Genomic DNA, 57,671 nt, shown 5'->3' on the forward strand with positions numbered 1-57,671 from the left:
TGGTGTGGTCAAAATCGGGGCTTCGGGAACAGTTGTAAAACTCCATATTTCGGATTCACTGGAACCTCCTGCACTGACCGAAAAGACACGCCAATAATAGGTTGTACTATAAGAGAGTCCAACAGGGATTACTGATGTCCCAGTGAGACCGCTCTGAGTATCAATAATAGTATTGAAACTGGAATCTTCTGCTACTTCCAAGGTATAAGTATCTGCTCCAGTGGAAGTATTCCAGCTCAAGCTTGGAGTTACAGAAATATTGATAGAAAGATCTTCAGGCGATAATAAAACCGGTGCTAATGGTATCGTCGTAAAACTCCAGGTATCTGACCAAATTCCTGTTCCTGTATTATTTTTTCCACGAATACGCCAGAAGTATAGTCTATTATTGGTGAGAGACGAAACTTGAACCGAAATATCTGATAGACCATTTAAATCTACTATTTTATTAACAAAATTCATATCAGTAGCTACCTGTATTTCATAAGTATCAGCACCATTTAAAGGTGTCCAGCTTAAAGTTGGATTAACGGAAACTTCAATAGCATCATTGGATGGCGAAACGGGAAGGGGAGAATTTGCCATATAAAAAATTTCAGAAGCACTAAGAGCCGTCTTATAAAGGCGAATCTCATCCATAGTGCCTTCAAAACTTCTTAGCCCATCATTCCCAGATCCTATAGAAAGAGGAAGTTGATTGATACTTATAGGACTTGCTGAGCTTAAACTAATAGAATTATTTTCGACCCCATCGATATAAATTCGAAGAAAAGATCCATTATAAGTGGCTGCAATATGCATCCAGGTTTCCCCATCTGTAGGGTAATCAACTTGAGAATCCACTCTAAAAGTATCTCCAGAACTATTCTGATTAAACCGAAAGAATACATTACCGTCCACAGAAAGAGATAACTCATAACCATTTATATTGTTATGATCTGCTTTCTTGACAAGATATTGAATTGCAGTTTTTTCAGGTCTTACCCAGGTTGCAATTGTCATTGCATCAGTAATATCCAGTGAAGCATTATCTATTACATTGGCAACTTGATTAGGATTATTGAATCTTAATCCTAGTCCATCTTTACCCACTTCCCAAATGGGATTACCAGTAACATTAGCATTATTAGAATGTTCAGATACATCAATAAGGTTGTTACCGCTACCTTCCTCTAATTTCCAATGACCAACCAAAATAGCATTTGCTGAAGCTGGGGTAGTTTTGAAATTCCAAATAGAGGACCATTCACTCTCCCCGGTGCTAGTTGTAGAGCGAACCCTCCAATAATAAATAGCATTATTTGCAAGGCCATTAATAAGGACCGAATTCGAGGTAATGTTGGATTGGTTAAAAAAGGTGCTTGAGAAATTATTTACTTCTGAAACCTGAACTTGATAGCTCAATACATTCGTTCCTGAATTCCAGCTTAGATTAGTTTCTAAGGGAAGTTGTGTATAATTATTCTTAGGAGCTTCCAAAGTAGGACCTTGTAGTTTATCGCTTGCAAGAACTCCTACTACTTGAGAACTAGTTGATGCTAGAATTGCAACTTCAGAGGTGAAATTACCTTTAATGCTTGTGGGATTATTATAGTCCCCTGTGATCAATCTTCGTTGATCTCCAAAAGAAATATTTGGAACAGATGACTCATTATACACAATATTATCACCGCCCGTATCTTCAGGATATACAACTCTCAATTTATTAAGGATATCGTTCAAAATAACAATTGGTCTTGTTCCTTGATCGGAAACATAATAAAGATTGTCCCAGTTTCCATTGGGACGGCGTACCAGCAGTGCAACCGTTGGGTAGCCAGCCGTATCATAAGAAGTTTTAATGGCACAAAATAACGTGCCATCACTTGAAACAGCCATATTTACATGGTCATCTGCCATTCCTCCCTCAATATTTAAAGCTGATTGAGAAGCTGGCACCTCATCACTTGACCAAGAGGAAGGATTTGTACCATTTAGATGTGTTTTAAAGCCGAACCTTTCGTTATGTTGATTTGACCAAAAAACACCCATCTTCCCGGGAAGGGCAATAATGGCACCAATATCATCTGAATCTAAACCCGTGGCAACGGTTATTGGAGCACTCCAACTTTGATAAGGAGAATTACTCCAGGTTACGTAAATTTCCGTATTACCATCATAAGCCATCCACATTCTTCCATTATCATCCATATCTATATTAGCAATCTCTACGGTTGATGGAAGATTAATTGTTACTGTGGAGGGTCTTTGTGACCAAAATTGATATGTGCCTAAAGACGATAAATATTCTAGAGACACCAATTGAGACGAAATTCCTTGAAAAAGTAAGATGTGTACAATATTACCAACAACCTTAACATCTGCTTTGGAATTTGTTTTCGATGAGAGTTGAAGTAGATTTGTCCAAGTTGTACCGTCCAATCTCCAAAGGTGCGTACCAGAAGAGTTAGCTAAAACCGCCCAATGTTTATCGGCATAAAACCATACCTTAGCCTGTGGTTTTTCACCAGTATTTGTGGACACTGAAATTGGATTTAAATTTGTGAGGGAGGTAAAACCTTCCTGAGCATTTAACCTTACAGTGACCGATAAAATAAAAATTAGAAAATATATAGAAATTTTCATTTTAGTCCTCATTTCTCCATTAATTTAGAGTACTACTAAACAGTACTATTCCCTAAATTCATCTTACTACATTATAAGTTTGCCTAAATTCCCTTACATAGCGGGCAACTTATCTAAAATGATCCTATTAACATTTAGTTCATTATTGAGTTCCTCAAAACAGGGTGGGTTTTATAATTAAAAAATTTATTTTATTGTAAAAAAAAAGTGATTGTCATGAATTATGAAACGAAATAATCTTAAAAGCCAAAGTGGTTTAATACCAATATTTGGTAGTCCTTAGGAGTTAAAAACCTACAATACCGGTGCTTTATTTATTAAATTATACCGACGAGCTTTTTGAAGTCCAGACCCGTGAAATAGCATATTAAATAGTTCTATAACAAGCTCTTTTGTGTAAATACCACCTCTTTCTTTGGTCCAATCGTCCAGATTATCCCAATCTATTACGGAGGGGTGACCAGGACGAATTACAGCATATACTTCTTTATATCTAAGTGCCTTTAATGCTGAAACTCTGTGATTTCCATGGAGCAATACAAATCTGTACGCATTATTTTTTTTTTAAAAAATAACCATTAATAGGATCCTTATCCATTCTATTAGACTGATAACCATTTTTTTTTGATAGAATTATAAACCGATATTAATCTTTTGAATTCAGTATTCCCATATTGAATGGTGTGTGGGCCAAAGAAAATCCAACCCTGCCCATCTGAATTTCTATTTATGACCTTTAAAAAATAGCTGAGACTATATTTATTTAATGTCCATAGTCTGCTGATTAACCGATTGTCTGGTGGCCAATTATAAATTGGGAATAAGGGTCTATTCTCACAATTCAACATTGCCTCCTGAACATTTTTTGGCTGAAAATTTCTATATAAATGTGAGATCGTTGAATCTTGAAAAGAGAGATTATCATCTAAAATATATTCCTTTAAAGTTTCTACAAATGGGTGCCAGCCTTTGTCTCTATAGGAAAAACCTACTCTAGAAATAATAGATTCAATATCAATTTTAAAGGGTATCGTATAAGGATCTTCGAAATTAATTTGAATTGTATTTGGCAGGTCTCCTGAAAATAATTTATATCGAGGAATTTGCCACCAGTTTCTACTATCTCCTACCAGTACATAGCCAAATTTACGGGCTAAATAGGCCAAATAAGGCCTTATCCTAAAAATCCTAAAAACCATTCTTCTATTTTTACCCAGCATTTACAAATAGTTACCAAAAATTTTTATAATTGATGCGGGTTTAAAATTTAACTTGGCAGATATTATTTTCAAAATTTTGAGAACAATGATATAAACATGTTATACTTCTTGTAACTCAACCATTTTCTTGAATTTAATTGAGTGAAGAACCAATTCGTCAAAATTTCCTTCATCTACAATTTCTCCATTATTTAGGACAATAATCCGATCTGCATTTTTAATTGTGGACATACGATGGGCTACAATCACAATGGTGTATTTTCCTCTTAATCTTTCAATTCCTTTTTGAATGGCATTTTCTGTTTCAGAATCTAAAGAAGAGGTCGCTTCATCCAATACAAGGATATCCACATTTTTAAACAATTCTCTAGCAATAGATATTCGTTGCTTTTGTCCTCCACTTAAATTAATACCATTATTCCCCAACATGGTATTTTCCTTCTCAGGGAGTTCCGATATAAATAAATTAATAGAAGCCTGCTCTATTGCCCATTCAAAACGCTTATAATTTTCCAAAGTTGGTTCAGACCAAAAACTGATGTTATTAAAAACAGTATCACCAAACACTACCGGTTCCTGAGTAATATATCCTATTCTCCTTTGGTAACTTTCTTTGTTAAGGTTTAAGCTATTCACTCCATCTATTAAGAGCTCTCCACTACTAAACGGCATTAAACCCGATAGAATATTAATTAATGTAGTTTTACCGCTCCCACTCTCACCTACAATCGCAATTGTCTGATTTTTAATTATATTCAAATTTATATTATTTAGGATTTGAGTATCTGAATAGTGGAAGCTAACTTTTTTTTAATTCAATAGTTTTATTAAACTTTTCCATTTTAACTTCTCCATCAATTTCTGCTGCCATTTTTAACTCTTGTTCGAAACGCGTCATATTTTCCATAGACCCAGAAACTCCTAGGAAATCATTATAATGAGTTTGCATTTGCATTAAGGCAGACAAGGCTCGGTAAAAGAACAAAAGGCTTATAAGAATGGGTCCCATGCTTCCATTTAACAAGCTAACCTGCACTAGAATCACTATACTAACAACTATAATTAATATTGGCTCCCTAATAGAATTAACTATAGAATTCAATTTTCCAATTCTTCTATTATGATCTTCGATATTATGAATACTACGTTTTAATTTATTATTATATTCCCCTATATACCCTGTTGCTTTGAGATATTTAAAATGAGTAACAAACTGCAGAATTAAACCCTGATAAAAATTTAAACCTCTAGTGAGTTTTTTTGATGAAACTTTTGTTGCCTTATAAATGGCTTTATAAATAAAATTGGTTAGCCCCCCGCCAATGCAAATTAGTATAGCGAATCTGGCATCTATATAAAAAGCGAATACCATATAAACAGTTACCATTATTACCTGTTGAAATGCACCAAAATAACCTAGATAGGCTTTAGATATTCGCATTACTTCTCCAGACATTGTATTTTGTATTCTTCCTGCATCTGCCATTGCAAAAGCCTTAAAAGACATATGTGACAATGCATTGGAAAGTTTAATCCTGAGGCTTTTTATGAAAAATTGCTTTAAAATTACACTGTAAATACTATTTATGTATTGGGCTATTCCTTTTAGGATAAAGAATAAGCTCATTAGTATTAAAATAGTTAAAAGGCTTGGAGTTAAACCTATGTTTTTCATCCCCTCCAATAAAAATCCTAATTTACCGAGGCTTTCCGGATCCACCGTAGAGGAGTCGCCCACCATTTGCAGCAAGGGTAAGAACATGGCCAAACCAAAACCATCTAAAATCCCTACGCCGATGCTTAAAATAACACTAATAAAAATGCGGTATTTGAGTATTCTATAGAAGTAAGTAAAGTTATAAAAGTACTTTTCTTTTAAAGTTGTTGTTTTATTATGCATGGAACTTAGTGTTTTAAGAAGCTAAAAGTTTACGCTGCTTATCTTGCGAAAGATGTTGACATTTTATTATTGGAGGTTATATTAAACTCATTCTAAAAATATGCTTGAGTTGTGAGGAAGATTTATAAGAGTTATGCTGGCCTTATTTTAAACAAATTTATCAATACTACTTGTCCCATTTTATGGCTGTACAAGTACATCTATCCCTGTGTATTCCTTATACATCATTTGGATTCCTTCAGCTATTTCAATTTTATGGTGCCAGCCAAATTTTTGTAGTTTAGTGGGATCTGTGATTTTTCTTAATGTTCCTTCAGGTTTATCACCATTAAAGGCAAGTTTTCCTTTAAAACCTATCAATTCTTTAGTGAGATATGCTAGATCTTTAATCGAGATTTCTTTACCAGTCCCAATATTGAGATGACAATTTCGAATTTGTTTCTCTTCAGATAATTCTATGAGGTCTGAGAAATTAATTTCATTCATTATAAAAATGCAAGCTTCTGCCATGTCTTCGCTCCATAAAAATTCCCGCAAGGGCTTTCCGCTTCCCCATATTTCAATCTCAACTAAATTGCTATCATTTTCTTCTATAAGATCAATCCCATATTTTGATAGTGTTTTTAAAATATTCTGCTTAGGGGATTTACCTGTTATTTTCTCTATAGGTAATTTATTTAAATCTTCTCTTATGGTTTCCCAATCATTCATCTCTATGGCTCTTCCCAAATGAATTTTACGTATTATCGCTGGTAGTACGTGAGAAGTTTCGAGATTATAATTGTCATTGGGACCATAAAGATTTGTTGGCATTACAGAGATAAAATTTGTAGCATATTGAAGATTATAACTTTCGCACATTTTTATTCCAGCTATTTTGGCAATAGCGTATGGCTCGTTTGTATATTCTAATGAACCTGTGAGTAAATATTCCTCCTTTATTGGTTGTTTACAATTCTTAGGATAAATGCAAGTACTTCCTAAAAAGATCAATTTCTTCACCTTATTTAAATAACTGTAATGAATGATATTTGTTTGAATCATTAGATTCTCATAAATAAAGTCTGCTCTATATTTATTATTGGCAACAATGCCACCCACTTTTGCAGCTGCTATAAACACATAGTCCGGTTTACATTTTAAGAAAAAATGAGATACTTCTATACAATCCAAAAGATCCAACTCATTGCGAGTTCTTGTAATTAAATTGGTATAACCAGCATCCTTTAATTTTTTTAAAATAGCACTACCCACGAGGCCGCGATCTCCGGCTACAAATATTTTAGCATCCTTCTCCATAATATACCTTCCTTTAAATTATTCATGAAAATTTAAGATTTTAAATCCACCTTCTTTTAAACAGGATTCTTTACTCATTAGTTCCAAATCGCTTTCCATCATTTCCTTTACCAAACTAGATAGCGTATACTCAGGAAACCAACCCAATTTAGAATTGGCTTTGGTTGGATCTCCTATTAACAAATCCACTTCTGTTGGTCTAAAATATCTAGGATCTACAGCTAAGACCTCTTTACCCTCCACTAACTGATAATCTATATTTGAGCAATTCTTTATATACCCTTTTTCATCCACTCCTTCACCAATGAATTCCAATTCTATTCCTACCTCGCCAAACGCCATTTGCACAAAATCTCTAACGCTAGTAGTTTTACCTGTTGCTATTACCCAGTCTTCTGGCTCCCTTGCCTGTAATACCATCCACATAGCTCTAACATAGTCCTTGGCATGTCCCCAATCCCGTTTTGCATTTAAATTTCCTAGGTAAATTTTATCTTGCATTCCCAAAGCTATTCTGGAGACCGCCCGTGTAATCTTTCTGGTCACAAAAGTTTCACCTCTATTAGGAGATTCATGATTGAATAAAATACCATTACATGCAAATAAATTATAAGCCTCTCTATAATTAACTGTGATCCAATAAGCATAGAGCTTAGCAACAGCATAGGGGCTTCTAGGATAGAACGCAGTAGTTTCAGATTGGGGAACTTCTTGAACCTTCCCGTAAAGCTCTGAAGTTGATGCTTGATAAATTTTAGTTTTATTTTCTAAACCCAATAGTCTAACTGCTTCCAATATTCTTAATGTTCCCAATCCATCCGTATTTCCAGTATACTCAGGAATTTCGAATGAAACTTGAACATGGCTCATTGCTGCCAAATTATAAATTTCATCTGGTTGAATCTTATTAATAAGCCCCATTATTGAAATCGCATCATTCATATCACTATAATAAAGAATGAAATTCCTATTTTCTATATGTGGATCTTGATACAAATGATCAATTCTTTCTGTGTTGAATTGGGAGGTTCGTCTTTTAAGTCCATGTACTTCATAACCTTTCTTTAATAAAAAATCACTTAGATAAGCTCCATCCTGTCCAGTTACTCCTGTAATTAATGCTCTTTTCATATTTTGTTATTAATGGTTAATCTAAATCAGAATATTACTTCAAAAAGTCACAAATTGGTTTTGGTGAATTGATTTTTAATTCCCTTCAATAATTTTCTAATATTGAATCTATAAAGGGTTTACCTGACTAGGTTTAGTGAGTGCTGAATAAAAATGTTGAATCTCATAAAAGTTGTGAAAGACTTTGTACAGAATAATCGCAATAAGAGAATAGTTCTAAATCTTCATAAATAAGTTAAGTACTGAATTCTCTAATAATTACACATTATTATTTGAAAATAACTTAGATTATTGAGCAAGCTCCCTGATTCTGACACTAACAACACATCCTAAATTATCTAAAACCAAACTCAACCTTTTAGAGCCTACATGTTTTATTACTCCTTCTTGGCTCTTAAAAGCACCAGACTTTATTTGCACCTTTTTCCCCGAATATAGATTATCTACTCTAAATTCAGCGTAGCAATCATTATCTAACCAATCTTTGATTAGTTGGATTTCCTTATCTTTTGCAACTGCGGGTTTTCCTAACCAGTATAAATACCTTACGATACCTGGAAACTGAAAAACTTTTTCTCTGTCTTTCTCATCTAATCTTACAAATACATAAGATCTAAATAATGGCACTTTAATTTTTTTTTGCTCTATCGCTCCATTTCTTAACCTCTACAATAGTTGGGCAATAATTCTCAATATTAGCCGCATCAAGATACTGTGATACTTTTATCTCTGCTTTTGGCTTAGTGTAGATAACAAACCACCTCATAAATTCAAGTTTTTAATTAATCTTATTTTTATGCAGTACCAAATAGCTTATTTATAGGGCATAGGTTTTCCACTAAAGGTGTTTTGGTTTAAAACCTTTTTTAGTTACACGATTAATCCAGAATCCTATTAATAAGGTTCAAGAATAAATACTAGTAAAATACAAGAACTAATCTTAAAGAAAGTTTAGCAGAATTTGCCGGGAAAGTTGAAGTAATTGATTTTCATCCTTCATTTTTTTAAATTTAGCACGTAGGATATTTGTAAAAGAATTAAACAATAATATCGATACTCGTAAGGTAAATACTAATTATAGCTTCGCTTTGTAAGTCCCATGATTGAGAATTACATACAAATAATTAAAGTTAGGGATTCTAATAACAACTTCTGTAGAGTAAGAAAATCTAGTTGTATTATTTAGAAGAACTAATTTATAGATTAAAGTTAATTTTAAGAATAAGAAAAATGTTAAAATTTCAAAATATTTATGTAAGAATTAAAAGTGTAAGCTAAAAATTCAATTTTAAATAAAATTTAATATTTAAATTATTAATATCATAAATTAAACAGGTTTATACATTGAAAAATAATATTAATTCTTAATTCAGGATTCAATATTGAAAATTCAAAAACTTACCAAATTGATTTTCTAATTTTTTTTTATCCGCCTAATTGACCGTTGATCTAATTTCTTATAAATGTATGTAAGAATATCAAATTTTATAACTTATAAAAAAAACATTAATAATCTCAAGCAATTATAAAATTGAATACAAAAAATGATGAAGTTTCTTCCATTATTACTTAAATCTATTTAACATTCATATTTCAATAACATCTATTCACCTATCAAAACCCCCACTTCAGCGTTTTTATCAAAATATAAGTAGCTGAAAATCATACATTTGCCTAACAAAACAAAAAAAAATGTCTGAAGTTGTTTTAAAAAATGCTGAACTAATTACGCTCAGAGGAAGCTTAACTTCAATGAATGTGAGTGAGGTTCAAGAGGATATTGAAATGGAACTTCACTATGCTCCAAAAATCATTTTAGATCTTACGCAATTAAATAAGCTGGACATTGCAGGAGTTTTTATGCTGATGATTGTAAAGCAGAAAGCAAAAACAAATGGTAAAAAAATATTGATTTTAAATAGTTGTAATGAGATTGTTACACAAGCAATTAAAAAAATCGGGGATGAAGAATATTATTGACGTGGTTTAATTCCTTAATGAAATACATCCCTAATGTATTTTGGAATTAGATCGCGTTGATTAATAAAAAAGCCTGTTGAAGATTCAACAGGCTTTTTTAATGAGAATTAATTTCAAGAAATTATTTCTTTTCAATAGTTTTTTTCTCTGAAACTGGTTCATTCAATTTTTTACTCATTTCCATTGAAATGGAAGAGCGATCAAAAGTGATTTTCCCTGCACCTGTTTCAATTATAACTGAATTATTTTTCTCGCTAAAATCAACGATCTTACCATGCATCCCACTTTTAGTAATTATCCTATCACCTTTTTTAAGCTCAGATGCAAAAGTTTTTTCTTGCTTAGCGCGTTTCATTTGTGGGCGTATCATAAAAAAAATACACTACCACAAACATTAATATTATTGGTGCAAACTGGGTTAATTGTTCCATAAATTATTTTAAAAGTTTTGTTTATCCGGCAGTTTTATCTTCGCCAGCTTCAACAAAAGCTTTGATTCTTATTTGTTCAGATCCGTTTTCTGTATTTGCTGTTACAGTTACAGTTTTGGTAACTTGACCTTGTCCAGATCCGTTAAATTTCACTAACATTTCTCCAGATTCTCCCGGAGCTATAGTTTCATTTTTTGGATAAGTTGGCACTGTACATCCACAAGTACTAGTTGCATTGGTGATTACCAAAGGTCCGTCTCCTGAATTAGTGAATTTAAATACGTGCTCTACTTCTGTTCCTTTCGCAATGTTACCAAAGTCGAATTCTTCTTCTTCAAAAGTAAGTTCTGCGAAAGCGGCAACTTGAGCATCACGCTCTGCTGCAGTTTCCACATTTTCTGCCTTCACTTTACTAGAGGCATCATCCTTACAAGAAGTAAAGAATAACGCTCCAACAGCCGCTATCATTAAAAATCCTTTTTTCATAATATTTGATTTAAAGTTAAACGTTAAAAATAATAAATTTTCCTGACTACATAAGACCTCGTCCCATTTTATTTAAACGGTTTTGATCCTTATATTCTTTAGATAATTTATCTAAAATTCCATTTATAAAAATGCTGCTTTTTGGAGTGCTGTATTCTTTAGCAACTTCCAAATACTCGTTAATACTCACCTTTACCGGAATAGAAGAAAAATGAAGCAATTCACAAATTCCCATTTTAATAAGGATCGTATCTATTTCCGCAATACGTTCCTTATCCCAATTAGGAGTTTTATCTACCATTTCTTTCGCCAAATCCTCATCATTTGCTAAAGCTTTCCTAAACAACTTTGCTGCGAATTCTTCATCATCCGGACTCTTAAAAAGCTTTGGAATTTTAGCATCCTCTGGAGTATGCTCCTTCAATTTATTTAAATATTTAAGGATGGCTGTATTCACCAATGGAAGATCATCTACCCAGGTTAATTTCGTATCCTCAATATAATCATAAAGTTTATCGTTAGGAGCAATAAATTCCTTCAGTAAAAGAATTATAAAGTCTTTATCCTCTTTAAAAGTTGATTCCCGTGTAGTCATGTAATTTTCGAAAGCATCACTATTGCGAATTTCTTCCCAAAGAATAGCAACATACTCGCCATCCCTTTTCCAGTGACTAATCCCACGTTCTTCCCAAGCATCCTGTAAATACTGGTTATTTTCCAGAATTTTAATAATGCTGTTCTCTACGAATTTTTTGTTGGGATCTACTTCTTCTTGTGTTGGAAGAAACTTCTTTTGAGATTTTTCCAGATAACTTTCTGAATAATCTTTGATTTCGGTGATTAATTTCAGCATCAATAAAAACAAATCGTACATCTCCAACATACTTTTCTGAAGGAATTTCTCTTCTGTACTGAAGTTTTTGTTTTCACTTTGATGGAATGCATATAGTGATTGCATTACCTTAACTCGAATATGTCTTCTGGTTAACATAGCTGTAAAAGAACGTTATAAAATTAGCAAGGCGAAGAGAATCCTCTTTCGCCCTGCAAAAATACTATTAATTTCAAACTACCTAGTTCGAATTCTCTCTTTTTCTGTCATCAATTCGCTGCTGAGCGATTTTTAGAGCAGCATGGTGTGTTGTTATAGACTGAGCTTCTGCCGTTTTAAGAATTTCTAAGGTAGTATTAAAAATGTTTTCGGTTTTACGAATAATTTCTTGCTTTCCGTAGCCTTCTAATTCTGCATAAACATTAATAATCCCTCCTGCGTTGATCAAGAAATCCGGAGCATAAACGATTCCTCTTTCCTGCAATAGCAAGCCATGAGTATTTTCGTCTTGCAACTGATTGTTTGCAGCACCGGCTATTATTTTAGCCTTAATTCTATGGATGGTTTCATTATTTACGGTAGCTCCCAATGCACATGGAGCGTATATATCCACCTCTGCATCATAAGGGTCTTCCGTATAGATTGTCACTCCGTACTTAGCGCTAACCTCTTCAAGTCTGGCAGGATTAATATCACTAATAAATACGTTTGCGCCTTCGTTGGTTAAATGCTCAACCAAAGCTTCGCCCACATGACCAATTCCCTGAACTAATATTTTTTTACCATCTAAATCATCTGATCCAAATTTATACTTAGCAGCAGCTTTCATTCCCATAAAAACACCATAGGCTGTAATGGGAGAAGGGTTTCCTGCTCCACCTTTAGATTCAGATATTCCAGTAACAAACGGTGTTACTTCTCTCACGATATCCATATCTTCGGTATCCATTCCCACATCTTCTGCAGTGATATATTTACCACTTAAAGAATGTACAAACTCACCGAATTTTCTCATTAATTCCGGCGTCTTCTGAGTTTTAGCATCACCAATAATAACCGCTTTTCCACCACCAAGATTTAATCCCGTGATAGCACTTTTAAAAGTCATTCCTCTGGAAAGTCTTAAGGCATCGTTCAAGGCATCCCATTCGCTTGTATAATTCCACATTCTAGTTCCACCTAAAGCAGGTCCTAAAACAGTATTATGAATTCCAATTATTGCCTTTAAACCTGTATCTTTGTCATTGCAAAAAACTACTTGTTCATGATTATCAAAAGACAACTGCCCAAAAACAGGAGCAGTTTTTTTAAGGTCATTAGCAGCTAAAACGTCAACTTGCATAAAATTATAAATTTAAGTTCAGATTTTTATGTATTTGAAAAAATCGATGAGCAAAATTAACTAATATTTTAATTTTCACAGTCAATTCGTTTGTTAAAATGCGAATACTGCAAGAATCATAGGGCCTACCATTAGATGAAAGAATTACGACACCTCAATAAATATTTCTTTAAATATAAATGGCATATGCTGCTTGGGCTATTAATAACTATAGCTGCAAGAATTTTCACATTGTATCCCGTTCAGTTTATTGGAAATTCTACAACGGTTATAGAAAGCTATATAAGAGGAGAAATAACCGATCCCGCAGAGTTGAGAGAAGAATTATTTTATAACATTCTTCTTATTATTGGAGCCAATTTAGTTGCCGCAGCTTTAACATTTGTAATGCGCCAAACCTTTATTGTGGCTTCCAGACATATGGAATACGATCTAAAAAATGAGATCTATCAACAATACCAACGCCTTTCTTTAAACTTTTATAAAAAGAACCGTACCGGGGATTTAATGAATAGGATTAGCGAAGATGTTTCTAAAGTGAGAATGTATCTTGGGCCTGCAATAATGTACAGTATTACTACGCTTACCTTATTTGTGGTGGTAATATGGTATATGGTTAATACAGCTCCGCTATTAACTCTTTATACCTTGGCTCCACTTCCATTTCTATCTTTTGCAATTTACAAACTAAGTGTAGCCATTCACAATAGAAGCACGATAGTTCAGCAGTATTTATCAAAACTAAACACTTTTACCCAAGAAACATTTAGCGGAATTTCTGTTATTAAATCTTACGGATTAGAGCCTCAAACCAATCAAAATTTTGAAGTGCTTTCCAATGGGAGCAAAGAAAAAAATCTTAATCTGGTAAAAGTACAGGCTTTCTTCTTCCCATTAATGGTTCTTTTAATTGGAGTAAGTAACACTGTAGTTATATACATTGGAGGAAAACAAGTAATAAGTGGTGAGATTGAAAATATTGGGATTATTGTAGAGTTTCTTTTATATGTAAACATGCTTACGTGGCCGGTGGCCATTGTAGGTTGGGTTACTTCTATAGTCCAACAAGCGGAAGCTTCTCAAAAACGTATTAACGAATTTTTAAAACAAGAGCCTCAAATAAAAAATCATCAGGAAAAATCTGTAGAAATTCAAGGGAATATTGAATTTAAAAACGTGACTTTCACTTATGAAGACACCAATATCACCGCTCTTAAAAACATTTCCTTCAAAGTAAATAGAGGGGAAACTTTAGCGATTATAGGAAAAACAGGTTCCGGAAAGTCCACAATTTTAGAGCTTATTGGAAGATTATACGATGTAAACCAGGGAACTATTCTCGTAGATGGGGAAAATATTCAGGAACACAATCTTTTCAATTTAAGGGATAGTATTGGATATGTGCCACAGGACGCCTTCCTATTTAGTGATTCCATTCGCAATAATATTATGTTTGGAAACACCAATGCTACTGAAGAAGAAGTGGTTGAAGCAGCTAAAAACGCTTCAGTTCATAAAAATATTCAAGGCTTCAGTAAAGGCTATGATACCGTTCTTGGCGAAAGAGGAATAACCCTTTCCGGAGGTCAAAAACAACGAGTTTCCATAGCAAGAGCAATAATTCATGATCCTCAGATATTACTTTTTGACGATAGTCTTTCCGCAGTAGATACAGAGACCGAGGAAGAAATTCTTCAGAATTTATTTAAAATCTCAGCAACCAAGACCACAATTATTGTGAGTCATAGGATTTCGTCAGTGAAAAATGCCGACAGGATAATCATTCTAGAAAACGGGGCTGTTGTTCAGGAAGGGAACCATCAAAAATTAATTCAAGAGGATGGTTATTACAAAGAGCTTTACGCAAAGCAGCTAAGTGAAAAAGAAATGTGAAAATTTGTTGCGAAATGTTAATTTTTTTTAGATTTTTGGTCTTAGTTAAATAAAACAAAAAGATTTATTTTATGAATGAAAATGGAATGATGGAGAAAGATGAAATATTCTCTAAAGTATTAAGAGCTGGAAGACGTACGTACTTCTTTGATGTAAGAGCTACTAAAGCGGATGATTACTATCTTACTATTACCGAGAGTAAAAAATTTACCAATGCAGATGGTTCTTTTCATTACAAAAAACACAAAATCTACTTGTACAAGGAAGATTTTGACGGTTTTGCTGAAATCCTAAATGAAATGACTAATTACATAGTTGAAGAAAAGGGACAGGAAGTAATAAGCGATAAACATCAGAAAGACTTTAAAAAAGAATATCAGGAAGATAATGTAGCAACAGATGCTGCACCCTCACCAGATAAGTTTACAGATATTAGCTTTGACGATATTTAAAGTTAAAAAAAAATCTGCGAACTAGTTAGGCTAAAAATCGAGCGAAGCGTGAATATATAAGACAGCTCTCGAAAATTACACCTTTAAAAAGGGATTATACGGAAACCGCCTCAAGAAATTGAGGCGGTTTTTATATATTAGAGCCTCAAATTATTAGTTTTATGAAATATCTGTATTTAACGCTTATCCTTATTTTTTCTTTCAATGTAAGCGCGCAAGAAAATTTAGACCTCTCCTACTATCTTCCCCAAGACATTTCTTATAATCCGGAAATATCTACGCCACAAGAAGTTCTTGGGTATATCCCGGGAGAATGGCACGTAACCCATGATTTGTTAGTTGCTTATATGCGAACTTTGGCTTCGGAATCTCCTAGAATTACACTAGAAAACAGAGGAACTACTTTTGAAAGTAGACCGCTACTCCTACTTGTTATTACTTCCGAAGAGAATCAGAAAAATATAGAACCTATTCGCAAGAATCATATAAGTTTAACTGAAGCCGATAGTGAGAATCTAAAAACCGAAGAGATGCCAATTGTGGTTTATCAAGGATTTTCTATTCACGGAAACGAACCAAGTGGCTCTAATGCAGCTTTGTTAGCAGCTTATTATTTAGCCGCAGGACAAGGCGAAAAGATTGATCAGCTTCTTGACAATACTGTGATTTTATTTGACCCTTCGTTAAACCCGGATGGATTACAGCGTTTTGCATATTGGGCGAATACGAATAAAAGCAAAAATTTAAATCCAGATCCACAAGATAGAGAGTTTAGTGAAGTTTGGCCGGGCGGAAGAACCAATCATTATTGGTTCGATATGAACCGGGATTGGTTACCAGTACAATTACCAGAATCTAGAGCTAGAATAACCACTTTTCATAAGTGGCAACCAAACATTCTTACAGATCATCATGAAATGGGATCTAATTCCTCATTTTTCTTTCAGCCGGGAATTCCTTCCAGAACCCATCCGCTTACACCGCAAATGAATCAAGATCTTACCCGAGAAATAGGAACTTATCATGCAAAAGCATTGGATAAGATTGGCTCCTTATATTATACTCAAGAAGACTATGATGATTTTTATTACGGAAAAGGCTCGACTTTCCCTGATATCAATGGAAGTATCGGGATTCTTTTTGAACAAGGAAGCTCTAGAGGCCATGTGCAAGAAACAGATAATGGTTTACTAACGTTTCCCTTCACTATAAGAAATCAGTTTACCGCCGCGCTATCTACTTTGGAAGCTGCAGGCAGTATGAGAAGTAAGATTTTGGACTATCAACGTTCATTCTATAAGAATTCCAGAAATACCATGGGGAAAGATGCTTATGTATTTGGAAGCGAAAAAGACAAAAACAAGGCTTATCATTTAGCCGAAATCTTAAAACGTCAGCAAGTCGAAGTTTATGAGATCAAAGAAGATTTTGAACTTAATGGCAAAAAATTTAAACAAGGTGCGGGATATATAGTTCCTAAAAATCAACGGCAACATCGAGTTGTTGAAGCAATGTTCGAGAAAAGAACCTCTTTTACAGATAGCTTGTTCTACGATATTTCGGCTTGGTCCTTTCCTTTAGCATTCGATCTTGAATTTAATAATAGTGTACCGTTTAAATACGTAGGTGAGAAGATAGATAGCCTTCAAAAACCAGCTATAAATACAATTAATAAGAGCGATTATGCTTATTTAATGGAATGGCATGATTACAATGCTCCAAAAGCACTCAATCTTATCTTAGAAAAAGGTCTTAGGGCTCAGGTTGGAATGAAAAGTTTTGAAGCAGACAATAAAAAATATGATTATGGAACAATTTTAATTTCTGTACAAAATCAGAAATTAGATGCTACGGAAATTTTTAATTTCTTGACAGAAGTATCCGAAAAAGCCAATGTTTCAATCACTGGAGTTACTACCGGACTAACAAAAGGCATCAATTTAGGAAGTAATTATTTTAGATCCTTAGAACCTCAAAAAGTAGCCATCATTGTAGGTGATGGAATCACGCCCTACGATGCAGGAGAGATCTGGCATTTATTCGATCAGCGTTATGATATGAATATTACAAAGTTGGACACCAGAAACTTCGGAAGAGCAGATCTCAGCAAATACACCGATATTATTTTACCAAATAGCTGGGGAACTGCTTTAGAAAAAAAAGGACGCAGATAAGCTAAAAGATTGGGTTAAAGATGGAGGTACTTTGATAGGTTATAAAAATGCTGCAAAGTGGTTTAACACCAACGAATTTATGAAACTGGAATTTTTAGAGAACAAAGTGAAAGCTAAAAACGTAAGTTTTGAAGAGCGCAATGACTTTAGAGGAGCACAGGGAATTGGGGGAGCTATTTTTGAAGCTACCCAAGATAGATCTCATCCCGTGAATTTTGGGTATACAGATAATAAGATTGCTTTATTTAGAGATACTACAATTTTTGTAAAAGCAGATTCCACAAGCTACAATAACCCTATAAAATATACTGAAAAACCTCTTTTAAGCGGTTACATTAGCAAACCAAATTTAGATTTATTAGCAAATACAGTTCCTTTTAGACATGTTGGGATGGGTCGCGGTAATGTGATTCTATTTACCGACAATACAAATTTTAGAGGTTTTTGGTATGGAACCAATAAATTGTTGATGAATGCTATTTTCTTTGGTGATGAAATGTAATTAAGCTATTTTTAATATTCACTTCCCTACGATAATATAAAATCATCATGAAAACAGTTTCCATTTTTACACTTATCGTAGGATTATTTTTAACGATTTCTTGTTCTAAAGAAAATGTAACCGAGAAAGATCTAATTAACAGTTGGCATTTAATTGAAGTTTTAAACGATCCCGGTGATGCTAGTGGAATCTTCCAAAAAGTAGAAAGTGATGCTATTATTCAATTTTTTGATGACAATACTGTAAGTTATTCTAATTCTTTTTGCAGCGGAGAAAATGCTAGTAATAGCGCGACCTACTCTACTGTTGACAATAAAATTTACCCTGATTGTAATTTGGGCTTATCATTTAGTTATAAAATTCAAGATAATCGATTAATTATATATTACAACTGCATAGAAGGCTGTGCAGAAAAATTTGAGTTGATAAAGTAATTACCCTATTCTTAACCCATTCTCGACCTTAAAATCGGGGTTTAAAAGAACAATATCGTTTTTAGAACCAACCGCACCTAGAACCAAACATTCACTCATAAAGTTTGCAATTTGTTTCTTGGGAAAGTTTACAACCGCAACGATTTGCTTCTGTAATAAATCTTCTTTGGTATATCGCTTGGTTATTTGTGCAGAAGATTTTCTAACACCTAGCCCATTACCAAAGTCTATCTCCATGATATAAGCAGGTTTATTGGCTTTTGGAAAGTCCACCACTTTAATTATTGTTCCCACTCGCATTTCCACTTTTTCAAAATCATTCCAGCTTATCTCCATGTATTCTCTGTTTATTCTTAAATTGAAGTCCTTATCTAATATGGCAACCAATTGCAATTAGAATAAAGATATTAAATTTGTTAGCATCCTAAAATTCAAAACTTCAAACTATGTCCTTAACACCCTCCAATATGCTTGCTTTAGGAACCAAAGCTCCAGACTTTGTACTCCCGGATGCCATAACTTCAAATAGGTATAGTTTATCAGATCTTAAAGGAGAAAAAGGAACTGTGATCATGTTTTTAAGTAATCACTGCCCTTTTGTAAAGCATGTAAATGATGAAATTGTAAGAGTAGCTAATGATTATAGGGTAACAGGTTTTAGTTTTATAGCTATTATGAGTAACGATATAGAAGCATATCCAGATGATCATCCAGACCTTATGTGGAAGGCCGCTAGAAAATATCATTATCCTTTCCCATATTTATATGATCAAACTCAGGAAGTAGCTAAGGATTATGATGCTGCGTGTACTCCGGATTTCTATTTATTCGATTCAGAATTAAAACTGATTTATAGAGGCCAATTGGATAACTCGCGACCGGGAAATGGAATTCCAGTGAACGGACGAGATCTAAGAGAAGCTTTAGATTCCGTATTAAATAATCGTAATGTTCCCGAACCGCAAAAGCCGAGTGTAGGTTGTAATATCAAGTGGAAAAAATAACTTGACCATCACTATATTTTAGCATTTCCACCTCCTTTTTTAGTAATGTTTTAACCAAGATCAGGGGCTTATTTTCTTAAATTAAAGCCGCTAATTTTAAAAGACTTTAGTTATGAAAACACTTAAATTGGGAGATGTAGCACCAAATTTTGTTGCAGAAACTACTGAAGGTAGAATTAATTTTTATGATTATTTAGGAGATCACTGGGGAGTTTTGTTTTCTCACCCAAAAGATTTTACACCAGTTTGCACAACCGAGCTAGCCACTATGGCAAAATGCAAAGATGATTTTGAAAAGCGCAATGTAAAAGTCTTAGCCTTGAGTGTAGATGATATTGACACCCACAAAAAATGGATGGAAGATATTGTTGAAACTCAACATACAAAACTCAACTTTCCTCTAATTGCTGATGGAAACAGAAAAATTGCATATCTATATGATATGATTCATCCAAATTCTGATGATACAGCAACTGCACGCTCTGTGTATGTAATTGCTCCAGATAAGAAAATTAAATTAATGATTACCTATCCTGCGAGTACAGGAAGGAATTTTGATGAAATTTTTAGGGTGATAGATTCGCTACAACTTACCGAGTATCACAAAGTAGCAACACCTGCTAATTGGAAAAATGGTGAAGAGGTAGTAATAGACCCTAATCTTTCTGATGAAGAAGCAAAAAAAATGTTCCCTAAAGGCTTTAAAAAAGTGAAGCCTTATATGAGATTCACTTCTCAGCCTAATTAAAACTTAGATGAATGAAAAAGCCTCAACAAATTAATTGCTGAGGCTTTTTTATATAATTCTTGGCAAGATTTACTTAACTGCCACCAACTCTACATCAAAAATCAAAGTTGCATTTGGAGGAATTGTTCCTCCTGCTCCACGTTCTCCGTAAGCTAAATGAGAAGGAATCACAAATCTTGCTTGGTCTCCAACACTCAATAACTGAATACCTTCATCCCAACCTTGGATTACTTGACCTTTACCCAATTTAAAATCTATTGGTTGATTACGGGTATATGAAGAATCGAAAACACTACCATCCGGTAACATTCCTTTATAATGAACTGAAACGGTCTTGCCCTTTTGAGCTTGAACACCATCTCCTTTTTGTTCAATTTTATATCGAAGTCCGCTAGCCGTTTTTTCAAATCCCTGAGACATTTCTCCCATTAATTCTTCTTGTTTCTTTTTTGCGGCTGCTTCTCTTTCAGCTTTGGCACCATTAAAAGAGCGAAATTCTTCAACTCCATTAAACTTTTCAGCTTCAGCACCTTGTCTAATAATTTCAACTTTATCAAGTTTATCACCTTGAGCTATAGCATCTACCACATCTTGCCCTTCAACTACACTTCCAAAAACGGTATGTTTCCCGTCCAACCAAGGAGTTGCAATATGAGTAATAAAAAACTGACTTCCATTTGTTCCAGGCCCAGCGTTTGCCATAGAAAGTTTTCCGGGAGCATCGTGAGTTAATTCTGGATGAATTTCATCTTCGAAGTTGTAACCAGGCCCACCGGTTCCATTTCCTTTTGGGTCTCCACCTTGAATCATAAAATCCGGAATCACTCTATGGAATTTCAATCCGTCATAGTAAGGTTTCCCTTGCGGAATCGCTTTATTCTCTAAATTACCTTCTGCCAGTCCTACAAAGTTCCCAACAGTTCCAGGTGTTTTTTCATTTTCCAATTTCACCAAAATCTCACCTTTAGAAGTATGAAACTTGGCATATAATCCGTCTTGCATAATGCTAGTTTTTAATTAGTGGCGCAAAGATAACAATTTGAAAAAGTAACCGGGATAGGCTTGGGGAGATTTTAGGATTTAAAATGAATAAATTCTGAAATTTTCAGGTTTCAAGTTTCAGCTTTCAAGTTTCGAATTCCGAATTCCGAATTCCGAATTCCGAATTTTGAATTTTGAATTTTGAATTAATTAGCTACTTCGCTGATGAATTTAATTCGATATAAACGCAATTCTTCATCGTCGTAATCTCCATCGAACTCTTCTATAGCTTCTTCTATTTTATCTGATTCTGCTTCCAAGAAATATTCATGGATCTCTTCTTGCTGCTCATCGTCTAGAATATCATTAAGCCAATAATCGATATTAAGCTTAGTACCACTATAAACAATAGCTTCCATCTCCTTAATAAACTCGTGCATTTCCATTCCTTTTGCAGAAGCAATGTCTGTTAAAGGTAATTTTCTGTCGACATTCTGAATAATATAGAGTTTAAGACCACTGTTAGCACCCGTAGATTTTACCACAAAATCATCCGGCCTAATAATATCATTCTCTTCTACATAATTGCTGATTACCTCAACGAATTCCTTACCAAATTTTTTAGCTTTACCCTCTCCTACACCATGAATATTACTTAATTCATCTATAGAAATCGGATATTTTAAAGCCATATCCTGAATAGAAGGGTCTTGAAAAACTACAAATGGAGGGACATTCTGCTTTTTGGCTACTTTTTTACGAAGCTCTTTTAAAATTTTGACCAATTGTATATCAGCATCTGCATTACCTCCTTTCGGCGTGTTAGAATCATCTTGATCGAAGTCATAAATATGATCTTCGGTCATCATAAAGGAACTTGGATTTTTAATAAAATCTTTACCTTTTTCTGTAATCCTTACAACACCATAGGTTTCAATATCCTTTTTCAGCATTCCGGCAACCAAAACTTGGCGCACAAGTGCCGTCCAGTATTGAGAATCTTGGCCTTTTCCTTTACCAAAAAGAGGATGTTCATTTGTTTTGTGAGATAGAATCAAAGCATTCGATTTTCCTATCAATGTATTTACAACTTCCTTTGCTTTATATATTTGATTAGTTTCCATTACTGTTTTCAGTAAAAGAGCAACCTCATCTTTGGCTTCATGTTTCTTCTTAGGATTTTGCACATTGTCATCCATCGATGCTCCATCCCCTATTTTTTCATCGAAATGCTCCCCAAAATAATGAAGTAGAAATTTACGACGAGACATGGAAGTTTCGGCATATCCAACTACTTCCTGAAGCAATGCATGGCCAATTTCCTGTTCTGCAACAGGTTTACCACTCATGAATTTTTCCAGTTTTTCTATATCCTTATAAGCGTAATATGCCAAGCAATGACCTTCACCACCATCTCTACCTGCACGGCCGGTTTCTTGATAATAACTCTCTAAACTTTTTGGAATATCATTATGAATTACAAATCTTACATCTGGTTTGTCTATCCCCATCCCAAAAGCAATAGTTGCCACTACGACATCTATATCTTCCATAATGAACATGTCCTGATGTTTAATTCGAGTTTTAGCGTCCAAGCCAGCATGATAAGGAACTGCTTTAATTCCGTTCACCTGAAGTACTTGCGCTAATTCCTCAACCCTTTTTCTACTTAAACAATAGATAATTCCAGACTTCCCCTCATTCTGCTTAACAAAACGAATAATGTCTGAATCTACATTTTTTGTCTTTGGCCTTATCTCATAATACAAATTAGGACGATTAAAGCTGGCTTTAAACGTCTTAGCATCTGTGATGCCAAGGTTTTTAAGAATATCTTCTTGCACTTTTGGAGTAGCAGTTGCGGTAAGTCCAATAATTGGAATGTTATCCCCAATACGTTTTATAATATGTTTTAGATTTCGATATTCCGGTCTAAAATCATGCCCCCACTCACTAATACAATGAGCTTCATCTACCGCCATAAAAGAAATTTCAACCCCACGTAAAAATTCAACATTTTCCTCTTTTGTTAAAGATTCGGGGGCAACATATAGCAGTTTGGTGATACCATTGGTTATATCCTCCTTCACCTGCTTGATCTCCGACTTATTTAAGGAAGAGTTTAGTACATGCGCGATCCCATGTTCAGAAGAAATCCCGCGAATTGCATCCACTTGATTTTTCATTAAGGCGATTAAAGGTGAAACCACGATTGCGGTTCCTTCTTCTATTAAAGCAGGGAGTTGATAACAAAGTGATTTCCCACCCCCAGTAGGCATTATAACGAAAGTATTGTGTTTGTTAACGATACTTTTAATTACTTGTTCCTGAAGACCTTTGAATTGACTGAATCCAAAGTACTTTTTAAGTTGTTGGTGTAAATCGATTTCGGTAGAGCTCATTAAATCGTGTTACAATTTTATTTACATTTGCATTAATAAAGATACATATTTCTTTAGGATTCACAATTCATAATTCTACAAATTTGAAACTAGAAGAGAAAATCCTTTCTGTTGCCAAAGACACCATTTCCATTGAAGCAAAAGCAATTGCAAACCTCGAAAATCTGATAGACAAGGATTTCTCTGATGCTGTTGAATGTATCTATAACTCGAAAGGTAGGGTAATTATTACAGGAATAGGTAAAAGTGCAATTATCGCAAATAAAATAGTTGCAACCCTTAACTCTACGGGTACTCCGGCCGTATTCATGCATGCAGCAGATGCCATTCATGGGGATTTGGGAACTATCTTAACAGATGATGTCGTTATTTGTATCTCAAAAAGCGGAAATACGCCAGAAATTAAAGTACTGGTTCCTCTGATTAAAAATTTCAACAATAAGCTTATTGCAATTACAGGAAATAAAGATTCTTTTTTAGGCCAGCAATCTGATTTTGTCTTAAATGCGTATATAGAAATGGAAGCTTGTCCAAATAATTTGGCACCTACCACTAGTACCACTGCACAATTGGTATTAGGAGATGCTTTAGCAGTTTGTTTATTAAAATTAAGAGGATTTACGAGTAAAGATTTTGCAAAATATCATCCAGGTGGGGCTTTAGGAAAGAAGCTATATTTACGTGTTAGCGATATCACTGCTCAAAATCAATTACCGCAAGTAACACCTCAAACCAATGTTAGAGATGTAATTATCGAGATTTCCGAAAAAATGCTTGGAGCAACAGCCGTGATAGAAGATGAAAAGGTTATTGGGATTGTTACTGACGGTGACATTCGTAGGATGCTTAGAAATAATGATGCTTTTATACATCTTACAGCTTTAGATATCATGAGCAAAAACCCAAAAACGGTTGCTCAAGATATGATGGCCGTGGAGGCACTGGCAATATTAGAAAAAAATAAAATCTCTCAACTTATTGCCGTTGAAGATGGAAAATATGCCGGAATTGTGCATATTCACAACTTAATACGAGAAGGAATTATATAATGGGAAAAGTTAGCAAGCCGGAAGAAGAAATGTCTTTTCTGGATCATTTGGAAGATTTAAGATGGCATTTAATACGATCTACTTTAGCCGTCCTAATCGCTGCAACATTAGCCTTTATAGCTAAAGGTTTCATATTTGATGTGCTTCTTTTTGGACCTAGCCAAACCGATTTCTGGACTTACGACATTCTTTGTAAGATTACAACATGGTTTGGCGTAGATGGTGGATTTTGTAATAATGTTATGCCATTTGGAATCCAGAGTAGAACGATGGGCGGGCAATTCTCTGCTCATATTTGGGTAGCAATCACCGCAGGATTTGTAATTGCGTTTCCTTATGTAATTTATGAATTCTGGAAATTTGTTGCTCCCGCCATGAAAGATAACGAACGAAAAAATGCCAGAGGTTTTATATTTATCTCATCGCTTTTATTCTTTACAGGAGTACTTTTTGGATATTATGTTATTACTCCGTTATCAATCAACTTTTTAGGAAAATATCAAGTAAGTGAAGTTGTTTTAAATGAATTCGACTTAGATAGTTATATAAGCCTCGTAAGAGCTTCAGTTATTGCCAGTGGTCTAATATTTGAGCTACCGATTGTGATTTTCTTTTTAACCAAGGTTGGAGTACTTACGCCAGACTTCTTAAGAAAATATAGAAAATATGCATTGATTGGAGTTCTAGTGCTTTCAGCAATTATAACTCCGCCAGATATTGTGAGTCAGATAATAGTAGCAATACCGGTTTTAATTTTATATGAAATAAGTATAGTTATTTCCAAAATAGTGTACAAGAGACTTTTAAGAGAAGAACAAGAGAATAAAAATAAATTAGCTAGAAAATAATAGAATGACAAATCAAGTTGAAGAGTTCAATGCATATAGAGAGCGCATGAACGATAGGATCTTAGGAGATAATAATAAGATCATAAAACGAATATTTAATCTGGACACCAATGCATTTGCGCCTGGAGCTCTGGACGTGAAGACCAAAGAATTATTAGGCCTAGTTGCCTCTACCGTTTTAAGGTGTGATGACTGTGTGAAATACCATTTGGAAACATCCTATAAAGTTGGATTAAGCAAGGAAGAAGTTATGGAAGCTTTAAGTATCGCGACTTTAGTTGGAGGAACCATTGTTATCCCACATTTAAGAAGAGCTTATGAGTATTGGGATGAGTTGGAAACTGTTTCAGATAAAGCCTAATCTTTATTTCCTTTACCTCCCGATATAAAAAATAACCTAGTTAAGAATTAATCCCATGAAGTTAAAAGCCGAAAGTTTAGTAAAATCGTATAAAGGCCGAAAAGTGGTGAAAGGGATTACTGTGGAGGTAAATCAAGGGGAAATTGTGGGTTTATTAGGCCCAAATGGTGCCGGGAAGACCACTTCTTTTTATATGATCGTAGGCTTGATAAAACCAAACGGAGGAAGCATATATCTGGATAATGAAAACATCACTAAGTTCCCTATGTATAAACGAGCTCAATATGGAATTGGTTATTTAGCCCAGGAAGCTTCGGTATTCAGAAAACTAAGTATTGAGGATAATATTATGAGTGTTTTAGAACTCACAAAATTATCCAAGAAAGAGCGGCATTTAAAGATGGAATCTTTAATTGAAGAATTCGGACTTGGACACATCAGAAAAAGTAGAGGAGATTTATTGAGTGGTGGTGAGCGCAGGAGAACAGAAATTGCTCGTGCTTTAGCAACAGATCCTAATTTTATTCTTTTAGATGAGCCATTCGCCGGAGTAGATCCCGTTGCTGTAGAAGATATTCAACGAATTGTAGCACAGTTAAAAAATAAAAATATAGGAATTCTTATTACAGACCATAATGTACAGGAAACCTTAGCTATTACAGATAGAACCTATCTTATGTTTGAAGGAAACATCCTTAAACATGGAATGCCCGAGGAATTGGCTGAAGACGAAATGGTTAGAAAAGTATATCTCGGTCAGAATTTTGAACTTAGAAAGAAGAAAATATTTGACTAGAAGTTCTTAAGCTAGTTTTGTCTTTTTAGCTTCACTTTTATTTGAAATTATCGATAGCAACACATAACTAGCTATAATAAGCGGGATAGCGATAAACTGAAAAATGATTATCATTATCAAACAAAAGGCTATAAAAAAATATCTCAACTTATTTTTATTGAACGACCAATCGGAAAACTTTAAAGCAAATAAGGGAATTTCTGCGTTTAAGATATAACAACTAAAAATTGTAAGTCCTACCAAAAACCATTCATTTAAAATTAGTGAAACGGCAATTGGATGTGGTTGATATACCAAAATTAGAGGCAAACTCAAGATCAACATAGCATTAGCGGGAGTTGGTAGTCCAATAAAAGAATCTGTTTGCCGATCGTCCACATTAAATTTTGCTAATCTATATCCCGAAGCTAAAACAATAAACAAACCTAGAACTGCTAAAAATGGAATATTCCATTCCAACCAAGTACTGGCAGCATCGGCACTCCAACTATCTGCTGTTGGATCCTTAGTTCCGGGGAGTGCCCGCAAGAATAACTGATACATTACAATCCCTGGTACTAATCCGCTGGTAATCATATCTGCCAAAGAATCCAACTGTAAACCAACTTCGCTTTTAACATTAAGTGCTCTAGCAGCCAAACCATCAAAAAAGTCAAAAAAGATTCCTAATCCTACAAACAAAGCAGCCATAATTAGGTTGCCTTGAACTGCAAATATTGCGGCTAATGTTCCGCATAACATATTTAAACCGGTAATTATATTAGGAATGTGTCTTTTTAAGGCCATGTTTATTTTTCTTTCAGGGTTCTAAAGTAATTATTTGAAATTAAAAGATTCTAAAATTAACGCAATTATAGATAACTATTCCAAATCATTAAAAATAGCTATTCAAATTAATCAAGATTTTCACTAATCGGCAGTGCAATATAAAAGTCTTTCCTATTTTTGAATAGATTTGAATTTTATGAAAAACCTTTTTTTTGCAATCCTATCCGGATTACTGCTTGCCTTCGCATGGCCCACATATGGTCTTCCTCTTTTATTATTTTTTGGTTTTATACCGCTATTATATGTTGAATACAAACTAAGAACAGCTGGTGTTAAATTTTTAAAATTGAAGGTATTAGGATATAGCTATTTATCTTTCTTTTTGTGGAATCTTATTACGACCTATTGGCTATATTTTTCGACTCCATTTGGGGGAGCATTTGCCATTCTAGTGAATTCCCTTTTAATGGCCTTGGTGTTCTTACTCTACCACATAGTTGCCAAAAGAACAAACTTCAAGGCTTCCTCTGCTTTTCTGATCTGTTTGTGGATAGTTTTTGAAAAATTGCATTTAAACTGGGATTTTTCCTGGCCTTGGTTAAATCTAGGAAATGGATTTTCAAATTATATAAACTGGGTTCAGTGGTACGAATACACAGGGACTTTCGGTGGAACTTTATGGATATGGGTAGTAAATATGGCTGTTTTTAAATTCATATTACTCTATAGGGAACACCGGGCAAAAGAGATTTTGGTTCGAAGTATTGTAAAAATCAGTTTAATAATTTTTCTTCCTATTACTATTTCCTATATAATTTTAGCTAATTATACTGAAGGCAACAAAAAAAATAGAAGCGGTAATTCTTCAACCAAATATAAATCCTTACACAGAAAAATATAATACTACCGATACTAGAATTGGAGAATTACTATTGAAGCTAAGCGATTCTTTAGTTACAAAAAATACTGATTTATTGGTAGCTCCGGAAACTGTGTTTGCAGATGGAACAGCATTGCCACAATTTCAACGTTCAGAAGCTATTTACTTTGGTAATCAACTAATAAGCAACCATCCAAATTTAAATTTCTTAAGCGGAATTTCCATGTTTGATAGGTTTAAAGATCCTGTGAAAGCGGGAAAACAAAGTAATTATATTGGACCAAACGATTGGTACAACGACTATAATTCTGCTTTCTTTCTGAATTCCGATAGCAAGCCCGAATTATATCATAAATCGAAATTAGTTGTCGGAGTCGAAAACTTTCCATATCAAAACATTCTGAAACCATTGCTTGGAAATATTATGATTGATCTTGGTGGAACCGTTGCAATGAAAACCACGCAAGAAGACAGAGAGGTTTTCAGATTGAATAACTCAGAAGCTACAGCTCCAATTATTTGTTATGAATCTGTTTACGGTGAATATGTAACAGGATATGTAAAGAACGGGGCTAATTTTCTTACAATCATTACAAATGATGCTTGGTGGGATAATACGCAAGGCCATAAACAGCATTTGAGTTATGCAAGCTTGCGAGCGGTAGAAACAAGAAAATCTGTAGTTAGAAGTGCTAATACAGGAATTTCAGCATTTATAGATGAAACAGGACAGGTTACTAAAAGTTTGGGTTATGAGAAACAGGGAAGCATAAAAAGTAAAATCACTGTGAATAATAAGCAAACCTTCTATGTAAAGCACGGAGATTACATTGCAAGGATTGCTCAGTTTCTCGCTTTATTCTTATTCTTATTTTGTATCATAAAATATAAGCGGAGTCGATAATTAATCTAGATAGTCATGCTGAACTTATTTCAGCATCTTAACACTGAAATAATGAAGAACTCCAAAAGAGACCATGAAACAAGTTAAGGGTGACGATAACTTGAAAAATTCTATGATTGTCAAGTTGAGCCTGTCGAAATGTGTGATTTTAACTACTGCCCTCTAAAGAAAAGAATGGTGCTAAACGTTTTAATAAGAATATTAAGGTCTAAAAACAAACCTCGATGTTTGATGTAATAAAGGTCATATTGCAACTTCTCTAAACTATCTATATAACTAGAACCATAATTAGCTTTAACTTGCGCCCAGCCTGTAAGACCTGGCTTCACAATATGTCTGGTCTTATAAAAAGGTAACTTCTCAGACAATTCTTTAACAAATACTGGTCTCTCTGGTCTGGGCCCAATAATACTCATATCTCCCACTAAAATATTATAAAATTGAGGAATCTCATCTAATCTGGTCCTCCTAAGGAACTTTCCGAAAGATGTGATCCTATAGTCATTTTTCTCTGCCCATTGCGGCCCATTAATTTCAGCATCTTCCAGCATAGTTCTAAATTTTACTATTCTAAAATTCTTGGCATTCTTACCGACTCGCGCTTGTGTGTAAAACAAACTTCCTCTATTAGAAAAAAAATTAATTATAAAAACTACAGGGGTCAGCAATATGCAAAATAGCAATCCTATCACTGAAAATAAGACATCGAAAAAACGAAGTGAAAAAAGATAAAATTTATTATGATTACTCCGGCTAAAAAGAAAGAACTTATAGAAATCTTTACCAATGTGTTGTACTGGAACACGATATGTTAAATTCTCATACACCTGTGTATAATCTTTAATAGGAAAACCTTGAATTAATAAACTATTCAGATCTTTTAATAGAGACGCAGTAACCTCCTTAGATTTTACTTTAGAACTGGCAACCACTATTTCATTAATATGCTGATCATCAACAATATGTTTTAAATTTGTGGCTTCAAACTTTTGCAGTTTTTCATAATCGAAGTCGCCGTCTTTTTTACCTGTATTAATATAGCCTGCAATCACATAATTAGGATCTGATTTTTGCAATGCCTCCACCATTAATCTAAGTTCCGAAACATCTCCAATTAGTAATGCTTTTTTGTAAAATCTCGGAGAGGAAATTAGAGTAATATAGGCATACCTCCAAAGCAACAATGCGCTCACCATAGATAAAAAGAAGAATAGAATTTGCAGTCTGTTTTCCGGTAGACTAGGAGAATAAAAAGGCGTAAGCATGAAGAAAAGTACAGTAACAGATACGGTTAAAATAACATTTTTTAAAACAATTTCGAACCTACTTGCTTTTTGAAGATCATATAATTCAAATATAGTCGAAAAAAAGTACTAGATAACCTATCAAAATTACTGTCCAACCCCAATAATCTGGAGTTATCCTAAAATAATCAAATCTAAATATCACACTAACAATACTTAATGTAAAGAGTACACAGAAAATATCCATTAATCGCAACAAAACTTTTCGTTCTGAAATATCAAAATGAATTATAGATTTCTGAGCCATATTCTATAGGGGAAGGTTAGGTTCGTGTTGAATTGAATCTAAATATAAAAATTTTCAGGCTAGTAATTCATTCCAATCGTTTTTAATATTATCCCAATCGAAATTCAGTACTTTTTTTCTGTGCTCTTATAACAATTTGCCTAGTTTGATCTGGATTTTGAAGTATCCAATCTACCCAAGTAGCAATTTGTTCCGGAGCTTGTTTATCTATAAGAATTCCATCTATCCAATGCTCAATTAAATAAGGCATTCCCCCTACGTTGGTCGTAATCACGGGTAATCCAAGAGCCATTGCTTCTATAACACTAAGTGGGCTATTATCTATATTCGAAGTGTTTAAAAATATATCGAAATTCGATGCGAGATAAGTCCAATCCTTTTTTTTGAGCTTTCCAGTGAAGACTACAGGAAGGTCCTTACTTTTGGCATATTTCTTACAAGTTTCCAGGCTACCATCTTTATCGGGTCCAACCATACATAATTCCGCAGATGGATATTTTATTAAAATTATTTCCAATGCCTTGATTGCCATCAACGGGTTGTAGATTTCATTAAAAGCCCTAACCCAAAGCAGTTTCGGCTCAAATTGATTTCGCTTTTTGAAAGTATAGTTTTTAATAAAAATCGGATTGGGAATATGATCGACCTTATGATAGCCCAAGTTGATCACTTCATTTTTATAGTATTGCGAAGGTGAAACTATATGATATGCGTTCTCTAATAATTTAGTGGTTGCATACGTAGAATTTTCAAAGCGATTCTTAAGATCTCCTCCGTGTAAAATAGGGATGTATTTCTTGTTGAAAAGTCTTGAAAACCTAGCTATAATTATAGCATACCAAAAATTTTGAGTGCTATACACATCGATTAAAACAATTTTAAATTTGCTGAAGTTTATAAGAAATGTAAAGATCATATCTGCCAATCTCAGATATTTGTTTTTCATTCCAGAAGCAGAATATACATGTACACCTTCAGACTGTAATCCCTTTACGAGCGATTTATGGGAAGTTGGATTGGCTTTGGGGTCTGAAAGTTTATTACCTATATATAAAATAGATTGAGCCATTAATTAAGCAATTCATTCCAATTATTCTTAATCTTCTCCCAATCGAAATTGGATACTTTCTCAAGTGCGCTTAAAGTCATTCGAGCAGTTCTCTCCTGATCTTCTAGCAGCGATTTAACTGCCAACACCATAGAGCTTTCATCTTTCCATGGAACTAAAATTCCATCTTCGTTGTGAGTGATTAAATCTTTCATTCCTCCAACATCAGTAGATACAATTGCTAATCCAAGTGCCATTGCTTCAATTACACTTATTGGGGTGTTATCGATATTGGTAGAATTAAGGAAAATATCGTATTCTTCAGACACCTTAGCCCATTCTTTTTTCTTCAGTTTCCCTGTGAAGATCACGTTTAAACCATTCTTTTCAGCATAGGCTTGACATTTTTGAAGTGAGCCATCTTTTTCTGGCCCAATCATACAAAGTTCTGCTAAAGGATAGTCTTTTTTAAGTTGCTCTAAAACCTTAATAGCCATCATAGGATTATATCTTCCCTGAAAACGTCTTACCCAAAGCATTTTTGGAGCAAAAATTTTACGTTCTTTAAAAGGAAATTTACTCAATTCGATTGCGTTGGGTATAATTTTCAAATTATTGAATCCCGCACTATTAAATATTCTAAAAAGAAATTCTGACGGTGCTACATTCATTTTTGCTTTTCCAAATAAGGAGTTACTAAGCTCTGTAGACTCTTCTAATCTTGTAGGTAAATTACCCCCATGAAGAATAGGTATATAATCCAACTTATAGAACTGGCAAGCTTTAGCTACGAGATATGCATAATAGAAGTTTAGAGCCCCGTAAGTGTCTATTAGCACTATATCTGTAGATTTATGATGCTTTACAATCATCCCGAGCATTTCTACCAATCGCAGTGCTTTATTATTTTTGTTGGAAGCAGTCCTCACAGTATATCCTTCCTTCTTTAGCACTTTACTAAAAAAGGAGATATAGGTAGCAGTAAAGCTATTAATGGCTAAGTCGTTTCCTATGTACAGGAGCTTTTTTCTCATCAACGATATATAATAAAGCCAACCCATAAACAAAGGCCGGCAGGGCAATTCTCATAGCAGAATGGTTTATAGTTAAAAACCAGAATGCCATAAATGCTAAAAAGTAATAATTGTTTTTAAACTTAGTCCAAAATATTATCGGGACAAATATAAGAATAAGTAAGGCAATCATTCCAAACATTCCATGTTCCGATAATAAGCGACTTATTTCATTGTGAGAAGCAGTTTCTACACCCGCTTCTTCAGATCGAATTTCTTTAGCTTTTCCAACACCCACACCTAAAACTGGATTATTAATAAATCCAAACAATTCTGTTTCAACTAATTCAGCCCTGCCAGTTGTTATATCATCTTCCAATTTTCCAGCTGAATCTCTATTCGTATATCTATAAGTAATTAGTCCTTCCGTACTTAGTGCAGTATAGCTCCATAGCGATACAACACTTATTATTAAAATAAAAAATTTGTTGAGCAGTTTTACTTTTTCGAATCTATTTCTCTTATAGTAAAATATAATCACAAAACATAAAACACAAAATAAAGCAGTTATAACTCCTCCTCTAGAAAAGGTAACTATAGCCCTAAAAATCATCATTAACATTAATATTAGGTCAACTATATTTACCAACTTATTTTTAACTACGAATAATCTTGTGCAAAGCAAAAATGCCCCCAAACCCATAACTGTTGAAATTTGATTAGGACCGTATCCACCAGAGGCTACATAATTAGAATTAGTTCCACTTCTCAATGCTTCACCAATCGTAGGAGTGAAAATAAAAAGGTAAGCCATATTTGCTATCAATGGTAATAATAGCATAATAATTATGGTTTGAAATTGATTTTTAGAAATCTTTTTATAATAACAATATAATGCTGATACACCCAAACAAACTGGACCGCTTAAGTTAAAGGCAATAGCTTTCCTAAAAACGACGTCGTAATCTAAGGTTATGGAAGCCATCACTATACCCGGGATTAAGATTAAAAGATAGATCCAAAATGGAATTGATTTAGCGGAAGTTCCTTTATAGAACATTCCTATAAGAAGAAATAGAATTACACTGTATTTACCAGTTTCATAGAAAACCATGGCACCATTCATTCTATAGAAGACTTCTGCTCCAGCAATATATGCCGCAGCCATTAGGGCTTCATTGTTCTTATTTTCATTTAGTATTATATAGAAAATGAAGAAAAACATGGTTCCAAGTAATAGAAATGAGGCAGATGGCCTATATGCATAGACCAAGTATCCCATAAAAATATGAGCAACTAATATCTGCAGGTAACCAATGTTTGTAAAACTTTTTATAGCTTAATTAATTAGTTATTAGGATTGTATTATAGAACGAAATTAATTTTGAAACTACTGCACTTGGCGAATAATTTTCATTGATATCATTATGGAATTTCAATGCATCAGTTTTTGCTAATTCTATATTAGAGTAGTAAGTATTAAATGCTTTAGATAATGAGATGGGATCTTCTTTATTTACGACAATTCCATTATTTTTAATTACATTTTTACACTCCCCTACATCTGTAGAAACTACATAGAGACCTGCTGAACCATACTCCAGAAGTGCCACTGGCAAACCTTCTGACCGAGAAGAAATCACTCCTAAATTAGCCTGTTTAAGCACTAGGCTCACATTTGTACGAGACCCATAGTAAAACATCTTATTTGTAAATTCTGAATTCTCCAACTCTTTCAGTATTTTTTTAGAATAGCTGGAGTCTATATCATTTCCTATAATGTGCAAACTAACATTCTTATTTATAGCAAATTCATTAAAAGCTTTTATAAGATTAGAGTAATCTTTTTCTGGTCTTAAATTCGCAACACATATTATTTTAAATGCATCTCTGTCCCCCTTTAAAATTAAATCTCCTATAGCTGTGGAAGAATTATTCAAAACAAAATTTGGTAAATCAATAATATGTTTACAATTCAAATTCTCTTCTGCCCAATTACTCAAAGTTATATTAACAGATATAATACCATCAAAAAAGCGAGAAAGAAATTTTAGAATATTAAGTTCAAATAAATTCATTTTCTCACTTGCACCGTTATGTATATGCCAAACAAGCTTAAAATTTGGCCATACCATTTTAACTAAGCACGCAATGAAATAAGAACCCCCATGCGCTTGTACTATATCTATATTATTCTTTTTTATAAAATTCTTTAATTTAAAGATGGCATTTTTATCTAAACTGCTCTTTTTATTTAAAAACAAATAATTAATCCTTCTATCTAATTCTTCTTTTAATGAGCCCTCTAAACGGGTACTGCACAAATACGAACCATCCACTCTTTTTGCCAAAGCATTTGCATAGGAAACCGACATTTTTTCTGCCCCTCCTAATCTTAAAGAATCTATTAATTGGAGAACTTTCATCGCTTTATAGGCTTTTTCAAGAACATTATCTATGCTTTAAATATACTCTCTATTGCGTCACCAAAACATTCCAAGGTATATCTCTGAGACCATTCCATAGCGCTTTTCGACATTTCTTGAAGTTTTAATGTATCAGATAATTTATCCTCAATCGTTCTTGTTGCACTTTCAACATTAGGCTTTATTAAAATGCCCCTTTTACCGTAATCCAACATCCAATCTACACAAGAAATATTGGTAGCAATTGGGATACATCCAAAATACATAGCCTCAGCAATTGCCTTTGGCCAACCCTCAGATTTTGAAGCCAAGATCAAAAAATGTGAATTACAATAAGCCTCTTTTACTTTACATAAATTTTGATTTCCCATTAACTTAATAAATGGATCTAAATTATTAATACTAATATATTCTTCTAACACTTGTTTCATTATACCATTACCGTACATTTCTAAGGTGACAGGAATTCCCTTCTGCAAAAGATTTTCTATTAATTTGATTGTAAAGTAAGGCCTTTTACCTTCGCTTAAGGTACCTACAAATACAAATTTATAGGGGGTGTTTATTTTTCTAACTGAGTTTATCTTATCCGTTTTGCTAAAGGATGCCGTAAAAAACGGCATAATATTTTTTGATTGATCTTTCCATTCTCCGTAAACCAATACTTTAATATTCTTACTAATTCTAGTATTACTCAATATCTTCTTTTGCAATCTGTAACTCCAAGGTTGTTCTGCATTAGGATCCCAATTCCCTGCATATTTAACTGTCTTAGGTTTCTTCGGAAAAAATATTTGCAAAACACAACCAACAAGCCCAATATTTCCCGGACATCTTAAATGAATATGATCTGCAGCGTTCATTGCTTTTAAAATTCTAAAAACAATAAATGGCATCTTTAAGGTACTCTTTAAAGTCATTAAAATACTTAAGAAAGAAATTTGAGGGATTGTCTTAAAGCTAATAGTCTCTTTTAAATATTTTGATTCTATTCTTGTAATTGAATTACCAGATAATGGAGCAACTACAATCACATCAGAAACATATTTAAACCATATATTCATCTCTCTTATGTAGGGCTCGTAAGAATAATATTCACAATTCTTTTGTTTATGCAGAATATGTGTAATTACAGCTATTTTCATTTTTATTCTTCGGCAATTTGAGAAGTGCAAGATATTAATTTACACTTTTATTATTAACACATTTCTATTTACTTGCATTAACTTTAAATTTTAGTTTTATAAGCTTTTAAAAGATGCTAATTAAATGTGATATTGAGCTTAAATATATTTTAACATTAGAATTCTCGAATACTATAAATTGAAGTTTTAACTTCATGAATTAAATCAAAACTGCTTTGTGAAAAAATTCCTCAATACTATTTTGCCTTACAAAAAAAGGCGGGAGATGCGAAAAATCTTAGATAAGAATCTACAATTCATAACAAGAAAACTAAATTACAGGTATAAATTCTCAGGAGTTTACTGCCCATATTGCAAAAATTACTTTAAAACATTTGGTGATTTTGGAGCATCTATAAGGCACAATGCTCAATGCCCGGTTTGTAAAAGCCTTGAAAGACATAGAATGATTTACCTATTTCTAAAAGAGAAAGGTTTAGTTTTTGAAACTTCTAAGACAATCGATTTACTTCACGTAGCACCCGAAAAATGCATTTATGATAAGATTAAATACTCAAAACATATTGAATATTTCCCTTTAGATCTATACCCAGATTATTATTACTATCTAAATGGTCCAGATTTAATAAAGGGAGATATAACAGACCTCCAATTTGAAGACGAAAAGTTTGACTTTATATTTTGTAATCACGTACTAGAGCATATTCCTGATGATACTAAAGCCATGAGCGAACTATTTAGAGTATTGAAAAAAGATGGAAACGCTGTTCTTTTAGTTCCAATTGATAAACAATTATCAGAAACTTACGAAGATTTTAGTATTACAGACCCCATAGAAAGAGAAAAAGCTTTTGGCCAAGATGATCATGTAAGATTATATGGAAAAGATTACGTAGATAGATTAGCAGCAGCAGGTTTTAAAGTTTCTGCTATAGATTACTGGAATACTTTATCTCAACGCGATCGATTTAAATATGGGATTTTAGAGAATGAATGGATCTATTTTGTAGAGAAATAGAATTTAAATTAATTTCTCAACTTAGGTTTATTATAAATCAAACTAAACCAACCCGCAACTCTTCCTAAGGCTTCTGTAAAGGCAGCTTTTTTCTGAGAGGTAGTTACTACATTCCCCAAGCGAATAAGAGTAAGAACAAATGCTATGTAATTCCATTTTATAATAGCAGCTATAGATGGCTTAGGGTATTTAATACGCCAAACATACCAACCGTTTCTTAGTACCATTTTCCCATATTTAAACTGATTAGGCCTTCCCTCCTCTTCATGTAAATGGTATAGTTGCGCACTTGTATTTACAAATAATTTTCCTTTTTTAGATGCTCTTAGACAAAAGTCCATATCTTCATATAAACCGTATCCAATAAAATAATCAGAAAATCTCATATTATCGAAAAGACTTTTTTTGTAAGATGAAACGCCACCCATAAAAAACTCCACCGGATAGATTTTTCCAGAGGGAGGCAAAAAACTAATTGACAACCCATTAGAAAATTCGGGCATATATCCCGGAGGATCATTACTCAACATCTTCATTTTCTTTCGAAATAAGTTCCTGTTACCTATTTTTCGAATATATCCGTCAATAGAGTATTCATCAAATTGAGCTGGTTGCTCAGATGTAAACCATTTTACCTCATCTTTAATATAACCCCCCACTCCAATTGCTGAAGGATATGCACTATACGTAGAAATTAAATTTTTAAAATAATCTGTAGTTAATACAATGTCATCATCTAGAAAGCATATAATTTCTGTAGAACGGTTCACCTTGTTAACACCAAAATTTCTCTGTTTGGTAAGCCCTCTATTATCTTCAGTTACTTTATAATATTCTAAATTCGTGATCTGATTTTTAGATAATAAACATTCAGTTTCATTATCTAAAGAACCATCAATTATTAAGATCTGATCTGGATAAAGTGTTTGGATTTTGATAGAATCAAGTAGCCTACTCAACGCTTTAGAACGTTGGTAGGTACAAACTATAAGCGTAAAATCTAATTCCATCGGTAAAAAATTATTCATTCTCTTTAATTAAATGATTGGCCCATCTATTACTTGTTTCCCATCTCTTCTGCATATTATTATAATATTTTAAAGGATTCTTTATAGTTTGAGAAGCATAGAATTTTAAAAAAAGTACTGTTTTAAAGCCTAATAATTGTTGTTTTGAAAAATATTTTAATGCTAAAGCCAGTAATGCAGGAGAAGGTTTTGGAGCATATTCTTCTGAAATCCAGGGTAATTTAGGCTTTGTTCTAAATCCTCCCATTGGGGCTTTTAAATGAATAATTTCTAAATTAGGATGGTACATAATCTCATTACCAATCAATCTTAGCTGCATTCCAAAATCTACATCCTCTCCATAGCTATGCTCAAATACCATAGAAAAATTAATATCTTTTACAGCACTGGTTAATGCAATTCCATTTCCTGCCCCAAAAGTCCCCCATTGTTTTACATCTTCATAAATTCTACTTTCTCCTGTCTGGATATAGGCAGTATTTAAAACCTCCACTCCATATTTTCTTATTTCCTCTAGACCTCTTCTTAAAAGATCATTATCTATTCTGTTATCATCATCACAAAAGAAAACCCATTCCGCTTTAATTTCCTTTAAAGCAATATTTCGAGCATTACAAGCCCCTGTTTGATGAATGAACTTATGAATGATTTCAAATGGAAATTCGCGATTGAGTCCTTCTGTCAACTCAGACTGTGTAATTGGATCTTGATTCTGCTCTATTATGATGACTCTCTTAGGTAATAAAGTTTGATTTTTTAGGTCATCAAGAACCTGTAAAAGATGTTGAGTTCTCCCAATGGTTGGAATTATAACATCTAGAGTATTGGAGTTTGTAAATATTCTTTTGGAATTAATAAAAATATCTGATAGATCTATCCTCTTCTTAAAAAATTTCGATCTAAAGAAAGATGCAATAAAAAAGAACAAAGGAACTTCCTTATCATATTTAAAAATACACCAAAACAGAACAACCACTCTAAAACTTTTATAATGCTGAAATACAAAAGAAAAAAGTTCATTCTTTGTAGCGGTGTATTCCAGACTTGATCTTTTTCCTAATTTAATTAAATCTGGTGCACTATAACAAAAAAGACCATTTTGTTGTCCAATTTTAGCAATAGAGTTGATTAAATATTCAAAGTTATTAATACTATCAAAAAGATCTTTAAACTTTAGGATGACCTCACCTTTCATTCCGCCAACATCACTACTCATTCTCCAAGTAGCATATGTCAATTCAGATAAAATATTAGCAAAAGGTAATTGATCTATATACCCTATGCTTTGAGGAAGATACATAGTATTTACCCCATAGGAAGCCATGATAAGATCATGATGAAACACATTATCCCAAGTTGATAAATCAATATGAGATTTAAGAGCTACATCGCACCAAGCAATTATTTCATTTTCAAATTTTTCGGAGAGATTCCAAAAGGCTTCAACACAAGAATTAAATTTTATATCTAAAGGTTTTCCATCTTTAATTACTTCCAGAACATGACTCGCTTTTTGATGGACTATTAATATCATAAATTAGAATACTATTCAAAAATGATTAAACTTTAGAATGTAAGATAACTTTCCTATAAAATTCAATATTCTGCAAGACAACTACATCTGTTGAGAATTTAGATAATACTTGCTTACGAGCAGCTTTGCCCATTTGGTTATTCAAGTTATCATCATTCATTAACTTAACGATTATACTTGCATAGGATACATGATTTTTAGGATTTATGGTAAAGCCAGTTTTACCATCAATCATTACTTCTGGAGCCCATCCCACATTGGATGTTACCAAAGCCTTTTCCATAGACATAGCTTCTAACCAAGTCATTGGTAATGCTTCCGCAAAACTTGGAAGTATTATCACCTTAGCAGATGCTACGTGATTTTGAACATCCGAATAATTTACTTCTTGTAAATGTTCTACCATAGATTTGGCTTCTTTACTTAGCGAAGTTATAAATAATTCTAAAGTCGATTTGTTTTCAAAAACATCTACCACATCTTTTCCTAATAATAGAAGTTTAGCATTTGGCTTCTCTTGTACTACTTTATTAAAGATACTAGCTAATTCTAAAACTCCCTTTTTACGAATTATAGTGCCAAAATATAGCAACAAGTTTTCATCAACCTTTAGGGTTGATGGCATAAAATTATTTGGATCTAGACTGTTGGGAATGACTGTTATCTTATTCTCTAATTTAAAGATTTCAGATGTTACTTTTGCTGTAAAAGCACTTACAGAAACTATGGCATTTGCGGCTTGCAAAGCTCTTTTTTCAAAGAATCTATTTTTGGGTTTTTGATCTCTATTTTCTAAATGACAAAAATATCCATCAGAACCATTCAATCTTATCACTAAAGGACAGTTAAACTTCATTAAAGCTGTGATGCCGGTCCAATCTGGAGCTTCTAAAAGATCTATAGATTTTTCCTTTACTTTTTTATTGATGTATTGTTGAAGATATTTCCTGTAAAAATAAAAGCCTCCAAATTTATAGATTTTTTGTTTTATAAGATAAAAATTGATCTTGTCTTCTTTGAAATTTTTGTTTTGATCTTGAGCATAAATAAAAACACTTACTTCCACTCCTTGGTGTATCAGCGAGTGTGCGAGATTTTTAATACTGGTACCCAAACCTCCGGAACTATTGGTTAATGAATGAGGATATTCTGGAGTTATAAAGGCAATATTCATCTTCTAACAAATTAGATTAATTGAATTCCAAATACGTTCTGAAGCCTTATCTGCTGGAGCTTCATTAATTACGCTAAACCATGCCCTAACATTTGCAGTCACTTCTTCATCTTCGTTATTTAGTAAGCTAGCAATTTTATTAGCAATCTCACTCTTACTATTCAACCATATTACAGATTTGGAGGACGGCATTGATCTAAAATGAACATATTTATAAATGTTTTCTGTACTCCAATCTTCAACGTTTTTATTTTCTACATCATAATTAATATAAAAACAAGGTTTGTTATGTGTTACTGCATCAAACACCATAGTAGAACCTAAATTGATCAAAGCGATGCTATGATGAACAGTATTTACCTGTAAGGCAACATCTGCTTTGGTTGGCAAAATGGTATTCCAACTATCGCCTTGTTTCTCCCACAAAGGACTTATCTCTTTTATTATTTCAGGGTATGTATCAACAATAGTCTGATATCTCCCTGAAAAATCTACAGGACATCTTCTAAATATGATACCTAAATCAAGTCCTCTAGCATTTAAAGTTTGAACAGCTTTTGCCAGATCTTCTAAATATTGAGGATCATCTGGTGATGTAGTAATATCATCTCCGCTAAAACAAACATATTTCTTCTGAAGATCTAAATTATGCTGTTCAAAAAAATCTTCTTTAGTTATAAGTAGGCTGGCATCGTAATGAGCTTCAAATTGTGGTGTACCTGTTATATGTATATTCCTATTATTTATATATGGATAATATTTAACCAATTCATCCATCATATATTTACTCCAGACAAAATAGTAATCTGCTTCTACACTAAAGTTGCCTTTGACAGGTTATCCCAAGAAAAGATAAAGGAAGCGGTTGGAATATTAAAATCTTGAGCTGCAGTAAGTGGTGCTATTGCAGTCACTGGCCTTTGGCTGGTACAAAATATAATATCCGGCTTTTCTCTTTCTAAGACCTCCTTACAATGATTATAGAACTTGGAACTACGTTCAGACTTTTTTTAATCTATATCTCAATTGCTTTAATCCATTCTCATTCTTTGAACTGTTCTCTAAAATTGTGACAATGCTATTTTTTAGTATCGCCTTTATTCCACTAAAGGAAGGCGAGAATTTATAAGAACTATATACCGGATCATTCCATTTATTTTCAAAATGACTTAATTCTGAATTTATCTTAGCTCTTTTTAAAAGATCTGTAAATGGTCTTGGTTTAACTTGAAGTTTGATTTCCTTGAGTCCAAGAGAACTCAAATCGAACGGAGTTTGATTCCAAAAGATCACTTCCCAACCTAGTTCCTCTCCAATCTCTACAAAATTAGAAAAGGCAAAGTTTCTTAAGCCTACACCATCAGGAAGTAAAATTAAAATTTTTTTAGAGCTCAAATTTTATAATGATAAATGGGTATTAGCCAAAGATAAAAATAATAGTGACTAAGGAGAAGATTCTAAAAAGTATTAAAAACAATCCAGAGGTTATTTAGCAAACTAGAGGTCTTTAAACTGTTTCTGATGATTTATTCCCCACAAAGTAGATTTCTTAAGAGATGTCAAAAATTCAAATGCACTGTTTCCCTTACCATAGGAGGTTTGTTCATAGCTAATCTGGTGATCATCTACCACATCTAATGCTTGGCTTATACTTTTTGTGTCATAATCTACATGTATGATATCTGCAAATTGAGATCTATTTTGTTGTCTTGTTCCAATGTTTATTATTGGTATTTTGTAATAAGGAGCTTCTCGAATCCCCGCACTGCTATTACCAATTATAAATTGAGTTTCCTTTAGAAGACTCAGAAAATATTCAAATCTTAAAGAAGGAATAACCCGAAATCTTTTATTATCTAAAATCCGTTTGTATTCTTTCAAAATAGTTTTACTTCCTAAGTCGTTATTAGGATAGATCACTACATAGTTATGATCATCATTCAACAAAGCATCTACAAAGTTTTTCACATATGCTGCTATATGCAATACTTCTGTGGTAACAGGATGAAACATTGCTACTGCATAACGCTGAAATGGAATTTGATAATATTCTTTAACAACATTCAAATCTGGAAGATCCGGGGATAACATTAGATCGATATCCGGCGATCCAATTTCAAAGATCGAATTCTCCAATTCTCCCATTTGAATTAACCTCTTACACGCTTCATTATTAGAAACAAAATGAATGTGACTCAACTTACTTACGCTATGTCGTATCAATTCATCTACTGTTCCAGAGATTTCCCCACCTTCTATATGTGCTACTAAAATATTATTAAGCGACCCTACAATAGCTCCTGCTAAAGTTTCTACTCGATCCCCATGTACCACTATCATATGCGGATCGATCTCCTTAATATAACCAGAAAGACCTTCTATAGTTTTTGCCAAAGTGAGATCCATGGTGGTTTCGTGAGTGAAATTTTCGAAGGTATGAACGTTGGAAAAATTACAGCGTTCAATTTCTAGTAAAGTATATCCATATTCCTGTTGAAGATGCATACCAGTTACAAAAACAAAGACTTCAAGGTCCACATCAGAATCTAAGATCTGAATAAGCGATTTGATCTTTCCAAAATCTGCTCTGGTGCCTGTTAAGAAAAGAATTCTTTTTTTAATCATGAATTATTTCGCTAAAAATACATTTTGATTTATAAACGTTATTTGCCCTGAAAGTTTTTGCGTCACCCTCAATTTATTTCAGGGTCTCAATATTGTATCGATTTACATTATTATGAGATTCTGAAACAAGTTCAGAATGACGTTAATTTTCAACATCTAACCATTTCAATTGTCTGTCAACCTTAATATCAGTCGTAGCCATCTTACCCAAAACTTGATCATAGTTCTCTGCTAAGATCTCACCAGTACCAGGACGCTTTACCCAAATGTTTTCCTTAGAGAACACCTCTCCCTTTTTAATGTTTTTTATACTACACACCGTTGCAAACGCAAAATCTATAGTCACCTTTTCTTCTTGTGCCGCTTCCTTTTTACCTCCTCGCATTTGCGCAATTTCCGCACTTGAAATTATAAGTTCTGCACAGGCTTTTTCATCCATACTACAAATAATATCAGGCCCGGTACGTTTCATATGATCTGTAAAATGTCTTTCTAAAATAGAAGCTCCTAATGCTACAGCACCTAAGCAAGCATTATTATTTAAAGTATGATCTGACAACCCAAACACTTTTTCTGGAAAAGAATTATGAAGCTCCTGCATAGCCCCTAATCTTACTAAATGTTTTGGGGTGGGATATAAATTAGTTGTATGCAAGAGAGCAACGGGAACTTTATATTTATCAAATATAGCAACCGCTTTTTCAACGCTTTCAATACTGTTCATACCAGTACTTAAAATTATAGGTTTCCCAAAACCGGCAATATGTTCTAACAAGGGATAATTATTACATTCTCCACTACCTATTTTATAAGCAGGAACTTCAAAATTTTCTAACCTGTTTGCTGCTGCTCTAGAAAATGGGGTAGAAATAAAGATCATACCCTTACTTTCAACATATTCTTTTAAACTTCTTTCATCTGCTTCACCTAAAGCACAACGCTTCATGATTTCATAAATAGAAATATCTGCATTTCCTGGTATCACTTTTTTAGCCTCAGAACTCATTTCGTCTTCTACAATATGAGTTTGATGTTTAACCATCTCTGCTCCAGCTCTATGAGCAGCATCAACCATTTCTTTAGCAGTTTCGAGAGAACCTTCATGGTTAATACCAATTTCAGCAATCACTAAAGGTGGATAATCCTCTCCAATCTTTCTTCCAGATATTTCAATATATGGTTTCGTGTGTATCATCTTATTTTCTATTCTCCTTTTTCATTAAAAACTCCGCATACTCAAAATCTTCAAAGGTATCAATATCAACTTTTGCCCAGGGATGGTCTACCACATATGCACAATTATTAGGAGCCAACAGTTTTCCATTACTTATAATTTCAGTTTTGACAATATAAAGCAATCCGTTTTCAAAATATAAATGTTCCAGATCCTGACTTCTTTGTCCCATATTATAACTGAAGGGAATAAAACTAGAATCTTTTATTTTTCCGAATTTTTGATGATTTGATGTTACGGTCATCAAACTATCAAAATCTCCTTTTAAATATTCTGAATAAGCATTTTCTAATAAATCGTGAGGTCTTAATGGATTTGTAGGCTGTAGTAAAATAACATTATCATATGGCTCCTGAAGCGCTATTATTGCATGATGGAGAACTTGCAAAGTAGACGTCAGATCTTGAGCTAATTCTATAGGTCTGTCTACAACATCTACTCCATTTGATTTTGCAATATTCTTTATTTCCAAATCATCTGTAGATACATAGATCTTATCTATAATACCCAAATTCTGTTTAGCATAATTAATACTATGTACAATTAAAGGTAACCCCTCTAAAAGCTTAATATTCTTACCCGGTAATCTTTTAGATCCACCTCGAGCGGGAATGATGGCTATGTTCTTTTGCTTTTTCAATAGGATTTTTATCTATTTGATATTTCCAAAGCAAATTCAATACTCTGCAAATTATCATCTATTTTAAAAATATAAGGTTTATCTCTGTAATATGAGATAAGATGTAGCAAAATCAGATCATTTACTTTTTTTAGTGAGTAATATTCAGGAACATTTTTTCCCAGACTTTTTTTAAGCTTTTGCTGAAGATTACTCTTTTTTAAACTTTCAACCCTCACTTTTAAAATTCCGTTTCGAAGATTTGGAAGAATTCCAAATAGCAAATTATCTATTTTTCTTTTTTCAGTATTCAAAATCAAGTTTACAGATTGCTTTTCTAAACTTTGCAATTCTTCCTTTAACAAAGTTTCGCCCCATCCTTTTGCATTCACATCCAGAGACATTTTAAGCAGATTATTTTGTAAATACTGATGATTTAACTGCACTATTCCAGAGATCTGGTAATCTTTAATTATTTTTTTAGACTCTGAACTTCTATAACTCGGATGCCACTGATGGAACATTAAAGTTTCTAAATTATAGAAATTTACTTTATAGCCCTTTTCAATTAACCTTTTATGAACATCTGTGTCTTCAGCTCCCCAGAAATGGTAAAACTCATCGAAGCCGCGTATCTGTTTTAAAGCGGCAACAGGAAATAAACTAAGCCCTGTAGCTTCATGAGTGCTTTTTCTATAATTGGTTATATCAGCAAAATTCAGATCTTTTAGATTTTCCTTCGGACCTAAAAATCCAACTTCAAAATAAGTAATGTTCTCCGGGTTTTTTAAGGTATAAGCTATTTCAATAAAATCACTTCTAAAGATCATATCCACATCTGCAACAAAACATTGTTCAGTATTCAGATCTTTTATTACCGAGTTTAATGCTTTAGATTTATTCCACGGTTGATATTGGGTAAATTGATATGTATAAGAAATAAACTTGTAATTTGAACATAACCGCTTGGCATTATTAGCCAAATCTGGTTCAGAACCATAATCTACCAAGATAACCTCAAAATCTTTTACAGATTGTCTGTCCAAAGAATTAAACGAATTCTCTAATCTATTTAAGTCTCTATTCCTGTATGAATAAATTATTGATAGCAAATTATTGTGCTTGTTGTAAATATCGATATTTCTGCCTTACCTGATTCTCAATAAAACTTCGCTCTAATTTAGGCTTTATATTTTTCAAGTTATAGTCAACACCAGATTTTAATAATATTGGATCGTTCAACGCTTGAAAAATTAGTCTTTTTATTTCAGAGGAATCTTCCGCGTCTTCTATCAAAAGTCCATTCAAGCCATGAGTGATCATTTCTGCAGTAACTTCACCGGGATTAGACTGAATTGGAAATACCCCCATAATGATAGCTTCCAATAAGGTATTGGGCATTCCATCTGATATACTGTTACCTATATAGATCAAAGATTCTCCCATCAACTTCAAAATTTCGGAATGTGCTCTTTGCTTGTAAATAATCAAATTGTCCCAATTATCGAAATTCTTTTTATTGAAAACCTCCACTTTTTCATTAGCACCAAATACAACAATATTATAACCCGATAATTCAGATTTCATAGTTGTAAGTGCCTCTAATACTTTAACACACCTACCGAACTCATGCTCATAACCTTTTATTAAAATCGTTTTTCTTTCAGAAGCTTCCTTTAGGAACTTATCATATTTGTCAAGATCATACCCCCCCACCAGTTGGAAATACTCCTAAAAACTCTCCATTAAACCCTAAATCCTCAGCAATTTTATGATCCCTTTCGCAATCTGAAAAAAGATAATTTATTCTTTCTAAAACTTCCTTGATCTGTGCTTTTGGCTTGGAAAATTCTTTAAAATAGAATAGATCATTTCCCCAAATATTATAAACCCATTTAATTTTCGGATTTTTTTGCATCACTTCAAGAATTGGCACACAGGAAGAAAACATTTCAAAACTTTGTACAATATCCGGCTGAATTTCAATCAATTTGTTCTCGAAAATATCTACTAAATTATTTTGATTGAACTTATTAATAAAATCATAGAGTTTTGGTAATTCTTTCTTTATCTTATATCTGCCCGGATAATCTGTTTTATTTCTCCAGCCAATTATGTGGTGCACAAAGCTTATTTTTTCTACCTGAATATTGGCATCGTATACATCGAGCCAGTAAATAGTATGCCCTTGACCTTCCAATTGTTTGGTCCAATTAAAAAAATGATTCGAGAACATAGAAACCATTAATATCTTCATGATTCTATTTTTTGGAAAACTTTATTCACTACAGATCTCAAATGGTCCTCCGATAAGTAATTTTCCAAGTCTGGTCTATTTAAACTGAGATTCCCCGATTTTAATTTCCAATCTCTATAAAGTTCTCCAATCAAGTCAGCAATAATTTCTTCTGAATCTATTTCAGACCAAAACCTATAATCTTCTCCTAACAATCTTCTTGATTCACTAACGGGAGGCCCAAGTAGCAAAATAGGTTTATTTGCTAAGACACAATGAGGAAATTTACCAGGTAAGAAGGGACTTGTCTTCGCCTTTGCTTCTAATATCACATTTACAGCACTTTCCTTTTGTATGTACTGAGTTTCTTCAAAAGGCACATAGTTACCACTTACATAGATGCTGTGGTACTTTCCATGGTAATGCAATAACTGCTTTGTATAATGATTCTTTCCACCCAAAAACATCAAACAACTTTCATCTTCAGCCTCTGGAATGTTATTGATAAATTTCAAATAACCATTTATCAATCCTTTAGGATCTCTACCCCATAAAAGGTTACCAGAATGAACAATATTAAATTTAGAAGCATCAAAATAATTTGGAGTAATTTCTAAATTAAATTGTTCCTCTAAGATTTGATGAGGAACAACAACACCTTTTTTTGAATACCCTTCAAAATAGTTCCCCATCCATTTCATCAATAATTTACTTGGAAAAGCATGAAATGCAGCTTTTATAGAAACTTCCTCCATAAATTCAGACTTGATCTTATATCCCGGCTCTTTCCATGGGTAAGGCTCAGGATATAGATGCATTGGATAAGGATCATGAATATATGCCATCCACTTATTATGAAGATGTGGTAATTTAAGCAATGCATGATGCGGCCTAAATCTTCCCCCTTGGCTAAGGGTGAGAACAAGATCAAATTTGGAAAAATCTAATACTTTTAAAGCAGAAACTATGCTATCTCTATCATTAAAAAGGGTAAAAGAGAATCCAAAGATATTCTCTAATGGTTTACTCAATTTAATTTTTAAAATGTATCGTATTTGTCGTTCTAAACGACTTAAATAGAAGTACAAACTTCTCCTATTTTCTTTTACGGCTACACATTCAATACCCGATATTTGTATATCTTTCCTAGTATAATGAAGTACTTTTAAATGATATCCTGAAGATTGTAGATTAATAATAAGAGCCAAATTAGCCTTAGCACCGCTGCTGTCTTCAACATCAATAGATTCAACTACAACTAAGATCTTTTGTTTAGCAGACAATTATTTAATCTTTTTAAGTTCAATAAAAAATGAGGAGCCGCTAGCAGTGCGAGTTACAAATATAAAATATTAAGCCTAAAGAAACTCTTTCTAAGTATGCCGTTTTAGAACGCTATTTTATCTTTAGAAATTCGATAATCTTTTGAGATGCAAAGCCATCTCCATAAGGGTTCACCTTGTCTAAATTATTTGTAGGATTAGTTAGAACTTCTTTAGCTTTTTCAAATATTACTGAAGAATTAGTTCCAACTAAATAGCAAAATCCAAATTTAATTCCTTCCATTCGTTCTGTGTGATTCCGTGTTACCAAAACCTGCTTATTAAAACTGGGGGCTTCTTCTTGAAGACCTCCGGAATCTGAAATAATAAGATCACACTTCTGCATTAAAAAGATCATAGTAGGATAAGTAACAGGAGAAATTAGGCTAATATTTTTTACTTCCCCTAAAATTTCCTTTACAGGACCAGATACATTAGGATTAAGATGAAGGAGATAAATAATTTGAACATTCTCTAAATGAGATAGATTTACCAATGCTTCACAAATACTTTTTAAACCAGTTCCAAAATTCTCTCTTCTGTGTCCGGTTACAAGGATCAATTTTTTTTTCCTCAATTATAAGATCTTTGACTCTAATAATTTCTTCAGATTCTTGATTATCAATCTTTTTGATTGCCCATTTTAGTGCATCTACAACCGTATTTCCGGTAATTAAGATATCTTTTGTATCTACCATTTCATTCTCCAAATTTAGTTTTGAGTCTGAAGTTGGCGCAAAATGAAAATCGGCTAATTTACTTATAAGTTGTCTATTTGCTTCTTCAGGAAACGGAGACTTTTTATTATAAGTTCTTAAACCCGCCTCAATATGACCAATTTTAATGTTCTTATGAAAACTACCCAAAGCTACCATAGCTGCTGTTGTAGTATCACCTTGAACCAAAACCACATCTGGTTTATAGTCATCTAAAACAGGGTCTATAGAATTTAATATGGAAGCGCTCAGAGAGTTTAGACTTTGACCTGTTTTCATCAAACTGAGATCATAATCCGGAATGATGTCGAAAAAATCCAATACCTGATCCAACATTTCTCGGTGCTGAGCTGTTACACACACTTTATAAGAAATATGCTGACGATCGAGTTCTTTAATGATCGGAGCCATTTTAATAGCCTCGGGCCGTGTACCAAAACAAAGAAGAATTTTCAAATATTTTATTTTAAAAAATGTTCACCTTTACCAAATATCTGGAAGCTAAAATACGCAAGAAATAACTTAAGCCATGTCTCTACAGTGGTTTTATTAAGATCTGAAAGTTTTTTTACTTCCTTAAAATATTTAGATAATGAAGCTTTACTTTTTATTATCGCAGGAAGCCTTTTTTTTTTGCTCCTGTAAATAATGTTGCTTTAAGTTTTTACCTAATAAATTATACTCATTCAGAACCTCCACCTGATTTATAAGACTGTTGTAGTGAGAAACTTGCATCTTGATGTTTGCTTCTCTATAAATTTTATCTGAAATACTATCTTGATGAATTCTATAGTAGGTAGCATAAAAATCTAAAATTTTAATCTTAGGCAATTCTCTAGCAAATAATCTAATATAAAAATCTCGATCTTGTCCTGCTAACAGGTTTTCATCAAATAATTGTTTGTCCTCTAAAAAAGACCTTTTAAACATTGCATCTGGCAAATACCAACTTATTTTTCTAACTACATAATCTTGTAAAAAAGTTGAACTATATTTCAACCTTTCATCTGGAACATTTACTTCAGAAAAATCTGTTCTTATAGTTTTTGTAAAAACTAACTCCAAGTTTTCCTGGTCTTTAAATTCTTCAACCTTTCTTTCTATAAACTCAGGATGCATAAGATCATCACTATCAAACCAATTGATTAAATCTCCGTTTGATCTTTGAAATCCATAATTTCTAGCGGAATTACCACCACCTAATTTAGTATTTGGTCTACATACGCTTAAAATTCTATTATCATTTTGCGCAGCTGTATTCGCAATTGATATAGATGTATCAGAAGAACCATCATCAACTAAGATTAACTCCCACTTTTTATAAGTTTGATTTATAACAGATTCTATAGTTTCCCGAAGAAAACTTTCTCTGTTATAAACAGGAATGATAATACTTACTAAAAAAGAATCATTCATTTTTTAGAGTTGTTTTATACTTCTAAGTACTTTAAAAAATATTCTTTTAAGTTTATAGGGAGTTTGGGATGGCCTAGGTCTACTTAAAGCTTTAAAACTCTCTTGGGAGATTTTTGATTTAGGATTGTTACAGAATTCAGAGACCACATCATCTAACTCATTTCCTACATGGTAAGCAAAAGTTTTGGAAGTAGAAAGTCTATACCAACCCAATCGATCTGCAGGAAAATCTAAATAATATTCTTCGTAACCCTTTTTAAATTTTTCCTGAGGAAATTCTTTATTCCACAGTAAAACCTCTCGCCTATAAGTAGCAATAAAATGGTTTGCACCAACTATAGCCCTTATAGGTTTATCTAAATAGTATTGTTTCTGTTTCCATGAATATTCAACATTATTTCTATCCAGCAAGGCCGCATTTCCTAATCCTTTCAGAAAAAGTTCGCAATCGTAATCGCTTACTACCTTTCCATATTTTATTTTTCCCTTTAAGAATAGATCATAAAATAAGGAGCGGTTATAATAAAGTGATAAATTTTGGGAGGGAACTGGAGAAACCACTCCTGCCTTGGGATAAGAATTGAAGATTTCAAAACACGCGTTTTCCCAACCCTCCATAAATAAAACATCGCTATCTGCAATAGAAATATAATGTTCAAAACATGCTCTAGCTTCACTTATAATTGCATTAACCTTTCCCTTGTTCTCTTTATATATTACATATTTATTTATAAGTCCATCTTTATAATAACCAGACAATACTTCTTCTACTTCTGTATTAGAAGCATTGTTTATAATAGTTATTGCAGTAGTCTCATTATTTATAGATTTAAATAAGGATTGAAGACATACTTTTAGAACTTCTATAGCTTCTTTATAATATAAATTTGAACTCTCTGGAACATGCACAGGAACGATCACCCTATGAAAGTAATGAACATTCTTTTCTGTTTTAAACTTCTCTGGATTAACTCCCGTGCGCATTTTGAATATTTATTTATTTAGAAAATTACTTATTTGCTTCAAATTTTCAGTTCCGCTGCTCAAATCTGGCTCTAAATAATTTCCCTCTGCCCATTCATTCCAAGCTTTCACAAATATTATTTTCTCTTCGGGATCGTTGTTTTCTATTCTTTTATAACAATTCTCCAAATTATGATAAAAGTATTCAGGTTTTTGATCTATAATTACTTGGCCTTTACTACCACTTCTTGGAGTATGATCCCAATTTGGACTGCAACTCGGAAAGAATTTCAAGCCTTCATCCAAATCTGAATAATCACTTGCTTCTAATATTTGCTTATGTGTATAGATATTTCTAAGTTTTAAAGTGCCTTTCTTTAACTGATTTAATCTATACCCTGTAATTTTATTAACTGCTCTATCTAATACATTATATTTCACTCTATTAAATAAATGAGATGGACTTGGAGGAGTTAAACTATCAAATCCAAATTTCTTATAAGGATAATCAAAGTGCTGATAGGCAATGAAATGTATACCTTCTAATCCATTTTCTTGAGCCAATTTATTCCAGAGATCAATAAATTTATTTGGGTTTGGTAAACCCTTAGGGTTATAAATAGTGAAAATAGGTTTCCCATGAATCTTTATATAACGCTTGTCCAAGAAGGCAGGTAAGACCTCATAAAAATGCTTTTTAAAATCTTCTTCTCCCGGATAGGTTTGTTCTATAAGTAATCTTTTATATTTATCGCCATAAGGTAAGCCTCCCCAACTTACATTTGCCCATGCTAGAGAAAATCCAAGATCGGGTTTTCCGGATCTTAAAACATCTTCAAAAGGTTTTTCTAATAACCTTTTTCCATTCCCAAACCAATAATGCCAATAACAAAATCCTTCTATCCCATAAGACCTAGCCATTTCTGCCTGTTGTTCTCTTACTTCGGGAATTCTAAGATCATAAAAACCCAAATCTGCGGGAGTTTTAGGTTGTTGATGATTTTTAAATAAGGGCTTAGCTTTACTTACATTGGTCCATTCTGTAAAGCCTTTTCCCCACCATAGATCATTTTCTGGGATGGGATGAAATTGTGGTAGATAATATGCGATAATTCTCGCTTTTGGCATAATGTTTAAAATTACTTAGAGTTAATTTTAATCTTCATTTTTTTTACAATAGGATAGACAATTTTATAAATATAACCCTTAATAAAATAGAAGTTGGCAAGACTTAAATAGATTCCGTTCTCTCGAAAAATCTCTTTATGCTTTATGAGCACATCTTTATCAGTCCTCCAAAAAGCTAAAAGCACTCTTCTCAATCTCCACTTAAAAAAGTTTTTGTTTTTGAAATTTTGCGTTTTTAAATTTGAAATCATTATTTCATACCCTTTCAACAAAGACTTAATGCTTTCTTTGGTATAACGTGCACTTAATCTATTTTCTCGATGAGTTCTATAAAGCACATGACAGCCCACAGTATTGAGCAATTTATCGGCATTCAACATAATTCTCAGGACAAACTCCGCATCATTATTAATAATTAATGTAGTGTTCCAAATTCCTGCAGCCAAAACAACATTCCGAGGTATTAAAAAAGTATGGTAAGGAACAAAAGATTCTTTCTCAGCCAGTTTAATTAGATATTGATCAGCTTTTATACTATGTTCATTATCAAATATATTTCTAGCGACAAATTTTTTTATTTTTCCAGTAAACATCCCAATCGCAAGTTGTTACACTTTTAAAATTCCCAACATCGTTTAATATATTAACCTGAAGTTCCAGTTTATTTATAGACAATAGATCATCATCATCTAGATATTGGATATACTTCCCAATACTTTTCTCAAAGCCCATATTTCTTGATCCACAAGCTCCTTTAGCATATTCTTCAGATCTTTTAAAGTATTTAAATCTGGAATCTTTTTCTATAAAACTATTAACAATAACTTCAGTGTCATCGGTACTGCCATCATCTATAATAATACATTCCAAGTTTCCCAAGGATTGTTTTTCCACAGATCTCAAAGATTCCATTAAAAGGCTGCTCCTATTATAGGTTGGAATAATAACGGAAACAATCACATTTTCATTCATTAAATTGAGTGCTTTCTAGATCCAAAAACCTAATCTTATAATTATTTTTCTGTAAAACTTAGTAATACGCATTACCACCTTTATATAAAACTTATACTTTGATGATAGAATCCGATCTTGCTCGCAATACGCATTAAGTTCTTTTAGTAATTCAGGATGATAAGCTTTTAACAAAAAAGATTCAGTTAAAAATCTTATACTATCCGGAGTATGTAATTTATTATTAGTAAGGAATTCAAATATTTTTATTCTAATAATAGCAGATGTTTTCCTTCTTTCATAATTTTTATCTCCTCCCAAAGTTAGAGATTTGTTATGCTTTCTATAGGTAAACAGAAATTCATCTACCACTTTATAATTATTAGGATATAGGTAGCCTAATCGGGTAAATAATTCCCATTCTTCAGCATAGGCTAATTCTTCATCGAACCTGAATTGATCTATAATCGTCATCTTCCAGATCGGACCTAAATTATTCATTCTAAACCTTCCTGTTAAAATTGCATCTCCAAGGTGTTGATGGTGTAAATTGAATTCAGGTTTTAATCTGCGAAGATCTCCATTATCATCCTCAATTAACTTCTCAAATTTGCAGACAGTAAAATTTAATGCCGGATTTTCTATAAAAGGACTGATCTGTAATTCCAATTTTTCAGGATGCATGATATCGTCATCGTCAAAAAACTGAATATATTTAGCGTTTCTTATTCTTGCCAGGTCTAACCCGTAATTTCTAGTTCCGGAAAGTCCTTTTTTATAGGCTTCGGTCTTTAGGAAGTAACTGAATCTGGAATCTTCCGCAATGAGGCTACTTACCACCTTAGGAGTGTCATCGGTGGAATGATCATCTACAATAATGCAGTCCCAATTCTTATACGTTTGAGATTTAATAGAATTAAGGGTCTCCTCAATTAAATGAGCACGATTAAAAGTTGCAAGTAATATGGTTACCCTATAATTATCCAATATCTAAACTTATTAGTTTGAATTATAAATTAGAATTCTAAGCATCATTTTCCTCGTTAAATAATGAATTTTTAATGCCATTCGTAGCCTTTTGCTCAACTTAGAAAATATTCTATCTCCCTTTGATATCTGTTTTATCAATTCTAAATTATTAGAACTATAATGATATAGGAGAAATACTCTTCCAAAGTAAGTCAAACTATTTGGCGTATGGCAATTCTGGTCTACTAAAAAGTAAAAAACTTTATTAACTGCGGTGTTTAAATTAGAAGCACGAAGACCCATTCTATCCAAGTCTTCTGTCATAGAATTCAAATGTTTTCTCCTAAAAAAAAGCACTTGTTCTAAAACCTCATACTTTGGAGTTTCTTTTAGGAACAATTTAGAAAAGAATTCCCAGTCTTCTGCATATCTTAAATTTTCATCAAACCTTTGATCTTTTAAATACTGTGCTCTAAATAAGAACACCTGAGCTACCAATCTTAATTTTCCAATTAAAAATGCCTCTCCAAACGAATATAATTTAGAATGAAAAATTTGTTGATGACCCTCCCAATCTATTTTAGCGTCATTTTCAAAATTTCTTCTCCCACAAATAGAAAACATGCTTTCAGGGTTTTCAAGTAATCCATTTAATTGAAGTTCCAACTTTTTAGGATGCATTAAGTCATCATCATCAAAAAAATGAATAAATTCAGAGTTTTGAGACTCTGCAAGATCTAACCCATAATTTCTGGTTCCGGAAAGTCCTACTTTATAATTTTCAGATTTCAAATAATAGCTAAAACGTTTATCCCTTTTTATAAAATCCTGAACTATTTTTTCAGTACCGTCGGTAGAATGATCATCAATAATCAAACATTCCCAATTAATATAGGTTTGAGCCAGTATAGATTGCAGCGTGTTGGGTAACAAACTTGCTCTGTTATAAGTTGCAATTAGAATGGTGATCTTTGGATTTTTCATATTCAGTGGAATAATGAATTTTTAATTAAACCCAGGGTCTCTCTTTTATTGAAAGTGCTTTCTAATAATATAGATCTTTCACTTTTCAAAATATTAATTAAGTTCTTAAAGTTATGTCCGCTCTTATTTTGAATCAAGATTATTCTCATGCTCTTTATCAAGCCTAATTTTAGTTTCTTAAAGTCTAAATTTTTAGTTGCCATTTTCTTAAGGTCTAGTTCAATGAGCTTTTTATTTCTTAAATAATATTTTAAAACCTCCTTTTTATTAAGATGGATCATCTTAATAAAGCTTAACATTTCCTCGCTCCACCTAAAATCTTTTGCTACTCCTTCCAACATAATAGAGATGGCAATATTATACGAATTTCCATGAACTTCCTCCAAATTGATTTTTGATGTTAAACTTTCTCCATGAATTCTGTAGGAATATAAGTTTTTATCCAAATTAAAAAATCGATATTGGGTTAAAGCTCTAATCCAAAAATCGTAATCTTCAATTAAAAAAAAGTTCAGGATCATAACCATTCAAACCCTCAAAAACCTCTTTCCTATATAAAAAAGAAGCACCAATATAATTTCCTATTAATAAATATTCCGCCGGACCTGCAACCTGAATTCTTTTAATTGAATTATCAGACCGAATGATATCATAATTTGAAAAGACAATATCTACATTCTCTCGTTCCATAACCCTAGATAATTCTTCAAGAAAATTTTTCCTTAATAGATTGTCATGACTCGTCCAAGTAATATATTTTCCTTTAGCAGATTGGTGACCTATATTTAAACTAATAGGTAATTTTTTATTTGTGATATTAGAGATGACCTTAATTCTGGAATCTTTTTTTTTGATATTTCTCTGATATTTCTAAACTTCTGTCTGTAGAACAATCATTAACTATTATCAATTCAAAATTCGGATAGGTTTGGGCGAGTATGCTTTCAATTGCTGAAACCAGATAATTCTCGCCATTATAAACAGGCAAAATAATTGAGATTAATGAAGATTTTATATTTTGATTCATCAGCTTATATTAAAAGCAATACTGTTTATGCAAAGAATTTTATAGTTTAGAAATTGCCTTTTTAATAAAAATATATCCTTTTCCAAAAACTGCATTCAAAAT

Annotated in this window: 60 protein-coding genes and 2 pseudogenes (1 of these 62 running past the window's edge); 14 read left to right on the forward strand and 48 right to left on the reverse strand. The window is 33.0% G+C overall.

From position 1 onward, the window contains the following. The 9 genes from ON07_RS16010 to ON07_RS17235 form a co-directional block, all read right to left on the reverse strand. A partial coding sequence (locus ON07_RS16010; protein ID WP_162097766.1) for a LamG-like jellyroll fold domain-containing protein occupies nt 1-2,523 on the reverse strand: 2,523 nt, incomplete at its 3' end. Between the two features lie 396 nt (nt 2,524-2,919). Further along, complete coding sequence (locus ON07_RS12070) at nt 2,920-3,162, reverse strand: hypothetical protein (protein ID WP_010231835.1); 243 nt, start codon at nt 3,160-3,162, stop codon at nt 2,920-2,922. A gap of 65 nt (nt 3,163-3,227) precedes the next feature. Next, nucleotides 3,228-3,845 carry a hypothetical protein gene (locus ON07_RS12075; protein ID WP_010231837.1) on the reverse strand — a complete coding sequence of 206 codons (618 nt, stop codon included), beginning with the start codon at nt 3,843-3,845 and terminating at the stop codon, nt 3,228-3,230. A gap of 99 nt (nt 3,846-3,944) precedes the next feature. Continuing rightward, a complete protein-coding gene (locus ON07_RS17225) occupies nt 3,945-4,604 on the reverse strand; it encodes an ATP-binding cassette domain-containing protein (protein ID WP_237708919.1) in 660 nt (219 codons plus the stop codon). Nucleotides 4,605-4,644: 40 nt separating this feature from the next. Beyond that, nucleotides 4,645-5,745 (reverse strand): ABC transporter transmembrane domain-containing protein, encoded by a 1,101-nt coding sequence (locus ON07_RS17230; RefSeq protein ID WP_237708920.1) that lies wholly within the window; start codon nt 5,743-5,745, stop codon nt 4,645-4,647. A gap of 180 nt (nt 5,746-5,925) precedes the next feature. Beyond that, nucleotides 5,926-7,044: a GDP-L-fucose synthase family protein gene (locus tag ON07_RS12085; RefSeq protein ID WP_010231840.1), complete on the reverse strand. Its 1,119-nt coding sequence runs from the start codon at nt 7,042-7,044 to the stop codon at nt 5,926-5,928. 18 nt (nt 7,045-7,062) lie between these two features. Then, nucleotides 7,063-8,175 carry a GDP-mannose 4,6-dehydratase gene (gmd, locus tag ON07_RS12090; RefSeq protein ID WP_010231843.1) on the reverse strand — a complete coding sequence of 371 codons (1,113 nt, stop codon included), beginning with the start codon at nt 8,173-8,175 and terminating at the stop codon, nt 7,063-7,065. Between the two features lie 288 nt (nt 8,176-8,463). Continuing rightward, on the reverse strand, nt 8,464-8,802 hold the full coding sequence (locus ON07_RS15445; protein ID WP_050915889.1) for a hypothetical protein: 339 nt from the start codon (nt 8,800-8,802) through the stop codon (nt 8,464-8,466). Between the two features lies 1 nt (nt 8,803). Next, the gene (locus tag ON07_RS17235) at nt 8,804-8,941 is read right to left on the reverse strand and encodes a transcription termination/antitermination NusG family protein (RefSeq protein WP_081483399.1); all 138 of its coding nucleotides are present in this window, start codon (nt 8,939-8,941) and stop codon (nt 8,804-8,806) included. A gap of 926 nt (nt 8,942-9,867) precedes the next feature. Between ON07_RS17235 and ON07_RS12100 the strand changes: the two genes are divergently transcribed. After that, complete coding sequence (locus ON07_RS12100) at nt 9,868-10,155, forward strand: STAS domain-containing protein (protein WP_010231846.1); 288 nt, start codon at nt 9,868-9,870, stop codon at nt 10,153-10,155. A 121-nt stretch (nt 10,156-10,276) separates the two neighbouring features. Here the strand turns inward: ON07_RS12100 and yajC are convergent. From yajC to ON07_RS12120, 4 genes and pseudogenes are all read right to left on the reverse strand, one after another. Then, nucleotides 10,277-10,586 (reverse strand): annotated as a pseudogene (gene yajC / locus ON07_RS12105) (preprotein translocase subunit YajC). A 21-nt stretch (nt 10,587-10,607) separates the two neighbouring features. Further along, nucleotides 10,608-11,072: a DUF1573 domain-containing protein gene (locus ON07_RS12110; RefSeq protein ID WP_010231851.1), complete on the reverse strand. Its 465-nt coding sequence runs from the start codon at nt 11,070-11,072 to the stop codon at nt 10,608-10,610. A 46-nt stretch (nt 11,073-11,118) separates the two neighbouring features. Next, entirely contained in the window at nt 11,119-12,063 is a 945-nt protein-coding gene (nusB, locus tag ON07_RS12115) for a transcription antitermination factor NusB (RefSeq protein ID WP_010231853.1), read from the reverse strand. 82 nt (nt 12,064-12,145) lie between these two features. Further along, nucleotides 12,146-13,246 (reverse strand): Glu/Leu/Phe/Val family dehydrogenase, encoded by a 1,101-nt coding sequence (locus ON07_RS12120; RefSeq protein WP_010231855.1) that lies wholly within the window; start codon nt 13,244-13,246, stop codon nt 12,146-12,148. 135 nt (nt 13,247-13,381) lie between these two features. On the opposite strand from ON07_RS12120, the gene ON07_RS12125 reads away from it, so the two are divergent. From ON07_RS12125 to ON07_RS12140, 4 genes and pseudogenes are all read left to right on the forward strand, one after another. Beyond that, nucleotides 13,382-15,139, forward strand: a complete 1,758-nt coding sequence (locus ON07_RS12125; protein ID WP_010231858.1) for an ABC transporter ATP-binding protein — start codon at nt 13,382-13,384, stop codon at nt 15,137-15,139. A gap of 71 nt (nt 15,140-15,210) precedes the next feature. Beyond that, nucleotides 15,211-15,591 carry a PUR family DNA/RNA-binding protein gene (locus tag ON07_RS12130; protein ID WP_010231860.1) on the forward strand — a complete coding sequence of 127 codons (381 nt, stop codon included), beginning with the start codon at nt 15,211-15,213 and terminating at the stop codon, nt 15,589-15,591. A 161-nt stretch (nt 15,592-15,752) separates the two neighbouring features. Beyond that, nucleotides 15,753-18,267, forward strand: a pseudogene (locus ON07_RS15450) (M14 family zinc carboxypeptidase). 47 nt (nt 18,268-18,314) lie between these two features. Then, on the forward strand, nt 18,315-18,701 hold the full coding sequence (locus ON07_RS12140) for a hypothetical protein (protein WP_010231863.1): 387 nt from the start codon (nt 18,315-18,317) through the stop codon (nt 18,699-18,701). Here ON07_RS12140 and ON07_RS12145 read toward each other — a convergent pair whose 3' ends face one another. Continuing rightward, entirely contained in the window at nt 18,702-19,037 is a 336-nt protein-coding gene (locus tag ON07_RS12145; RefSeq protein ID WP_029331919.1) for a tRNA-binding protein, read from the reverse strand. Between the two features lie 110 nt (nt 19,038-19,147). Here ON07_RS12145 and ON07_RS12150 point away from each other — a divergent pair, with 110 nt between their 5' ends. Together ON07_RS12150 and ON07_RS12155 are read left to right on the forward strand one after the other, a co-directional pair. Then, the gene (locus ON07_RS12150) at nt 19,148-19,705 is read left to right on the forward strand and encodes a thioredoxin family protein (protein ID WP_010231869.1); all 558 of its coding nucleotides are present in this window, start codon (nt 19,148-19,150) and stop codon (nt 19,703-19,705) included. A gap of 112 nt (nt 19,706-19,817) precedes the next feature. After that, nucleotides 19,818-20,453 carry a peroxiredoxin gene (locus ON07_RS12155; RefSeq protein WP_010231871.1) on the forward strand — a complete coding sequence of 212 codons (636 nt, stop codon included), beginning with the start codon at nt 19,818-19,820 and terminating at the stop codon, nt 20,451-20,453. 69 nt (nt 20,454-20,522) lie between these two features. Here ON07_RS12155 and ON07_RS12160 read toward each other — a convergent pair whose 3' ends face one another. Continuing rightward, nucleotides 20,523-21,455, reverse strand: a complete 933-nt coding sequence (locus ON07_RS12160; RefSeq protein WP_010231874.1) for a peptidylprolyl isomerase — start codon at nt 21,453-21,455, stop codon at nt 20,523-20,525. A 185-nt stretch (nt 21,456-21,640) separates the two neighbouring features. Further along, nucleotides 21,641-23,836: an ATP-dependent DNA helicase RecQ gene (locus ON07_RS12165; RefSeq protein ID WP_010231876.1), complete on the reverse strand. Its 2,196-nt coding sequence runs from the start codon at nt 23,834-23,836 to the stop codon at nt 21,641-21,643. Between the two features lie 83 nt (nt 23,837-23,919). On the opposite strand from ON07_RS12165, the gene ON07_RS12170 reads away from it, so the two are divergent. Genes ON07_RS12170 through lptB form a run of 4 tightly spaced genes read left to right on the forward strand, consistent with a single transcriptional unit; the run spans nt 23,920 to nt 26,890 of the window. Continuing rightward, nucleotides 23,920-24,885 carry a KpsF/GutQ family sugar-phosphate isomerase gene (locus ON07_RS12170; RefSeq protein WP_010231878.1) on the forward strand — a complete coding sequence of 322 codons (966 nt, stop codon included), beginning with the start codon at nt 23,920-23,922 and terminating at the stop codon, nt 24,883-24,885. Then, complete coding sequence (tatC, locus tag ON07_RS12175; protein ID WP_010231880.1) at nt 24,885-25,733, forward strand: twin-arginine translocase subunit TatC; 849 nt, start codon at nt 24,885-24,887, stop codon at nt 25,731-25,733. Before ON07_RS12170 ends, tatC begins: the two co-directional genes overlap by 1 nt. Nucleotides 25,734-25,737: 4 nt before the next feature. After that, nucleotides 25,738-26,094 carry a carboxymuconolactone decarboxylase family protein gene (locus ON07_RS12180; protein WP_010231882.1) on the forward strand — a complete coding sequence of 119 codons (357 nt, stop codon included), beginning with the start codon at nt 25,738-25,740 and terminating at the stop codon, nt 26,092-26,094. Between the two features lie 55 nt (nt 26,095-26,149). Then, nucleotides 26,150-26,890 carry an LPS export ABC transporter ATP-binding protein gene (gene lptB / locus ON07_RS12185; RefSeq protein ID WP_010231884.1) on the forward strand — a complete coding sequence of 247 codons (741 nt, stop codon included), beginning with the start codon at nt 26,150-26,152 and terminating at the stop codon, nt 26,888-26,890. A 6-nt stretch (nt 26,891-26,896) separates the two neighbouring features. On the opposite strand, the gene ON07_RS12190 is transcribed toward lptB, so the two are convergent. Continuing rightward, nucleotides 26,897-27,676 (reverse strand): CDP-alcohol phosphatidyltransferase family protein, encoded by a 780-nt coding sequence (locus ON07_RS12190; protein WP_010231887.1) that lies wholly within the window; start codon nt 27,674-27,676, stop codon nt 26,897-26,899. Nucleotides 27,677-27,854: 178 nt separating this feature from the next. Here ON07_RS12190 and ON07_RS17970 point away from each other — a divergent pair, with 178 nt between their 5' ends. After that, entirely contained in the window at nt 27,855-28,559 is a 705-nt protein-coding gene (locus ON07_RS17970) for a hypothetical protein (protein WP_394330134.1), read from the forward strand. Then, nucleotides 28,534-29,442, forward strand: a complete 909-nt coding sequence (lnt, locus tag ON07_RS17975) for an apolipoprotein N-acyltransferase (RefSeq protein ID WP_394330137.1) — start codon at nt 28,534-28,536, stop codon at nt 29,440-29,442. The genes ON07_RS17970 and lnt overlap by 26 nt, the downstream gene beginning before the upstream one ends. Before the next feature lie 152 nt (nt 29,443-29,594). Here the strand turns inward: lnt and ON07_RS15460 are convergent, their stop codons facing one another. The 6 genes from ON07_RS15460 to ON07_RS12225 all read right to left on the reverse strand — a co-directional run bounded on the left by ON07_RS15460 (nt 29,595) and on the right by ON07_RS12225 (nt 36,625). Continuing rightward, entirely contained in the window at nt 29,595-30,800 is a 1,206-nt protein-coding gene (locus tag ON07_RS15460; RefSeq protein WP_316928153.1) for an exopolysaccharide biosynthesis polyprenyl glycosylphosphotransferase, read from the reverse strand. Nucleotides 30,801-31,081: 281 nt separating this feature from the next. Next, nucleotides 31,082-32,062: a glycosyltransferase family 4 protein gene (locus ON07_RS12205; RefSeq protein WP_010231892.1), complete on the reverse strand. Its 981-nt coding sequence runs from the start codon at nt 32,060-32,062 to the stop codon at nt 31,082-31,084. Further along, nucleotides 32,062-33,075: a glycosyltransferase family 4 protein gene (locus ON07_RS12210; RefSeq protein WP_010231894.1), complete on the reverse strand. Its 1,014-nt coding sequence runs from the start codon at nt 33,073-33,075 to the stop codon at nt 32,062-32,064. Before ON07_RS12210 ends, ON07_RS12205 begins: the two co-directional genes overlap by 1 nt. Beyond that, nucleotides 33,032-34,336 carry an O-antigen ligase family protein gene (locus ON07_RS12215; RefSeq protein ID WP_081483400.1) on the reverse strand — a complete coding sequence of 435 codons (1,305 nt, stop codon included), beginning with the start codon at nt 34,334-34,336 and terminating at the stop codon, nt 33,032-33,034. Before ON07_RS12215 ends, ON07_RS12210 begins: the two co-directional genes overlap by 44 nt. 61 nt (nt 34,337-34,397) lie before the next feature. After that, nucleotides 34,398-35,480 (reverse strand): glycosyltransferase, encoded by a 1,083-nt coding sequence (locus ON07_RS12220; RefSeq protein WP_010231899.1) that lies wholly within the window; start codon nt 35,478-35,480, stop codon nt 34,398-34,400. Between the two features lie 29 nt (nt 35,481-35,509). Beyond that, complete coding sequence (locus ON07_RS12225; protein WP_010231900.1) at nt 35,510-36,625, reverse strand: glycosyltransferase family 4 protein; 1,116 nt, start codon at nt 36,623-36,625, stop codon at nt 35,510-35,512. A 265-nt stretch (nt 36,626-36,890) separates the two neighbouring features. On the opposite strand from ON07_RS12225, the gene ON07_RS12230 reads away from it, so the two are divergent. Next, nucleotides 36,891-37,643 (forward strand): class I SAM-dependent methyltransferase, encoded by a 753-nt coding sequence (locus ON07_RS12230; protein WP_081483401.1) that lies wholly within the window; start codon nt 36,891-36,893, stop codon nt 37,641-37,643. A gap of 8 nt (nt 37,644-37,651) precedes the next feature. Here ON07_RS12230 and ON07_RS12235 read toward each other — a convergent pair whose 3' ends face one another. From ON07_RS12235 to ON07_RS16040, 25 genes are all read right to left on the reverse strand, one after another. Next, nucleotides 37,652-38,671, reverse strand: coding sequence for a glycosyltransferase family 2 protein (locus ON07_RS12235; RefSeq protein ID WP_010231904.1), 1,020 nt, complete (start codon nt 38,669-38,671; stop codon nt 37,652-37,654). Continuing rightward, nucleotides 38,664-40,205, reverse strand: a complete 1,542-nt coding sequence (locus ON07_RS12240; protein WP_010231906.1) for a glycosyltransferase family 2 protein — start codon at nt 40,203-40,205, stop codon at nt 38,664-38,666. The genes ON07_RS12235 and ON07_RS12240 overlap by 8 nt, the downstream gene beginning before the upstream one ends. Before the next feature lie 25 nt (nt 40,206-40,230). Next, on the reverse strand, nt 40,231-41,379 hold the full coding sequence (locus tag ON07_RS12245) for a glycosyltransferase family 4 protein (RefSeq protein ID WP_010231908.1): 1,149 nt from the start codon (nt 41,377-41,379) through the stop codon (nt 40,231-40,233). Between the two features lie 3 nt (nt 41,380-41,382). Continuing rightward, nucleotides 41,383-42,159 (reverse strand): hypothetical protein, encoded by a 777-nt coding sequence (locus tag ON07_RS17240; RefSeq protein ID WP_237708922.1) that lies wholly within the window; start codon nt 42,157-42,159, stop codon nt 41,383-41,385. A gap of 219 nt (nt 42,160-42,378) precedes the next feature. Beyond that, nucleotides 42,379-42,774, reverse strand: coding sequence for a hypothetical protein (locus ON07_RS17245; protein WP_237708923.1), 396 nt, complete (start codon nt 42,772-42,774; stop codon nt 42,379-42,381). 102 nt (nt 42,775-42,876) lie between these two features. Further along, nucleotides 42,877-44,004, reverse strand: a complete 1,128-nt coding sequence (gene neuC / locus ON07_RS12255) for a UDP-N-acetylglucosamine 2-epimerase (protein WP_010231911.1) — start codon at nt 44,002-44,004, stop codon at nt 42,877-42,879. 142 nt (nt 44,005-44,146) lie between these two features. Next, complete coding sequence (locus tag ON07_RS12260; protein ID WP_010231914.1) at nt 44,147-45,199, reverse strand: N-acetylneuraminate synthase family protein; 1,053 nt, start codon at nt 45,197-45,199, stop codon at nt 44,147-44,149. A gap of 1 nt (nt 45,200) precedes the next feature. Further along, entirely contained in the window at nt 45,201-45,878 is a 678-nt protein-coding gene (locus ON07_RS12265; RefSeq protein ID WP_010231917.1) for an acylneuraminate cytidylyltransferase family protein, read from the reverse strand. An 8-nt stretch (nt 45,879-45,886) separates the two neighbouring features. After that, entirely contained in the window at nt 45,887-46,969 is a 1,083-nt protein-coding gene (locus tag ON07_RS12270) for a glycosyltransferase family 2 protein (protein WP_033445115.1), read from the reverse strand. Nucleotide 46,970: 1 nt separating this feature from the next. After that, nucleotides 46,971-47,573: a glycosyltransferase gene (locus ON07_RS17250; protein WP_237708924.1), complete on the reverse strand. Its 603-nt coding sequence runs from the start codon at nt 47,571-47,573 to the stop codon at nt 46,971-46,973. Continuing rightward, nucleotides 47,560-48,114, reverse strand: a complete 555-nt coding sequence (locus tag ON07_RS17255) for a glycosyltransferase family protein (RefSeq protein ID WP_237708925.1) — start codon at nt 48,112-48,114, stop codon at nt 47,560-47,562. The genes ON07_RS17250 and ON07_RS17255 overlap by 14 nt, the downstream gene beginning before the upstream one ends. Beyond that, nucleotides 48,111-49,376: a glycosyltransferase family protein gene (locus ON07_RS12280; protein ID WP_010231923.1), complete on the reverse strand. Its 1,266-nt coding sequence runs from the start codon at nt 49,374-49,376 to the stop codon at nt 48,111-48,113. The genes ON07_RS17255 and ON07_RS12280 overlap by 4 nt, the downstream gene beginning before the upstream one ends. A 112-nt stretch (nt 49,377-49,488) precedes the next feature. Next, on the reverse strand, nt 49,489-49,992 hold the full coding sequence (locus ON07_RS17855) for a UDP-N-acetylglucosamine 2-epimerase (protein ID WP_316928151.1): 504 nt from the start codon (nt 49,990-49,992) through the stop codon (nt 49,489-49,491). Beyond that, nucleotides 49,916-50,587 (reverse strand): non-hydrolyzing UDP-N-acetylglucosamine 2-epimerase, encoded by a 672-nt coding sequence (gene wecB, locus ON07_RS17860; RefSeq protein ID WP_010231930.1) that lies wholly within the window; start codon nt 50,585-50,587, stop codon nt 49,916-49,918. Before wecB ends, ON07_RS17855 begins: the two co-directional genes overlap by 77 nt. Before the next feature lie 144 nt (nt 50,588-50,731). Further along, nucleotides 50,732-51,547, reverse strand: a complete 816-nt coding sequence (locus ON07_RS16015) for a glycosyltransferase family 2 protein (RefSeq protein WP_010231934.1) — start codon at nt 51,545-51,547, stop codon at nt 50,732-50,734. Between the two features lie 3 nt (nt 51,548-51,550). Beyond that, nucleotides 51,551-52,531 carry a glycosyltransferase family A protein gene (locus ON07_RS12295; protein WP_010231936.1) on the reverse strand — a complete coding sequence of 327 codons (981 nt, stop codon included), beginning with the start codon at nt 52,529-52,531 and terminating at the stop codon, nt 51,551-51,553. A gap of 9 nt (nt 52,532-52,540) precedes the next feature. Then, a complete protein-coding gene (locus ON07_RS12300; RefSeq protein WP_010231937.1) occupies nt 52,541-53,638 on the reverse strand; it encodes a glycosyltransferase WbsX family protein in 1,098 nt (365 codons plus the stop codon). Between the two features lie 11 nt (nt 53,639-53,649). After that, a complete protein-coding gene (locus ON07_RS12305) occupies nt 53,650-54,231 on the reverse strand; it encodes a hypothetical protein (protein WP_010231939.1) in 582 nt (193 codons plus the stop codon). Continuing rightward, entirely contained in the window at nt 54,197-54,610 is a 414-nt protein-coding gene (locus ON07_RS12310) for a glycosyltransferase family 2 protein (protein ID WP_010231942.1), read from the reverse strand. Before ON07_RS12310 ends, ON07_RS12305 begins: the two co-directional genes overlap by 35 nt. 15 nt (nt 54,611-54,625) lie before the next feature. Then, on the reverse strand, nt 54,626-55,576 hold the full coding sequence (locus ON07_RS12315; protein WP_010231945.1) for a glycosyltransferase family 2 protein: 951 nt from the start codon (nt 55,574-55,576) through the stop codon (nt 54,626-54,628). A gap of 12 nt (nt 55,577-55,588) precedes the next feature. After that, nucleotides 55,589-56,542, reverse strand: a complete 954-nt coding sequence (locus ON07_RS16020; RefSeq protein ID WP_010231947.1) for a glycosyltransferase family 2 protein — start codon at nt 56,540-56,542, stop codon at nt 55,589-55,591. Nucleotides 56,543-56,544: 2 nt separating this feature from the next. After that, nucleotides 56,545-57,063 (reverse strand): hypothetical protein, encoded by a 519-nt coding sequence (locus ON07_RS16025; RefSeq protein WP_029331925.1) that lies wholly within the window; start codon nt 57,061-57,063, stop codon nt 56,545-56,547. Next, complete coding sequence (locus ON07_RS16340) at nt 57,038-57,397, reverse strand: glycosyltransferase family 2 protein (protein ID WP_081483403.1); 360 nt, start codon at nt 57,395-57,397, stop codon at nt 57,038-57,040. The genes ON07_RS16025 and ON07_RS16340 overlap by 26 nt, the downstream gene beginning before the upstream one ends. Next, entirely contained in the window at nt 57,372-57,569 is a 198-nt protein-coding gene (locus ON07_RS16035) for a glycosyltransferase family 2 protein (RefSeq protein ID WP_010231954.1), read from the reverse strand. Before ON07_RS16035 ends, ON07_RS16340 begins: the two co-directional genes overlap by 26 nt. 39 nt (nt 57,570-57,608) lie before the next feature. After that, nucleotides 57,609-57,671, reverse strand: partial view of a glycosyltransferase family 2 protein gene (locus ON07_RS16040; RefSeq protein WP_010231956.1) — the end only. It continues 861 nt past the right edge of the window; only the last 63 of its 924 coding nucleotides appear in the window; its start codon lies off the right edge, out of view — the gene reads right to left on this strand; the stop codon is at nt 57,609-57,611.

Origin of the sequence: Gillisia marina (genome assembly GCF_000258765.1) — a bacterium.
Classification (GTDB): Bacteria; Bacteroidota; Bacteroidia; order Flavobacteriales; family Flavobacteriaceae; genus Gillisia; species Gillisia marina.

What these genes read in the sequence shown, in the direction of transcription:
- ON07_RS12295 (WP_010231936.1), bottom strand. Translation starts at nt 52,531, where the DNA reads ATGCGCACGGGAGTTAATCCAGAGAAGTTTAAAACAGAAAAGAATGTT.
- nusB (WP_010231853.1), bottom strand. Translation starts at nt 12,063, where the DNA reads ATGTTAACCAGAAGACATATTCGAGTTAAGGTAATGCAATCACTATAT.
- ON07_RS12125 (WP_010231858.1), top strand. Translation starts at nt 13,382, where the DNA reads ATGAAAGAATTACGACACCTCAATAAATATTTCTTTAAATATAAATGG.
- ON07_RS12155 (WP_010231871.1), top strand. Translation starts at nt 19,818, where the DNA reads ATGAAAACACTTAAATTGGGAGATGTAGCACCAAATTTTGTTGCAGAA.
- ON07_RS12305 (WP_010231939.1), bottom strand. Translation starts at nt 54,231, where the DNA reads ATGTTTACTGGAAAAATAAAAAAATTTGTCGCTAGAAATATATTTGAT.
- ON07_RS17255 (WP_237708925.1), bottom strand. Translation starts at nt 48,114, where the DNA reads ATGAAGATATTAATGGTTTCTATGTTCTCGAATCATTTTTTTAATTGG.
- ON07_RS12230 (WP_081483401.1), top strand. Translation starts at nt 36,891, where the DNA reads ATGCGAAAAATCTTAGATAAGAATCTACAATTCATAACAAGAAAACTA.
- ON07_RS12205 (WP_010231892.1), bottom strand. Translation starts at nt 32,062, where the DNA reads ATGGCTCAATCTATTTTATATATAGGTAATAAACTTTCAGACCCCAAA.
- ON07_RS16020 (WP_010231947.1), bottom strand. Translation starts at nt 56,542, where the DNA reads ATGAAAAATCCAAAGATCACCATTCTAATTGCAACTTATAACAGAGCA.
- ON07_RS12240 (WP_010231906.1), bottom strand. Translation starts at nt 40,205, where the DNA reads ATGATATTAATAGTCCATCAAAAAGCGAGTCATGTTCTGGAAGTAATT.
- ON07_RS12310 (WP_010231942.1), bottom strand. Translation starts at nt 54,610, where the DNA reads ATGAATGAAAATGTGATTGTTTCCGTTATTATTCCAACCTATAATAGG.
- lptB (WP_010231884.1), top strand. Translation starts at nt 26,150, where the DNA reads ATGAAGTTAAAAGCCGAAAGTTTAGTAAAATCGTATAAAGGCCGAAAA.
- ON07_RS17235 (WP_081483399.1), bottom strand. Translation starts at nt 8,941, where the DNA reads ATGAGGTGGTTTGTTATCTACACTAAGCCAAAAGCAGAGATAAAAGTA.
- ON07_RS12225 (WP_010231900.1), bottom strand. Translation starts at nt 36,625, where the DNA reads ATGAAAATAGCTGTAATTACACATATTCTGCATAAACAAAAGAATTGT.
- ON07_RS16025 (WP_029331925.1), bottom strand. Translation starts at nt 57,063, where the DNA reads ATGATCCTGAACTTTTTTTTAATTGAAGATTACGATTTTTGGATTAGA.
- ON07_RS16035 (WP_010231954.1), bottom strand. Translation starts at nt 57,569, where the DNA reads ATGAATCAAAATATAAAATCTTCATTAATCTCAATTATTTTGCCTGTT.
- ON07_RS12085 (WP_010231840.1), bottom strand. Translation starts at nt 7,044, where the DNA reads ATGGAGAAGGATGCTAAAATATTTGTAGCCGGAGATCGCGGCCTCGTG.
- ON07_RS12100 (WP_010231846.1), top strand. Translation starts at nt 9,868, where the DNA reads ATGTCTGAAGTTGTTTTAAAAAATGCTGAACTAATTACGCTCAGAGGA.
- ON07_RS12160 (WP_010231874.1), bottom strand. Translation starts at nt 21,455, where the DNA reads ATGCAAGACGGATTATATGCCAAGTTTCATACTTCTAAAGGTGAGATT.
- tatC (WP_010231880.1), top strand. Translation starts at nt 24,885, where the DNA reads ATGGGAAAAGTTAGCAAGCCGGAAGAAGAAATGTCTTTTCTGGATCAT.
- ON07_RS12215 (WP_081483400.1), bottom strand. Translation starts at nt 34,336, where the DNA reads ATGGGATACTTGGTCTATGCATATAGGCCATCTGCCTCATTTCTATTA.
- ON07_RS12300 (WP_010231937.1), bottom strand. Translation starts at nt 53,638, where the DNA reads ATGCCAAAAGCGAGAATTATCGCATATTATCTACCACAATTTCATCCC.
- ON07_RS12140 (WP_010231863.1), top strand. Translation starts at nt 18,315, where the DNA reads ATGAAAACAGTTTCCATTTTTACACTTATCGTAGGATTATTTTTAACG.
- ON07_RS12235 (WP_010231904.1), bottom strand. Translation starts at nt 38,671, where the DNA reads ATGAATAATTTTTTACCGATGGAATTAGATTTTACGCTTATAGTTTGT.
- ON07_RS12120 (WP_010231855.1), bottom strand. Translation starts at nt 13,246, where the DNA reads ATGCAAGTTGACGTTTTAGCTGCTAATGACCTTAAAAAAACTGCTCCT.
- ON07_RS12130 (WP_010231860.1), top strand. Translation starts at nt 15,211, where the DNA reads ATGAATGAAAATGGAATGATGGAGAAAGATGAAATATTCTCTAAAGTA.
- ON07_RS12260 (WP_010231914.1), bottom strand. Translation starts at nt 45,199, where the DNA reads ATGATACACACGAAACCATATATTGAAATATCTGGAAGAAAGATTGGA.
- ON07_RS12180 (WP_010231882.1), top strand. Translation starts at nt 25,738, where the DNA reads ATGACAAATCAAGTTGAAGAGTTCAATGCATATAGAGAGCGCATGAAC.
- neuC (WP_010231911.1), bottom strand. Translation starts at nt 44,004, where the DNA reads ATGATTAAAAAAAGAATTCTTTTCTTAACAGGCACCAGAGCAGATTTT.
- ON07_RS17970 (WP_394330134.1), top strand. Translation starts at nt 27,855, where the DNA reads ATGAAAAACCTTTTTTTTGCAATCCTATCCGGATTACTGCTTGCCTTC.
- ON07_RS16015 (WP_010231934.1), bottom strand. Translation starts at nt 51,547, where the DNA reads ATGAATGATTCTTTTTTAGTAAGTATTATCATTCCTGTTTATAACAGA.
- ON07_RS12210 (WP_010231894.1), bottom strand. Translation starts at nt 33,075, where the DNA reads ATGAGAAAAAAGCTCCTGTACATAGGAAACGACTTAGCCATTAATAGC.
- ON07_RS12190 (WP_010231887.1), bottom strand. Translation starts at nt 27,676, where the DNA reads ATGGCCTTAAAAAGACACATTCCTAATATAATTACCGGTTTAAATATG.
- ON07_RS12075 (WP_010231837.1), bottom strand. Translation starts at nt 3,845, where the DNA reads ATGCTGGGTAAAAATAGAAGAATGGTTTTTAGGATTTTTAGGATAAGG.
- ON07_RS17230 (WP_237708920.1), bottom strand. Translation starts at nt 5,745, where the DNA reads ATGCATAATAAAACAACAACTTTAAAAGAAAAGTACTTTTATAACTTT.
- ON07_RS12150 (WP_010231869.1), top strand. Translation starts at nt 19,148, where the DNA reads ATGTCCTTAACACCCTCCAATATGCTTGCTTTAGGAACCAAAGCTCCA.
- ON07_RS17240 (WP_237708922.1), bottom strand. Translation starts at nt 42,159, where the DNA reads ATGATGGATGAATTGGTTAAATATTATCCATATATAAATAATAGGAAT.
- gmd (WP_010231843.1), bottom strand. Translation starts at nt 8,175, where the DNA reads ATGAAAAGAGCATTAATTACAGGAGTAACTGGACAGGATGGAGCTTAT.
- ON07_RS12220 (WP_010231899.1), bottom strand. Translation starts at nt 35,480, where the DNA reads ATGAAAGTTCTCCAATTAATAGATTCTTTAAGATTAGGAGGGGCAGAA.
- ON07_RS12110 (WP_010231851.1), bottom strand. Translation starts at nt 11,072, where the DNA reads ATGAAAAAAGGATTTTTAATGATAGCGGCTGTTGGAGCGTTATTCTTT.
- ON07_RS12245 (WP_010231908.1), bottom strand. Translation starts at nt 41,379, where the DNA reads ATGAATATTGCCTTTATAACTCCAGAATATCCTCATTCATTAACCAAT.
- ON07_RS12165 (WP_010231876.1), bottom strand. Translation starts at nt 23,836, where the DNA reads ATGAGCTCTACCGAAATCGATTTACACCAACAACTTAAAAAGTACTTT.
- ON07_RS12145 (WP_029331919.1), bottom strand. Translation starts at nt 19,037, where the DNA reads ATGGAGATAAGCTGGAATGATTTTGAAAAAGTGGAAATGCGAGTGGGA.